Below are 56525 nucleotides of genomic sequence, written 5' to 3'. Positions count from 1 at the left end.
TTCCCGAGCGGGTGGTCCAGCTCGACTTGATCTGGCTGATCAGAGCGGGGTCACGCCACTGCAGCGTGCTGCGGTTCAGGAAGTTGAAGGCGTCCCACAGTGCCGTGGTCACGCCGGCGGTGCGGGCCTCGTAGCCGAACTGCTCGAAGTACTTAAGCGCCTCGCCCAGCTCCACACGGGCGGGATGGTTGTGGTCGGGATACGACAGCAGGCCGTACTCGCCCAGGTAGACGGGGATCCCCTGGGAGGTGAGGGTGGTGCGGATCCGGTCGAAGGAGTCGGTCATGTCCTTCTGCGCGGTGGCGTCGAACTGTGTGCCGCCGGCGATGTTCACACTGAACGGGTACCAGCCGTAGAAGTGCACCGTGGCCACGAGCCGGGGGTCGTTCAGGGACTTCATCTCGCTGACGAGGACGTCCAGGAAGTCCTGGCCGGCATTGGTGTGCAGGCTCGGCAGCATGAGCAGCCGCGTCGCGTTGGCGCCGCCGGACCGGCGCACCACCGTGTGGAACGCGGTGTTGAGTTCGTTGTTGTACTGGTTGCCCTGGGCGTCCGTGGTGTTGTCGAACTGGGGCTCGTTGTTGCTCTCGAAGAGCAGGGCCTGCGAGGAGTCCCTGAATGCGGCCGCGATCTGGGTCCAGGTGGCCTTGAAGCGCGCCAGGACGTTGTCGTGGTCGGTGGGCATGGCGGCGATCCACTGCCACGAGTCGTGATGGACGTTGATCACCACGTAGAGGCCGTCGGCCAGCGCCCAGTCCACGACCTGCTTGACGCGGTTCATCCAGGTCGCGTCGATCGCGTAGGGGGCGGTGGAGGACTGGTGACCACTCCAGGTGACGGGAATCCGCACGCTGCGGAAGCCCTGTGCCTTGATGGTGTCGAACAGGGCCTTGGTGGCCGGCGGGTTGCCCCAGGACGTCTCGTCGGGAATGGCGTCCAGGGTGTTGCCCAGGTTCCAGCTGGGCTGCATCGCGGCCACCGCGTCCCTGGGGGCGGCGAGCCGGGCGGGCCGTGCCGAGGAGGCGTCCTCGTGTCGCGGCGCGGCCAGGGCGGTGGTGCTGGTCAGCCCGATCGCGGCGACCAGCGTCAGGAGGAGGCCGAGCACCCGGCCGGGGCCCCGGCTGCGGCGGCCGGGCGTGTGGTGCGTTCCCTTCATCTTCGGACCTCTTTCTCTGGTGGCCGAGCGGTGGTTCCGCCCGTGGGGGGATGGAGCGACAGATGGCCGAGGGAGGGGATCGTCCGTCGGCGGCGACGTGATGCCCGTGCGCGGCGCCGGTTCAGGCCCGTCGCCGGATCAGTCGCGGAGCGGCTCGTAGTCGAACCAGTCGAAGTGGACGGTGCCGGACGAGGCGTACAGGCCGATGACCCGGCCGGTGAAGCCGCCGGCGACCTCGGTCGACAGGTAGCGGCCGTCGAGGGCGCCGAGCGCGGTGAACGTGCCGTCCTGCTCCTCGACGCCGAACGTGAGGGTGTCCGGCCCGCTGCGGGCGTCCTGCTGCGGGGCGCCGGTGATCCGTGCGGCGAGGGTCACGGGCCCGGCGGGCACGGGCCGGGACGCCACGACGGTGCTCAGCGGTCCGATCCTGGTGAGCACCCGCACCTCACCTTCGCGGGCCTCGATCTCGTAGTGATGGCGTTCGTCCAGGCGGACCGCGAGACCGCCGTGTCCCTCCGCCGGGTCGATGCGGGTGCGCGCCCGGCAGGCCAGGTGCTGTTGCCGACGGCCGACGAACACCACGTCCGGCTCGTCCAGGGAGGCGCCCCGGGCGCGCAGGGTGAGCCAGCCGGACCGCTCCTTGGTGGTGCAGTGCTCCGCCGGACGGTCGCGCACCGAGATCCACTGCGGGCGCAGCTCGTTCAGGTCGAAGTCGTCCCGGACCGGTTCGACGGGCCCGGGGACCAACGGCCAGGAGGGTGCGGGAAGTTCGGGCGTCACCTTGGCGACGACGGGCCAGCCGTCCACCCATGCGACGGGCGCCAGGAAGGTCTCGCGGCCCAGCACGTGCCAGCCCGGGGTGCCACCGCGCGGCCGGACGCCCAGCACCACCATCCACCAGGAGCCGTCGGGCCCCTGGACCAGGTCGGCGTGGCCGGTGTTCTGAATCGGGTGGTCGGTGCCCCGGTGGGTGAGGATCGGGTTGTCCGGGCAGGGCTCGAACGGCCCGCCCGGCGTGAGCCCGCGGGCGATCGAGACGCCGTGGCAGCGCTCGGTGCCGCCCTCGGCGATGAGCAGGTACCAGTAGTCGCCGATCCGGTACAGGTGGGGCGCCTCCGGAGCCTTGGCGTCGGGCGCGCCGGACCAGAGTCCGCGCGGCGGGCCGAACGTCTCGCCGGTGTACGGGTCGATGCGGACCTGGGAGACCCCGGCGACGGTGCACCAGCAGGCGCCGTCCTCGTCCCAGGCGAGGTCAGGGTCGATGCCGGGGACGCCGGGCAGGCGGACCGGGTCGGACCAGGGCCCGGCGGGATCGGTGGCCGTGAACAGCATGTTGCCGCCGTCGGTCACATTGGTGACGATCAGCCAGAAGCGGCCGTCGTGGTGGCGCAGGGTGGGGGCGTAGATGCCGCCGGAGGACCGGGCGCCGGCGGGCAGGCGCAGCTGGCTCGGCCGGTCGAGGGCGTTGCCGAGCTGCGTCCAGTGGATCAGGTCGCGGCTGTGGAACACGGGGACGCCGGGGAAGTACTCGAAGCTGGAGCAGACGACGTAGTAGTCGTCGCCCACGCGGCAGATGCTCGGGTCGGGGTGGAAGCCGGGGATCACCGGGTTGCGGGACGTGGCGGGGCGAACGGCGGCGTCCGTCTGCGACTCGTCTGACACTCCATCAATTCCTTTGGCTCGTAGGATTTTTACGGTGAGGGCGGGCGGTTTCACGCCGTGTCCGGCACCGGGTGGGTGAGGCGGATCAGCACGGCGGACGGGGCCGTGGGCAGCGTCAGCGTGAGGGCGGCGGTACCGGGGTCCCAGGCCAGGGCCGCCTGGTTCGCGGCGGGGTAGAGGACCTCGACCCGGGCTGCGGCGCCGCGGAGGTGGGGGAGGGGGAGGGCGGCGGCGGCTCCGGAGCCGGGGCGGCGCCAGACGGTGAGGTAGGTGGTGGCCGGGGTGCGCAGGGCCAGCGCGAGCCAGGGATCGTCCCAGGCCGGAAGGCCCAGCGGCCAGACGGGCGTCGCCCGGGCCAGGTCGGCGCGGATGACCTTGTGGACGGCGACGCCTTCGTGGACCAGGGCGCGGGCGTCTGGGCGCAGCTCGGGCAGCCGGCCGGACAGATGGATACGGCCGAGCAGCGCGTTGGCCATGGTGAAGGCGACCTCGTCCAGGGAGTCCTCCGGCAGCGGGTAGGCCCAGACGGCGCCCTGCTCGGGGGTGACCGCGGTCGGCGCGGAAGCCGCGATGGGGGCGTACAGCCGGAGGTTCTGCTGGTCGCTGGTGGACTGCAGTTGCAGCCGGGAGAGCAGCGCGTAGTCCCAGCGCATGCCGCCCGAGGAGCAGTTCTCCAGCACGAGGTGGGGGTGGCGGTCCAGGACGCCGTCGAGCCAGTCGAGGTGGGCGCGGTTGTGGCCGAGCAGACCGGCCGCCGGGGTCTCGCCGGGGCGGGCGCTGGTGCCGGAGCCGGGGTCGATGTTGTGGTCGAGCTTGAGGTAGCCGACCCCCCACACCCCGACCAGGCGGTCCACGACCTCGTCCAGGTGGGCGCGGGCGGCCGGGTGGCGCAGGTCGAGATGATGGCGTCCGGTCTCGGTGACGCGGATGCCGTCGCGGCGGAAGAAGGCCTCGTCGGGCAGGGACCCGGCCATGGGGCTGCGGACGCCGATCACCTCCGGCTCCAGCCACAGGCCGGGCGTCATGCCCCGTTCCCGGATGCGGTCGAGCACCTCGTGGATCCCGCGCTCGCCGGGGAAGCGGGAGGCCGCGGGTTCCCAGGCGCCGACGCTGTCCCACCAGCCGCCGTCCTCGCCGTCGTACCAGCCGGCGTCGATGACGAAGTACTCCGCGCCCGCCTCGGCCGCCGCGTCGACCAACGGCAGCAGCTTCTCGGTCGTGGGGTCGCCCATGAGGCAGTTCATGTAGTCGTTGAAGATCACGGGGAGTCGCCGGTGGTCGGGGTGCGGGCGGCGGACGGCCCGGCGGTAGTGGGTGAGCGCGGCGAACGCCTCGTCCGGTCCGCCGGCGTCGCTGAAGGCGAGAGCCACCGGCACGGTGCGGAACTCCGCGCCGGCATCGAGGGGGTGCCGCCAGCCGTGATGAGTGTCCGTCGGACCGAACAGGGCCAGGTAGGCGAGTTGGTCGCGTTCTCCGCACTCCCAGTGCCAGCCGCCGCCGTTGTGCTCGATCTGCCACAGCCAGGTACGCCCGGAGTCACGGCCGGTCAGACCCCCCATGGGCAGTCGGCCGCAGCTGGACCACACGCCCCGGCCGGTCTGCGTGAACTCCCCCTTGCCGTTGCCGTCGCCGTGGACGACACGGTCGTCGAGGACCGGCGAGGTCGCCCGCATCGGCCTGCGCTGCCAGCGGCATTCGGCGACCCAGTCGTTGTCGGCCCACAGCAGGTCCGCGTCCCCGACGGCCTGCGGACCGTCCGCGAGGCAGCCCACGACGAGGGAGGAGACCGATTCCAGGTGCAGTGCCGTGTCCCCGGCGTTGCGCAGGATCACTTCGCTGCGCAGTACCGGCACGCCGTCGGGCGAGGCGTAGCGCACCTCCGCGACGAGACCGGTCTCGGGGTCGTGGAGTTCGACGGTGAGCGTGTGCCGGTCGCCGTCGCGGGCTGCTCGGTGCGTGCGGTACCGCAGCCGGCCGCCGAGGGTCGTGTCGACGAGGCGTGCGCCCGACCAGGAACGGCCGTGGCCGGCGGCCGTCACCTCCACCAGGGGCAGGGGAGGCCATGAGCGCCGCTCGGCGGGCGGCCCGCCGGGCAGCCCGAGGTGTGCGAGACGGGCGGCGCCGTCGTCGGTGACGCCGATCTCGACCCGCAGGGCCGGGTGTCCCCATCGGATGGTCTGCGGTGGACTGCTCATGGCTGCCTTTCTGGCGGGGCGTCACCGGGGCGACGAGGTGCGTGCGGCGGGCGGCCAGGCCTTGACCGCGCCGGTCGCCACACCGGTGCGGAAGTGCTTCCGGACGAACGGGCACACGGCCGCGGCTCGACTCCTCGGTCATGGAGCGGCCCCCCCTGTGTCGAAGCGCTTCACTTGGCCGCGAACGTTAATGACAGGTTTCCCACGAGACAAGAGGGCGCAGATCAGAAAACCTTCTTGGTGCACGGCCATTGACAGTCCCGCGCGGGCGGGGGTTGGTGTCGAAGCGCTTCAACACCCCATGAACCGCCTGCATGACCGACTTCGGCGAGCGCATCCCCACCGGCGTCGTCCCGCACGAGGGCTCCGACCCGGAACGGATGCACGCCCCCTGCCGCCGCCGCGGCCCGCCCCGACTCCGTGAACGCGCCGACGGCCGACGACCGGTGCCCGGTCTCCGCCCGGGCCGGGACCTCGGGCTGCGGGTGCACGCCGCCCCTCAGGCTTGCGGTTCTCCGGCGCGGACCAGACCGGTCTCGTAGGCGATGACGACCAACTGGGCGCGGTCGCGGGCGCCCAGCTTGGTCATCGCCCGGTTGGCGTGGGTCTTCGCGGTGACCGGGGTGACGAAGAGGCGCTCGGCGATCTCGTCGTTGGACAGGCCGGTGGCCACCAGGGTCGTCACCTCGCGTTCGCGCGGGGTCAGCGCTGCCAGCCGCCCGGGGTCCACGAGGTCGCCGTGGGTGGGCTGGGCGAGGACGCGGGCGATGAGGCCCTTGGTCGCCGTGGGTGAGAGCAGGGCCTCGCCGGCGGCGACGAGACGGATGGCGTCGAGGAGCCGGTCCGGCTCGACGCCCTTGCCCAGGAAGCCGCTGGCGCCGGCCCGCAGCGCCTCCACGACGAGACCGTCCTCCTCGAAGGTGGTCAGCACGAGCACCTTCACCCCGGCCATGTCCTCGTCCTGGCCGATCAGCCGGGTGCCCTCGATGCCGTCGACCCCGGGCATCCGGATGTCCATCATCACGACGTCGGCGCGCTCGGCGCGGGCCAGTCGCGCCGCCTCGCGGCCGTCGGGGGCCTCGGCGACGACCTCCATGTCCGGCTGTGCGTCGATGAGCAGCCGGAAGGTGCCGCGGAGCAGGGCCTGGTCGTCGGCGAGCAGAACGCGGATCGGCACGGTCGGTTTCCTCACGGGGGTCGGTCAGACGGGTGCGGGGGCGAGCGAGAGCGGCAGGGCGGCGACGACCTGGAAGCCGCCTTCGGGTCGTGGCCCGGCGGTGACGGTCCCGCCGATGGCGCCGGCCCGCTCGCGCATGCCGATCAGCCCATGGCCGGTGCCGGTGCCGGTGCCTGTGCTCGTGCCCTTGACGGAGTCGGAGCGTCCGTCGTCCGTCACGGTGACGCGCAGTGAGTGCGGACCGTAGTCCAGGAGCACGGCGGCCCGGGTGGCGGACGCGTGTTTGTGGGTGTTGGTCAGGGCTTCCTGGACGATGCGGTAGGCGGTCAGTTCGGTGGCGGACGCCTGCGGCGCGGGGGCGCCGGTGCGGGTCACCTCCACCGAGAGCCCGCTCGCCCGGAACCCGTCGGCGAGGCGGTCGAGATCGGCGAGGCGGGGGATGGGGGCCCGGGCGCCGGGTGCGTCGTCCGGCTGGCGCAACAGGCCGACGGTGGCGCGCAGTTCGTCGAGTGCGGCGCGGCTGTTGTCCCTGATGTGGGCCAGCGCCTGGAACGCCTGGTCGGGATCGGTGCGCAGGAGGTGGTGAGCGACTCCCGCCTGGGCGTTGACCAGGGTGATGTGGTGGGCGACGACGTCGTGCAGATCGCGTGCGATGCGCACGCGTTCCACGGCCACCCGGCGTCGTGCCTCCTCCTCCTGCATGCTCTCGGCGCGCTCCGCACGCTCCCTCGCCTTCGCGAGGTGGTCGCGGCGGTTGCGGACGGCGCGGCCGAGCGCGGTGGCGGCGATCGCGACGTCGAACCGCAGCAGCCCGTCTCCGCTCACCGGGGACCCGCCGTGAGTGCCGGCGTGGACCCCGGTGAGCGCCACGGCGGCGAGCAGGCCGACGGCCCACGCTGTGCGTCGGCTGCCCAGGAGGGCGAGCGTGTACAGGGCGACGAGGGTGGCCCCGGGGGGCGTGTCGATGCCCGGGACCAGGGCCATCAGGGTCAGCCCGCCGGCCAGCGTCACGAGAGCGACGTGCAGCGGCCAGCGGCTTCGCACGACCAGCGGCAGACAGGACACCGCCGTCCAGGCAGCCTCCTGCCAGCGCGGCTCGTGCCAGGAGGACTCGCCGACGGCGGTCGCCGCCACGGCCACCACGACCAGCGGCACCGCCGGCAGCGCGTCTCCGACCCGATCATGACGGGCGAGCCATCGGCGCCACACCACAGTCACGTCCATTCCCTCACTCTAAGCAGCGCGGGCCGGCCGAAGGCCGGGCAGTCCCCGCCCAACCGGCCCGCATGATCGTCGTCGATCCGTCGATCCGTCGATCCGTCGTGCGGTCGGGCTAGTCGGACACGCCGACGGTCTGCGGCTCGCGCGTCGGGTGCGGCGCGAACGTCTGCTCGTCCGCGGGGCCTTCGACGGACACGTCGGGCAGCGCCTTGTCCAGGCCGCGGGGCAGCCACCAGTTGGCCTTGCCGCACAGGTGCATGAGCGCGGGCACCAGGACCATGCGGATCAGCAGGGCGTCGACGGCGACCGCCACCGCGAGGCTGACGCCGAACTCGGCGATGACCCGCATGCCGCCGAAGACGAAGGAGCCGAAGACGCAGAACATGATGGCGGCGGCCACGGCGATCACCTTGCCGGTCTCGGCCTGGCCGACCCGGACCGCCCGGTGGCTGTCGCCGGTGCGGGCCCACTCCTCGCGCATCCTGCTGACCAGGAAGACCTGGTAGTCCATGGACAGGCCGAACATGATGCCGACGACCAGGATCGGCACGAACGACTCGATCGGTCCGCCTGCGCCGAGTCCGAGGAGCCCGGCGCCGAAGCCGTACTGGAAGACGACCACGATCGCGCCGAAGGCGACCCCGATGCTGAGGATGTTGAGGACCGCGCCCACGGCCGGGATCAGCAGGCTGCGGAAGGCGATCGTCAGCAGCAGGAAGCCGAGTGCGGCGATCACCAGCACGAACACCGGCAGCTTGGACATCAGGACCGACGCGAAGTCGTCGTTGCTCGCGGTGAGACCGCCCACGTAGACCTTCATGGACGTGCCCTGCTCGGCGGGCGGGACGACCTCGTCGCGCAGATGGCGGATCAGGTCGGAGGTGGCCGCCGACTGGGGGGAGGTCGTCGGCACGACGGAGATCACACCGACCGTCTGCCCGTCCTTCATGGGCGCCGCGAGGGCGTCGGCGACGCCGTCGACCTGCTTCAGGGCGGTGACGAGCTTCGCTTCGGCTGCCTTGTCGGCGGCGGTGGGGGCCTGGACGGCGAGGACCAGCGGGCCGTTGAAGCCGGGGCCGAACCCTTCCGCGATCATGTCGTAGGCCTGGCGGTTCGTGGACGTGGTGGGCAGGTTGCCGTCGTCGGACGCGCCCAGACGCAGCGACAGGGTGGGGAAGGCGAGCGCCGTGAGCACGGCGAGGGCGACCAGGCCCAGCGCCTTGGGGCGGGCCTGGACGACCTCGGCCCACCGAGCCCACGCACCGGGCCGTCCGGAGGTCCGCCGCCGCGCGTCCCCGGGCAGTTCCCGCCGTTCCTTGCGGCTGAGGACCCGGGCTCCGATCATGCCGAGCAGCGCGGGCAGCAGGGTGACGGCGGCCAGCACGGTCAGGACGACGGTGACGGCGGCGCCGACGGCCATGCCGTTGATGATGCCGACGTTCAGGGTGAGCATGCCCAGCAGTGCGACGACGACGGTCAGACCGGCGAACAGCACGGCGCGTCCCGACGTGTCGAGGGCCTTGGCGACCGACTCGGGGACGCTCATGCCCGCCGTCAGGTTGGTGCGATGCCGGTTGACGATGAACAGGGCGTAGTCGATGCCCACGCCGAGGCCGATCAGCGAGCCGAGGGTCAGCGTGGTGTCGGAGAGCGTGATGACGTGGCTGAGGAGGATCACCGTGACCGCGGAGGTGCCGACGCCGACGACGGCCGTGACGATGGGCAGCGCCGCCACCCACACCGCACGGAAGACGAACAGCAGCACGATGAACGCGAGGATGATGCCCATCGCGTCGGCCACGGGGTTCGGCTCGGGGTTCACGGTGAACGCCTGGCCGTTGAGCGCGATGCGCAGGCTCGCCGTCTCCGGGGCGGTGGCGAGTTCCTTCACGCGGTCGACCTGGGCGTCTTCCACGTCCCGGTCGAACGCGACGGTGGCGTAGGCCGTCGCGCCGTCCCCGCTGACCTGTGTCCTGCCCTCAGCGGTGTAGGGGCTGCTCACCGCGGCCACTCCGGGGGCGCCGGCGATGCGGTGCAGGACACCGGTCATCGCCTTCTCGGCCGCGGGTTCGGTGACCTTGCCGCCGTCGAGCTGCCAGACGATGCGGCCGCTCTTGCCGGCGGCGCTGTTCGAGGCCTGTTGCAGCAGGGTCGTGGCCTTGGCCGAGTCGGTGTCCTGCGAGGTCGGGCTGTTGCCGAAGGCGCTGCCGGCCGCGCCGACCCCGGCTCCCAGGGTGATCAACAGGCCCACCCAGACCAGGACGACGGCGAGCCGGTGCCGATGGCACCACCGGGCGAGAGAGGACATCGACGAGCCTTTCAAGGGGTGCGTCACACGATCGGACCGGCGGTTTCGGCCCACCCTCACGCTCGCAGTCCCGCGCTCTCCCGTCGTCGGCCGTCCGCAGACACTTGCGTCTACTGCGATCGCAGCAGGGACGAGGGCGCGACCCGTGTTCGCGTCCTCGCGCTCGGCGTGACCGGGCGAGCCGTTCGACCCGGTGGTGCAGACGCTCGACGTGCAGCTCGGACGTCGGCTTCATCAGCACGCTGCGCGACGGCTGGCCTCAGGGCGCGGCAGCCTGGCCGCGCCGACGACCGTGCGACGCATGAGACTCCGGAACCGTCCCGCTGCCGGATGCGGTGTCGTTCATCATCATGCGGGTGAGGCTGGTGCGGTTCGAGACGCCCAGCTTGCGATAGACCTGCCCGAGGTGGGTCTCCACCGTCCGGACGCTGAGGAACAGCCTCTCGGCGACCCTGATGTTGGTCATGCCGGTGCTGACGAGGCTCGCGATCTCCCGTTCGCGCGCGGTCAGGGCCGGCAGGGGACCGCCGGTCCCGGCGCATGCGGCCAGCCGGGTCCGCCACCGGGTGACCTCGCCCCTCAGCCGCGCGGAGCCGCACTGGTCGGCGAGGACCCCGGCGCCGTCCAGCCAGTCGGCCACGCCGTCCGTCCTTCCCGCGTCCAGGGACAGTTCGGCTGCCGAGAGCAGGGTGACGCAGGCCTCGACCCGCTCACCGCCGAGCGAGAAGTCGGAGACCGCTTCCAGCGCCTGTCGCAGTGCTGCTTCCGTTTCCCCGGCCGCGGCGTGGGCGCGCATGCGGGCGCGCAGAGCGAACCCCCTGCGGCCGGGCGACGGGAGCTGTTCCAGGCACTGCTCGGCGAGTTCGGCATAGTGCTCGACCGACGCGCGGTCGCCCACCGCGAGCGACGCCTGCGACAAGGCGTCGCACCAGCGGGGCTTGCGCCAGGCGGTGAGCCGGGGCAGCCCGGGACCGCCCGCCGCGTCCAGCAGCAGCCAACGGGAGCGCGCCGGATCGCCGGTGCGCTGCACCCACTCGGCGTGGAAACACCGGACGGTGACCGCCCATGCGGTCGGCGAGGCACTGGCGACGGCGAGGGCGCGTGCGGCCGACGCCTCCGCCGCTGCCCGATCGCCCGGACCGTCCTGCCAGAAGAGCGCCTCGGCCCGCACCATCGAGCTGACGGCTTCCTCGGCCGGGCCCGCCTTTGCCGAGGCGTGGCGGTCGATCTCGTCGAGGGCGCCGAGCGCACCGGCCAGATTCCCGCGCCGCAGCTGGGCGTTGGCCAGCACCGTGAGGATGTGCGGCTGGACATACGTCTGACCGGTGCGCCGGGACAGGGCCGCCGCGCGGGTGAGGTGCCGTTCGGCGTCGACCAGCCGGCCGAGCATTCCCTCGGTCATGCCCGTCTGCAGCGAGGCGTTCAGGTTGGTGAGCAGAGCGGTGTCGGATGCGGCGTCGATGAGCGCCGCCGAGGTCGTCGCCCGCTCCTGCGCGGTGGCCAGGTCGCCGGTGAACAGATAGCCGAGGGCGCTCTGCGCCAGCGCCTGGGCCTCGCCGACCCGGTCGTGGTGCTGCCGAGCGATGCCCGCGGCCGTGTCGGCGTGCTGCCGGGACGTCACGTACTCCTGGATGTCGTACGCGTAGTCGGCCAGTTCGGTGTGCAGGGCGGCCGCGATCGCGGCGTCCTTGTCGGCCAGCGTCGCGAGCCCGGAACGCGCGAGGGCGCCGGCCTCTGCGTAGCGTCCCAGGGTCCGCTCGATCCGGCTGGAGTCGGCGAGCGCGCCCGCCTCGCCGGACGGGTCGGGCATGGCCGACCGCAGGGCGTCCAGCAGCGCGCGGCTCTCGGTAGCGTCCCCCGTCAGCAGCCGGGCGCGAGCCAGCAGCACCTGCGCTTCGTGCCAGTGCGCCTGGCCCGGGCGGAGCGACGGCAGGGCGGCCTCCAGATGCCCGGCCGCCACGGCGGGAGAGCCGTACAGCAACTCGCGTGCGGCGGCGATCAGGGTGGTCGCATGCTCCGGCCGGTTCGGGTCGGCGGCGCGGGCCACATGGTGGGCGCGCTTGGCGATGGGAGCGCCCTGCTCGGCCAGCGCGGACTCGGCTCGTCGGTGCAGGGTGACGCGGCGGCTGGGTTCGAGCCGCTCGTAGACGACGTCGCCGACCGCTCGGTGGCGCAGGGCGAGCCGGGGTGCCGGCTCGGCGGGCCGCACGAGGTCCACACGGGTGAGCGTGTCCAGCGCGCGGACCGTGGCGGTGACGTCGTGCCCGGCGACGGCGGCCAGCAGTTCGGGGTGGAACGGCTCGCGAAGGACCGCCGCCGCCTGCAGGACCGCGAGCGAGTCGCCGTCGAGACCGGCCAGTTCGCCGAGGACGGCTGTCGAGGCGGCCGCGGCGTCCTGGCCGCGAGCGCCGAGCACCTTGAGGTACTGCGGGTTGCCCTGGGCTTCGCGGTGGATCTCGTCGGCATCCGGATGGTCTCCGAGCAGGGCTTCCGCCTGCTCGCGGGACAACGGGCCGAGGTTCCACACCTCCAGCAGACCCGCGGACTCGGCCTGCGAGACCAGTTCCGCATGCCAGGGCGACAACTGGCGCTGCCGGCAGACGATGAGGCACAGCACCGGACCGGCGGAGGCCGTCTGCAGCAAGCGTTCCACGTGGAGTTGCTGGTCCGCGGGGAGGAGGTGGAAGTCCTCCACCACCGCGAGCAGGGGGCCGCCCTCCGCCGCGCGCGCGGCGACCTCGCGCACCTCCTGCAGACGCAACTCCCCGACGACCGAGGACGCGTTCGCGGCCCGCCCACGAGCAGTGCAGACGGGTATCCCGGCGGAACGGGCCTCGGTCACGACCGCCCACGCCAGCGCGCTCTTGCCGATGCCCGGTTCCCCGACGAGCGCGACGGCCTTCCCCGCTCCCCTCTCGAGCTCGGCCAAGGCTCGCACCAGCTCCCGGACTTCCGTCTCACGGCCGAGCAACGGACGTGCGTCACCGAGCGTGCGGCGGGCAGGAGAGGGCGTTTCGCCCTGTGGATCGTCGGACATGACACGGCACGATAGTGGCTGCCGGTGACAACCAGGCAAAGGGGACGTATTCCGCGCCCGAGTCGGAGGAACTGTTGCCGGATCCGGACGTACCGCTCGCCCGGCCGAGGGCACGGCTCACGGTGGATCCGGCGATCGGGCGGCCCCCTGACACGAGGTGCCCAGGAGGGCGCGAAACCCGTTTCCACGCAGGTGAGTCGGCGATTTCGTGGGTGCCCTCGCGACTGATTAGGATCTTGGTCATGTCTGTGCAGAGTTCCGAGAAGGCCCTTTCCCGCAAGCAGCGGCTCCAGGAGAAGCAGCGCCGTCAGTTGGCGGTGGTGGACACCGTGGACAAGGCCGAGGCCAAGGTCCGCAAGGCGGAGGTCGAGCTGGCCGTGGCCGTCGCCGAGGCGGTGCAGGTGTTCGGCGACGAGGAGTCCGCGTCCGAGGGGCTCGACATGCCGGTCGAAGCGATCCGGCGCTGTCTCGGCATGGCACGCGACGAAGCAGCCGGCGCCGACGAGGTCACCGAGGTCGCCGGCGCCTCCTGAGCCCGCGGTCGTGACGCAGCAGGACGCGGTGATGATCCGGGCCGGTGAGGAGGGGCGTCGCGAGGTCAGCCGGTGACGGTGAGCAGCAGACCGGAGACGATCAGACCGATCTCGACCACCAGGAGGAAGACGTGGGCGGGGAGCCGGTCGACGGTCTTCTTGCCGACCCAGGCCCCTGCGGTGGCCGCCGGCGCGAGGCCCAGGCCGATGGCGGCGCTGGACGCGGTCAGCACGGCCGCCGCGCCGAACACGACCAGCTTGGTCACGTGCATCACCACGGCGGCAGCGGCTTCGGTGCCGATGTAGGCGCCTTTGCGCAGGCCCCGGGACAGGAAGAACGGCGCGACCATCGGCCCCACCGAGCCGACCAGTGCGGAGCCGAAGCCGGATGCGGCGCCGACGACGGTGAACGCCGTGTCGTCCAGCCGGGCGGCCTGCGGCTTCCAGCGCCGCCAGGCGACCATGATCAGCAGGAACACGCCGATGGCGCGGGTGAGCGCGGGCAGCGGCGCGGTGGCGAACAGCAGCGCGCCGGCGGCCGCGGCCGGGACGGCGCCGAGGGCGAACACACCGACGAGACGCCGGTCGACCTCGTGCCGGTTGAACCACACCCGGCTGCCGTTGCCGGCCAGTTGGGCGACGGTGAGCACGGCCACCGCGTCCCGGGCGCCCAGCACGGCGACGAAGACCGGCAGCAACAGCACGCCCCCGCCGAACCCGGCGATCGCGGACAGGGCCGCAGTGCCGAAGGTGGCGACGACGAGGGCGACGACCTGCAGCGCCAGTTCCATACGGGTCATTGTCGTGCCCACGGCGGTGCCGGGGAGGCGCGGGGGCGACGCGCCCGCCTGGAGCCGGCGACAGCCCCGCCGACGGGCCTTCACGAAAGACCCGTGGGCGGGGCTGCACCGCACGGTTGCCGCGGCTGCCGCCGCCGTGCCGCTGGGACTGCGGCCGTGCGGTGGACGGACGGCGGTGGCTGCCGCCGGGGGTGCGGGCAGCCGCGGTCGCGGCCTCTCGGGCGACGGCTACCGGTCGACGGCCCGCATCCCCGCCTCGTCGTACCGCTCGCCCGCGACCGCGGGCAGCTCCGCGTCGATGCGGGCGAGATCGTCCTTGGTCAGCGTGATGTCGACGGCGCCGGCGTTCTGCTCCAGGTAGGCGCGGCGCTTGGTCCCCGGGATCGGCACCAGGTCCTCACCCTGGGCCAGCACCCAGGCGATGGCCAGCTGCGCCGGAAGCACGTCCTTCTCGGCGGCGATCTCCTTCACCTTCGCGGCCAGCCGCAGGTTCGCCTCCAGGTTGGCGTCCTGGAACCGGGGGTTCTGCCGGCGCCAGTCGTTGGCGTCCAGCTCGTCCGGCGAGCTGAACCGCCCGGCGAGGAAGCCGCGGCCGAGCGGCGAGTACGGCACGAAGCCGATGCCCAGCTCGCGGCAGGCGGGCAGCACCTCGGCCTCGACGTCCCGTGACCACAGCGAGTACTCGCTCTGCACCGCGGTGATCGGGTGCACGGCGTTGGCGCGCCGGATGGTCTGCGCGCTCGCCTCGCTCAGACCGATGCCGCGCACCTTGCCCTCGGCGACCAGTTCCCCCAGTGCGCCGACCGTCTCCTCGATGGGAACGTTCGGGTCGACCCGGTGCTGGTAGTACAGGTCGATGTAGTCGGTCCCCAGACGCTTCAGGGAGCCGTGGACGGAACTGCGGACGTGCTCCGCCGAGCCGTCCTGCGGGCCGACGGTGGTGATGTCGCCGGGTACGGCGTCGTCCATCCGGTAGTTGAACTTCGTCGCGATCACGTACTCCTCGCGATGCCCCCGGACCGCCTCGCCGACGAGCGACTCGTTGGTGAGAGGGCCGTACATCTGCGCGGTGTCGAGGAAGTTCACCCCGACGTCGAGGGCGCGCCGGATGGTGGCGATGCCCTCCTCCTGATCGGCGGATCCGTAGAAGGCGGACATGCCCATGCACCCCAGGCCGATGGCCGATACCTGGAGGTCCCGCAGACTGCGCTTCTGCATGCCGTGTTCCAGCCTTTCCCTGCCACTCGTGCGTTGTCACTCGTACGTTCTTTCGGACGCCACGGAGCCTGTCGTCCGTTCGCCGACGAATTCCGCCGGCCGGCATCCCGGGAGACGCCGGCGGTACGGGGCCTCGTGCGCCGCGATGTCTGCAACGCTACGACCTGGAGCGCACTCCAGCGCAAGTCGGCCGGTCAGCCGGAACGGCGGCCCGGGCGAGGCGTGCCGAGGGATCTCCGGGCAGATTCGCGACCTTCGACTTTGCCTTTCCTTTACGATGGGCCGCGGAGCCGCCCGCCCCACGTGATGCGGAGGGATTTACGAGGCACACGGTTCACGGTTCGCCGCAGGGACTCCTGTCGGCAGGCGGCGTTTGAGGAGGCCGGGACCGTCGTCCCCCTGGGCAGGCCCGGGGGAGTCGGCGATCGCCGCGGCCGAGGAGCGGCTGGGCCGGCGCCTGCCGCCCTCGTACCGCGAGTTCCTGGCCGTGAGCGACGGATGGCGTGTGGAGCAGACGGCGGGGATCTACCAGCTCGGCGGTGCCGCGGACATCGAGTGGTTCCGGGATCCGTTCGACGTGACCCCTCTCTCTGCCCGGAGGACGCCGAACCGGAAGGCGAACGGCACGCGTTGGAGGCTCTGCACTCCGATCGGGCTCTCGCTGCCCCGTTTCGCGCTGACCCAGGCCTACGCCTGCTTCGGCTCCGTGAGGCATCGGACCTGAACCCGCCCCGGCCGGGCCCCCACGCCGAGGGCGCGCGGATGCCACGGCGTCAGCCGTCCCGGCGCAGGCCCGCCACGAGAAGTGCGACCAGTCGCCGTGCGTCGTAGCGGGGGTCGTTGTCGGCGCCGATGCAGAGGTTTCCGATGCCCCGCATGAACGGGTAGGCGTCGAGACCGGAGCGGATCTCACCGGCGGCGGCAGCGGCGTCGAGCAGGTGGGCGCACACCGGCAGGAGGCGGTCGAGGAAGTAGGCGTGCAGCGTCTCGAAACCGGCGTTGTCGGTCTGGAGGGCGGCCGCGAGGCCGTGCTTGGTGACCAGGAAGTCGACGAACAGGTCGACCCATCGTTCGAGGGCGACGAAAGCGGAAGGGCTGCTGGTCAGCAGTGCCGGGCCGGCCTCGGCGCAGGCGTCGACCTGGTGGCGGTAGACGGCGATGACGAGGTCCGCCCTGGTGGGGAAGTGGCGGTATATCGTCCCCACCCCCACACCGGCCCTGGCCGCGATGTCACGTACCGGCGCCTCCACGCCCGAGGTGACGAAGACGGCGGCGGCGGCGTCCAGCAGGGTCTGCTGGTTGCGCCGGGCGTCCTTCCGTTTGGACCCGGCCGCGCTTGCCGAGTTCTGGCCTGTGTCGTTCACCGCGACCTTCCTCGTCGGCGGGATCCCCGTACGGGTCCCGTCCCCTGCCAGCGACGGAACGAGGTTCCGCTTCCTCTCCATGATGGCAGACGGGCCGAGCGGCCCCCAAGGCGAAGCCGTCCACCCGCAGGACGGTGCCACGGGCGTCGCGCACTCGGCCGTCACCGCTGGACCTGACACCGCACACCAACTCGCTTCGGCGGCAGACCCGTTCGAAAGCGCCGGTCACAGGCCCACGCGTGTGTCGCCGGGCGGTGGATTCGCATAGCCTCGTGCGCGGGTGCGGCGGATGCGGTGTGCGTCCGCGGTGAGGAGGCGGTGGTGCTCGGAACGGGTGCGCGATGGCTCGCGGGCGTCATGTCCCTGCTCTGTCTGGTGCTCGTCGGCCCCAGCGCACCGGCTGACGCCCCTCTCGTGCGGACCCTGCCCGTCGGCGCTGTCCCGGACGTCGTGACGAACCGGGTCATGACGTGGAACATCTGCAACCCCTGCGAGGTGAGCAACGTCGACCGGGCGGCCGAGATCGCCGCGTTCGCGCCCCAGGTCATCGGCCTGCAGGAAGCGTGCGTGCGAGACGTCGACCGGATCCGGGACCATCTGGAAAACCTCTACGGGCTGATCTACCACGTCGAGTACGGCATGGTCCTGCACGACTGGGGCCGGTGCGGGGGAGTGCCGTGGAACCCGGGAGGCTTCGGGGAGGCGATCCTTTCGGCGGCGCCGATGACGGACCGCGTCAACGTGGAATATCCCGACGGCGGCTCCGAGGACCGTGGGTACATGGCGGTGACCACCGTGGTGGACGGCCGGTCCGTGCGGGTCTTCAACACGCACTTCGCCGAGCGCCGTCAGGAGACGGTCCGCGCGGAGCAGGCCCGCGTGCTCGCCCAGGAGGTGGCCCCCTACGAGCGCGCCGTGGTTCTGGGCGACTTCAACGCGCAGCCGGACGCCGTTGAGCTCGCCCCGCTCTGGGCGCTGGCCGCGGACGCGGATCCCCGCTGCCGTCCCTCGGACGCAGACGGCTGTGCGCCGACCACCGACTGGTACAGCAAGTTCGACTACGTGTTCCTGAGAGGCGTCGCCGCGCTCACGTACGGCGTGGAGCCCACCCCGTACTCGGACCACGACCTGTTCCACGCCGACCTGGACCTCACCTGAGGCGGTTCCGCCCGGCCACCGACCGCGCGCCGCTCCCCGCTCTCCTCTCCCCGTCCCGGCCCGTGAAGCCCCGGTCGTCCTGACCCCCGTGAAGAAGGGGGCCACCCCGGGACGCATCCGCACACCGCGTCCGCTCACTTCCGCAGGGTTGCCCGCTTTCGGCTGTTCCCGCTGGTCGCGGCCGGTTTCCCGGCCCGCCCCGGCAACGGGAAACAGGAAACCCGTCGACCTCTCCCGACCCGGCGGACAGTCTGATGCCGAAAGACCGAGCACGACCTGCGACCAGGCAGGACGACCGCAAGGGGGAAACATGCACAAGTTGTTCAGTGGGGCCGTCGCACTGGCCACCGCGGCCACGGCGATGGTGGCGCTGTCCGGTACCGCCGAAGCCAAGCCGGCCGCCGACTGGGCCGGCTGCCCGTCCGGCGCCGTCTGCGTCTACCCGCAGAACCAGAACCCCGCCCAGAGCCCGAGCGCCGTCTACTGGAGCTACGGGGGCCATGACCTCAGCAACCAGGTGGGCCGGCACTGGGTCCTCAACAACCAGACCGGTGGCGCCACGGCAGAACTGTGCCTGAACTACGGCGGCACGAACTGCAACTACACCATCGGGGCGCAGAACGGCGTGTACGCCGACCTCACGCCGATCAACTCGATCAAGCTGAACCGGCCGTAGCGCCTTTCTCACGGGGGAACGTCCGGGATCGCTTCGGCGGTTCCGGACGTCCGTGTCTGCACCACACCTTCGCGCCACACCGGCGAAAAGCGTGATCGGTCGTCATATGTCCGCAGTACCCTGAGTGTCAGCCGTCTCACGGCTCATGCGCGCGACACCCGGGGGATGTGGTGGGGGAGCAGCAGCACACCGACGACCGGTACGAACCGCCACCGCTCGACACCCCTGTTCAGGACTTCCCCTCCCAGCTGAGACGCCTGCGCCGGCAGCGCGGGCTCTCGCTGACGGACATGGCCCGCCGGACGCACTACAGCAAGGGCTATCTCAGCAAGATCGAGACCGGTGCCAAGCGGGTCACCGTCGACGTCGCGCGGCGCTGCGACGAGATCCTCCAGGCCGACGGCGGATTGCTGCGGTTGCTGACGAAGAATGCCGCAAACCCCGAGGAACCGCGGCCGGTGCCCGACGCCGTCCCTCCCTACCGGGGGCTGTCGGCCTTCAGCACACAGGACGCGGAATGGTTCTTCGGCCGTGAGCGGGCCACCGCCGCCCTGGTGGAGAGGGTCTTCGAACGGATCGGCGACGGGCCGCTGATGGTCGTGGCCCCCTCGGGCGCCGGCAAGTCGTCCCTGTTCCACGCCGGCCTCGTACCGGCCTTCCGCAACCCCGGCGGCTTCCCCATGCCGGGCGCCGAGCGGTGGCCTGTGGTGGCCTTCACGCCCACCGCTCGTCCGCTGGAGGAACTGCTGACCGGCGTCGCGAAGGCGCTGGACGGCGATCCCGGCGTCACCGTACGGCAGTTGAGGGACCGGCCCGAGGCGTTGCTGGACGCCGTGCGGCGCACGGTGGACGACAGCTCGTGCGCCGACGGGAACGGACGCCCGCCGCCGGTGCGTCCGGTGCTCCTCGTCGACCAGTTCGAGGAGCTGTTCACACTCTGCTCCGACGAGGACGAACGGCGTGCCTTCGTCCGGGTGCTGTGCGCCCTGTCGGCGTCGCGCCGCCAGTCCGAGCCGGGGGAAGGATCCGGCCCCGACCCGGCCGTGGTGGTCCTGGGCGTACGGGCCGACCTGTCCGGCAGGTGCCTCGAACTCCCCGAGCTGGCAGAGGTGTTCACCGACGGACTGTTCGTGCTGCCCCCGATGTCCGTCGCCGGACTGCGGGAGGCGATCACACGCCCCGCCGACCTCGCCGGACTCGCCCTGGAACCGGGTCTCGTCCCCCTCCTGCTGCGCGACGCCGGGCTGCGCGACGAACCGGGAGGACCGCCCGGCGACCCGGCGGACCCCGGGCGCGCACTGCCGGACACCACCCCCTCCGGCGCGCTCCCGCTGATCTCCCACGCGCTGCTGACCACCTGGCAGCGGCGCGAGGGCAACACCCTCACGGTCGCGGGGTACGAGCGCACCGGCGGGATCCGCGGGGCGGTCGCACGCACCGCCGAGGACGTGTTCGCGGGCCTGTACCCGAGTGAGCAGCAGACGATCCGCAGGATTCTGGTGCGCCTGGTCCACGTCGCCGACGGCGCCGGACCGGCCCGGCGCCGGATGAGCCGGGCCGCGCTGGTGGACCGGTCGGCCGACGCGGTCGCCGCCACCACCGCCCTGGACGCGTTCGTGCGAGCCCGTCTGATCACCGCCGACCGCGACACCGTCGAGATCGCCCACGAGGCCCTGCTGCACGCCTGGCCCCGGCTGCGCGGCTGGCTCGACGCCGACCGGGACGGGCTGCTGATCCATCAGCAGCTCGCGCACGCCGCCGGCGAGTGGGAGCGCGAGGGCCGCGACCCGTCCGCCCTCTACCGTGGCGCCCGGCTGGACGCCGTCCGGGAGTGGGCGGGAGAACTGGACGGCCGCAGCCGGCTCAGCGCGCAGGAGGAGGCGTTCCTGCGTGCGAGCCGGGCCGAGGAGGCCGACCGCCGACGGCAGGCCCGACGGCAGATCCGGCGACGACAGGGCACGCTGGCCACGCTGGTCCTCCTGCTGACCCTCGCCGTGGTCGCCGGAGCACTGGCGTACCGGCAGCGCTCCGACGCGCTGCACCAGGAGCGGGTCGCCCGGTCCCGGGCCCTCGCCGCGCAGTCCGCGTCCCTGGCCGCCGGCCAGCCGGAGGCGTCGATGCGGCTCGCCGAGGAGGCATACCGTTCCCAGGCGACGCCCGAGGCGCGCGGCGCGCTCCTGAGCACTCAGGCCCAGCCCTTCGAGGCCCGGCTCGGCGGACACCGAGGCCCGGTCAACGCGGTGGCGTTCGCGCCCGACGGACGCACGCTGGCGACGGCCAGTTCGGACGGCACGGTGATGCTGCGGCGGCTCGCGGACCACCGTACGACCGCCACGTTCACGATGTCCGGGCAGGTCCGCTCGGTGGCCTTCAGCCCCGACGGCCGCACGGTCGCGGCGGGCTCCACGGGCGCGCCGGTGCGACTGTGGGGAGCGGCCGACCACCGGACGAAGGCGGTGCTCCCGGAGAGCACCGCGGGCGCACGTGCCGTGGCGTTCGACCCTCGGGGCCGCACCCTGGCCCTCGCGGCGGGCGACGGCACGGTCCAGGTCTGGGACACCGGCCGGATGCGCCGTGTCGAGTCGTTCACCGGCCATGTCGGGCAGGTCGACGCGCTGGCGTACGCTCCGGACGGCCGGACGCTCGCGTCGGCCGGCGCCGACCGGACCGTCCGGCTGTGGGACACCGTGCACGACCGGCCGGGGCGCGTACTGACGGGGCACACCGACGAGGTGTACGGCGTGGCGTTCGCGCCGGACGGGCAAAGCCTGGCCAGCGGCGGCGCCGACCGGACCGTACGGCTGTGGGACCTGGCACGGCACCGGACGACCTCGGTCCTGACCGGGCACAGCGACGACGTCAACGCGGTCGCCTACACCCCCGACGGTGCCACGGTCGTCAGTGCGGGCGGGGACGGCACGACTCGTCTGTGGGACGTGCACAGCGGGATGCCGACGCTGACGCTCAGCGGCCACACCGACTACACGATGGGCGTCGCCGTGAACGCCGACGGAACGGTGCTCGCCACCGCCGGGTTCGACCAGTCGGTCGTGCTCTGGAATCTGGGCGGCCCGGTCCTGACGGCCCGCCCGTACACCGAGATCTGGCAGTCCGCCTACAGCCACGACGGAAGACTGCTGGCCACCGCCGACACCGATCACACGGTGCGGTTGTGGGACGTGGCCCGCCACAGACCCGTGGCGACCCTGCGGGGCCATCGCTCGGCCGTGTTCTCGGTGGCTTTCGCCCCCGACGGTCGGACGCTGGCCTCGGCCGGTTCCGACGGCACGGTGCGGCTGTGGGACGTCGCCGCCCACCGTCTCCTGGGCACGCTCGCCGGACACCACGGGGACGTCTTCTCGGTGGCGTTCTCGCCCGACGGCGCGCTGCTGGCGTCGGCGGGCGCCGACCGCACGGTGCGGCTGTGGGACGTGGCCACCCGACGCCCCCTGGCCACGCTCACCGGCCACACGGACTTCGTCAACGACGTCGCCTTCAGCCCCGACGGGCGCACCCTCGCGAGCGCGGGCGACGATCTGACGGTACGGCTGTGGGACGTCGCGTCCCGCGGGCCGTCGGCCACGCTCACCGGACACACGGGCGCGGTACGGGGAGTGGCGTTCAGTCCGGACGGCCGGACGCTGGCGAGCAGCGGAAACGACGGGACCGTCCGGCTCTGGGACGTCGGCCGACGACGTCGGGCGGCGGTGCTGGCCGGGCTCACCGGATCGGTGCGCGGCATCGCGTTCTCCCCGGACGGACGTCTGCTGGCCGGCAGCGGCAGCGACCGTACGGTGCGGGTGTGGGACGTGGCCGAGCGGCGACCGTGGGCCACCCTGACCGGGCACACGAACGCGGTGTGGGGCACGGTCTTCGCCCCGGACGGGCGGACGATCGCCAGCAGCAGCAACGACGGCACCGTCCGCCTGTGGAACCTGGACGTCGCGGCCCGGTTCGCCGCGATCTGCCGCCTGCGGCCGTCCCCGGCCGGTGCGTCGACGTGCTCACCTCCCTGACCGCGCACCTGGTCGGTCCGGGCCGGATGCCGACGGGAGCTCCGGGCGGCGCGGTCGGCGGTCAGTGCGCCTCGGTGCTCTGTCCCCCGTCCCGGGAAGCCTGTCGATCCGGCCGCACGCCGTTCGTGCAGAAGGTGAGAGACCGGCGCCGGGCCGGCCGGACGAAGGGCTGTGACGAGTGATGACCGAGGTACGGACACTGGTCACCGGCCGGGGCCTGGTGGAGTCCCCCCGCTGGCACGGCGACCGCTTGTGCTTCTCCGACTGGTCGGCCGGCGAGGTCGTCGCCGTCGATCTCGCCGGCCACGGCGAGGTGATCGCGCGGGTGGCGTCGTTGCCGCTGTGCACGGCCCCGCTCGCCGACGGCCGCCTGTTGATCGTCTCGTCCGGCGACGGACTGCTGCTGCGCCGAGAGCCGGACGGCGCCCTGGTCACGCACACGGACCTCGGCCGGCCGGGCTGGAACGACATCGTGGTGGACGGTCGCGGCAACGTCTACGTCAACCGCCCCGGCTTCGACCCGATGGCAGGAGAGGCGTTCAGGCCCGGATCCGTCCACCTGGCCGCCCCCGACGGCTCGGTGCGTCAGGTGGCCGACGACATCGCGTTTCCCAACGGCATGGCGGTGACGTCCGACGACTCCACGCTGATCGTCGCGGACTCGTACCGCCACAGCCTGGTCGCCTTCGCCATCGACGCGGACGGCGGCCTGTCCGACCGACGCGTGTGGGCCGACCTCGCCGACGGCGTCCCGGACGGGATCTGCGTCGACGCGCAGAACGCCGTCTGGTACGCCGACGTGCCTCACCGGCGGTGCGTGCGCGTCGGCGAGGGCGGCACGGTCACCCGGACCGTGCAGGTGGACCGAGGATGCTTCGCCTGCACGCTGGGCGGCCCCGACGGCACGACACTGTTCGTCGTGGCGGCGGAATGGCGGGGCATGACCGAGTCCGAGATGGTGGCGCCCGGCTCGGGCCGGGTGCTCACCCTGGAGGTCGCCGTGCCGGGAGCCGGCCGGCCGTGACCTGACGGCGCCGCCCCGCGAGCGCAGCGCAGCGCTGCGGTCGCGGGGCGGCGACGCCGGTCACTCAGCCGGGGCGCTGTCGTCGGTGCTCAGGATCTCGACGTATCCGTCGGTTCCGTGCACGCGGATCCGCTGCCCGTCCTTGATCAGCCGGGTGGCCCCCGCCACACCCACGACGGCCGGCAGGCCGTACTCCCGGGCCACCACCGCGCCGTGGGTCATCAGCCCGCCCACCTCCGTCACCAGGCCCGCGATGCCCACGAAGAGGGGCGACCAACTGGGGTCCGTGAAGGCCGTGACCAGGATGTCACCCGCCTCCAGATCGGCCTCCGCCATGTCGAGGACGACGCGGGCCCGCCCTTCGACGGTCCCGGCGGACACCGGCAGGCCGCCGAGAGCGCCGGCCGGCACGTCGTCGCGCCGGTACGCCCCGCTGACGGCCTCGCCCTCGGACGTGAGCACCCGGGGCGGGGTGAGCGCGTGGTAGGACCGGAACGCGTCCCTGCGCTGCCGGACCAGGTCGTCGTCCATCCGCTGCGAGCGCACCACGTCGTGGAACTCCTGGAACGTCAGGTAGAAGACGTCCTCCTTGTCGGAGAGCACCCGGGCCTCCACGAGGCGCTCGGCCTCGGCCATCAGGGCCTGCTTGTAGACGAAGTAGCGGCTGATGATGCCGTACTTGGGGTACTCGCGGTATCCGATGAAGGTGCGGAGCCGGTCGATCATCCGCTTGGCCTCCGCGGCTTTCGACTCCCCGTCCGGCAGGGCCCGCAGGCGTGACAGCACGTCCTCTTCCTTCTTCCGCGCCTTCTGCCGCCCACTGTCGAACCGCTGCTCGGCGACACCGGGCCCGAAGCTGCGGACGTGATCGAGGATGACCGGCAGGAGAGTGGCGGGGCGTTCGCTCCAACGAGGCCTCGTGATGTCGATCTCGCCGACGCAGCGCATGCCGTACCGGTCGAGGTAGGCCTCGATCGCCTCGCGCGCTTCGGTCCCTCCCGACAGCTTCGCCAGCCCGTCGAGGAAGTCGTCGTCCTCGACGCCCTGCAGGAAGGCCACCACCTCGGGATACGGACGGATCGTGTCCGCGACGTCGAGCAGCGCCAGTCCCATCTCCGAGGTGATGTTGCCGGGCGCGGACAGCGTGAGGGTGTCCGCCGCGTTCTTCTCGCCGAGCCACTCCTGCAGCGTGTCGTTGAGCCACCAGGTGGCCTCCATGCCCGCCATGATCGCCTGCATGCTCTGCCGGTCGCCGAGGGCCCGCTTGTGCTCCTGGAAGGCCTCCAGCAGGAAGTCGAACAGCGCCGGCCCCGTCTTCGTCCGGATGTCGCGCTTCAGGGCGGCGACGTCCGCCTGGTTGCGCTCGACGAGTTCGGTGACGATGGCCGGGTCGGTCGCGATCGGCGCGGGTGCGCCCCCGGGCGGCGGCCCGACGGGACCCGCGTCGGGAAGTGACGGGATGAATCCGTCCCGGTCGAGGACCGTCTCCAGCGCGTCCCTGGTCACCGGATCGCCCTTCCCGATGAGGTCCAGGAGTGCTGCACGACTCGAGGGTGAGGCCAGGCGCCGGGTGGCGTCGACGAACAGCCTCCCGCCGGCCTCGTGCATCGGCGCCATGGCCGTCAGCTGCCACACGGAGAGCCCCAGGGGTTTCATGGGGTCGGTCATCATCTGCTGGTGCCCGACGGAGATGTAGACGTGGTTGTCCTGGTCGTCCGTCTCCGGGACGGGGAACAGCGTCGTGATCGGCCGGCTCTGCACGATCCGGAAGCCGTCCTCGACCAGACACCATTCGATGTCCTGCGGTCGGCCGAAGTGCCCCTCGATCCGCCGCCCGAGCTCCACGAGCCGCACGACCTGCGCATCCGTCAGCGCCGGCTCCGCCTGCCGCGCCGAGTCGACCACCACGTCCTGTGTGCCGCCGGCCGGCAGGGGAAGAACGGCACGCTCTTTCACGGCGATCGCCTTGTCGACGATCTCGCCGTCTCGCACCTTGAAGACGTCGGGGTTGACCAGACCGGAGACCAGGGCCTCGCCGAGGCCGAAGCCGGCGTCCACGCTGGCGACCTTACGGTTGCCCGTGACGGGGTCGGCCGTGAACAGGATGCCGGACGCCTCGGGGAGGACCATCCGCTGCACGACCACGGCCATAAGCACCGTACGGTGGTCGATGCCGTTGCGCTGACGGTAGGTCACCGCCCGCTCGGTGAACAGCGAGGCCCAGCACCGGCTGACGTGCTGGAGGACCGCCGCAGGTCCCACGACGTTCAGGTACGTGTCCTGCTGGCCGGCGAACGAGGCCGTCGGCAGGTCCTCCGCCGTCGCGCTGGATCGCACGGCGTAGGCGGCGTGCTCACCGAACTCGGCGACCGCGCCGGTGAGGGCCGCCGCGATGTCGCCGGGGACGGCGATCTCCTCGATGGTCCGACGGATCTGCGCGCTGAGCGTGCGGACCGTCTCCCGGTCGTCCGCGCTCAGGCGCGCAAGCCGGCCGAGCTGATCGTCGATCGACGGAGCCTCGGCCATGAGCCGCCGGAAGGCGTCCGTCGTCACGCAGAAGCCGTCCGGCACGCGGACGCCTTCGATGCGCGACAGCGCGCCCAGATGCGCGCCCTTGCCGCCGACGACCGCGATCTGCCGGACGTCGACGTCGCGAAGGCCCAGCACATACCGCCCGGTCATCGCGACACCTCCGAGGCAGCCGTGCCGCTCAGCCGGACCGCGCACGCCGGTCGCCCCACCGGCGTGTTCCCGCGCGCTCGCCATCGGGCGGCCGGTCCCACCGCTGGCTCGACGTCACCGCGTCCCCCGTACGTCGACAACAACACAAGCACGTAGCGCCCTCATTTCCGCTGGTTGTGGCCTCGGCCGACGATTCTGCGCCCCGACCCGGGGCTTGCGGCAAGCCCCCTGGCGCGCTATAACTTAGGAGAGGCAAGGAGAGCGTTCTCCTTGCCTTCGCCATTTCCCGGCCTCCGTCGAACGGCCGGAGGGCGTCACCGAGCTCCGCGATCACGACCAGCCGCGGGCGTCGAAGTCGTCGAGGTCGAGCGCGGTTCTGATCCGGCCCAGCCACTCCGCGCCCAGCCGCCGCCCGTTCGGGAGTCGGTCGTCCCGATCCCAGCGCCACGTCGTGATCATCGCCAGCACGAGGACCCGGCATACGCGCAGCACGTCCTGTTCGACACCCGGGTATCGCTCACCGACTTCTTCGGGGGCGTGGGCGAGGTCGAATGCGACAGGCCCGCGGCAACACGTCTCGAAGTCGATGAACAGCAACCCGTGTGCCGTGGCGAGCACGTTGCCCGGGTGCGGCTCGCCGTGCAGCAGCTGCTCGGCGCCGCCTCGCTCGCCGACCACGCGTCGCAGACTTCGCAACGTGTCACCGAGCAGCTCCCGGTCCGCGTGGGCGAGCTCCGGGGTGCGGTCGCGGTTGGCCACGAGCCTTTGCGCCTGCTCGACCCGATCCGTGAAGTGCGGTGCCGGGACGTCGAGTCGGCTCAAGCCGGCGTGCAACCGCTTGAGGGCGTCGGCGTAGTCGGCGGGTGAGACCTCGTGAGAGGGCCCTGGCTCGTAGAAGGTCCACAGCGTGACGACGAAGCCGTCACGTTCATGGACGCGTGGCTCCACTCGCGGGTCGGGCACAGCCACCGGGCACCCGGACTCGACGAGCCGCTGGGCCAGGTCGACTTCGAACCGGGCGACCTGATGCGCCACAGGAGCGACCCGGGCCACGACGTCACAGGGGAGCAGACGCAGAGTGAGCTTGTTCGAGTCATGAAGGACCGTCACGTCGTCGGCTGCCAGGCCGAGTGAAGCGGCGATCGATCTGGCCGCGCCCACGGCACGCACCACCTCCGACGCCCGCATCGTCATCCGGCCCCGTCCCCTGAGCGGTGGCCGGCGGCCCGGTGCCGGTGATGCCGGGCGCGGCGGCGATCGTGCAGCAGAGCGGCCTCGGCACCCTGGTGCAGCGGTTCGTGACTGCCCCAGCACACCATGTCGGTCAAGGGCTCGTCCGGGTCGCCGCCGCTGTCCATGACGGGCCAGGTCATCCGGTCGGTGAGGCGCTCGCGCGCGAAGTCGAACTCCTCCAGCAGGGGAGACGGGCGGGACGGTGTCGTCATGGGTGCTCCTGTGCCGAACAGGTCGGGGCGATCGGCCGGACTGACGCAGCCGGCGCCGCGGCCGCGTCTCTTTTCGCCGAGCCCTCAGGAGTCCGTCTCGGCAAAAGGCGCTGGATCATGGGACGCATCCATCCTACGGTGACGCTATGAGCGATCACCCGGAAGTGCCCGTCGCGCCCGTCGGGCCCTATGAACCGCCTTACTACGTCGCTGTCTTCACCGCGGTGCGAACCCAGGACCAGAGCGGGTACAGCGAGACCGACTCCCGTATGGAAGACCTGGTGAAGGACGTCCCCGGGTTCCTCGCGATGGAGCACGCCCAGACTCCCGGTGGCCTGGGCATCACCGTCGGGTACTTCCGCGACGCCGACGCGCTCACGCAGTGGCGGAGCAACGCGGAGCACCGCGCGGCGCAACACCGCGGGCGAGCCGACTGGTACGAGAGCTACACGCTGCATGTGGCGAAGGTGGAGCGTAGTCACGGCTTCGTGCGGGCGCAGGGCCCGCAGAGCCCGACAGCGGGCTGACCAGCCCTGATTCCCCGACTCGACGGCGAGCGCGTCTCAGGGGCGGACGACGGAGACTCCGCCGATCAGGCCCCAGGCGTCGATCCGGACCGTCGGGCCGCCGGGCTGGGTCGGACCGTCGTCCTTCACTCCGCCCAGGCGCAGTCCGTGGACCTCCACCCGGACGTCACGGCGGACTTTGAGACTGACACCGCCGATCAGGCTCAGCTTGGTGATTCGCAGTTCGGCGCCGTCGGGGATGTCGATGTCCGTCAGATCGATGTCGGCGCCGCCGAGCAGGGAGGCGGTGACCGTCCGCTCGTGGAGGGTGGCTCCCTGCAGGCGATGCCCGCCGATCAGGCTCACCTTGACGTCGGTCTTCTGCGGCTTCTCGCTGTTGCTCTTCGTCATGGGAAGTACCTTACGGACGAAGGGACTTGAGCCTCAGTGGCAGTCGTCCAGCGTTGCGCATGACAAGTGTCATGTCGAGGGTGGCACCCGCCGGGCTTCCTCGGAAGCGACCGGTGTGTCAGGCGTGTCCCTTGCCGTAGAAGCGCACGTAGTCGACGGTCATCGTCGCGGGGGACGGCGTCGAGGCGTCGGGCGGGCCGGGCCAGTCGCCTCCCACGGCCACGTTGAGCAGCAGGTGCATGTCCTGCTCGAAGACCCAGTCGCGTGGTGCGGGCAGCTTCGAGGGGGTCAAGGTGAAGTACGGCTTTCCGTCCACGGACCATGTGATGCGCCGCGGCTGCTTGTCCACGGCGTAGGTGTGGAACGTCTGCGACGCGTCGACCGGGAGGGTGAGGGAGCCGCCGATCCCGTTCTCGTTGAAGTAGGTCGGCCCGTGCGCTGTGCCGTACACGGTTCGCGGTTCTCCGCCGACCACCTCGCAGATGTCTATCTCGCCCTGTGCGGGCCATTCGGCTCCGTTGTCGCCGAGCATCCAGATCGCCGGCAGCAGCCCCGTGCCGGTGGGGAGCTTCGCGCGTATCTCCACGCGTCCGTGAGTGAGAGCGGCCTTTCCTTCGGTGGTCAGACGAGCCGATGTCCAGGTGCAGAACTGCTGTGTGTAGCACGGTAGCCGGGTTGCGGCGGGAGCCGGCCGCGCAGAGATCAACAGATGACCCTCGCCGTCGAGGCCGGAGTTGGCCGCCTCGTCCGTGTAGTACTGCAGTTCGTTGTTGCCCCACCCCTCGGCGTCCCGGTTCCCCGTCTCCGTGTTCCAGGACTCCTCCGACGGGCGGGTGCCGGCCTCTCCGTCGAACTCGGCCTGCCAGAAGGGCTTTTCCCGGGTTGAGTGCGAGGGTGCTTCTCCGGTGGAGCCGCACCCGCCCAGCAGTCCGCTCAGCGCGAGTACGACTGCCAGGGCGGTACGTCGGTTCATCGTGGTGCTCCTGAAAGGTCGTACCGAAGACAGGTGTCGAGGATGAGGACGAGGATGTGGATCTCGACAGACACGGTAAGCCGTCCGGAAGCCCGCACCTGAACGGCGGACGTGATGGAGGGAACCCCGGGCCGCGCGTAGCTCTCTCACGGTGTGAGGGGGCTCCAGATGAAGAAGATCATGACCCGGTACGCGTCCGTCGCGGTCCTGCTCGCCTGTTGCGGCCTGCCGCTGACCGCATGCGGCACGGAACACCCCGGGACGCAGGCGGCGGCGACGGCCGGGCAAGGATCGTCCGCGATGGACGAGACGAGCGACGACAACCAGGAGAACCTTCCCGACACCACGTCCGACGATCAGGGGACCCTGCCCGACACGACCTCCGACGATCAGGGAACCTTGCCCGACACCACTTCGGACGATCAGGGCAGCCTCCCCGACACCACCACGGACGACGGCGCGAGCGTGCCGACGAGCGGCCCGAACCGCTGGTTCCCGATGCTCCGCGAATTCCGCGCGTACCTCGCCTCGAGCGTTCCGAAAGCGGATGCCGCCCTCGCCGCGCATGTGACGAGCGTCCGTATCCGCGTGCCCGCGGGAAGCGCCCGCAGCGAGGCCGTCGTGCGGGTCGACTACGGAGTGGGGGAAGAGCGGGAGGCGGACCGCACCGCCGCCGCCTTCGCCCGCTGGCGGAGTTCCTTGTACGGCGATCACGGCCACGTCGACGTCCTCGGTCCGGCGAAGGTGACCGCGGCAAAGGACTGGTGACCGACCGTCACTCCGCCCGCCCGCTTCTCGAAGAACCGCCTCCGGATCAGCCGGTTCCCGTTCCCCTGCTCCCGCGGCGGAGCACGAGAAAGATCAGGAAGCCTGCGCAGAAGAGAATGACGGCAGCGGCGAGAAACGGGACGGGAGCGTACTCATCCGTGCATGTCTGGCCGTCGGCGACGGTCCGGCAGACGGTCCCCGGACCGCTTCGGTTCAGGTAGGCGAGGTAGAAGAGCGGAACGGCCAGACCGGCCAACAGTCCGACGTTCGAGTGCCTGGGGCTCTGCCACAGCAGGAAACCCGCCGCGACAGCGGCCAGAAGCAGGAGAACGACGCCCACCGACAGAAGTGCGGCCAGTCCTGCTCCGGCACATGCCCCCACCGCGAGCCAACCCAGAAACCAGCCCCAGGCGACCGCGGGTCCCTCCGGTTCCACCGTGGCCTCACGATCCACCATGCTGCCCCCTTCCCTCCTCCATATTCCCTCTCCCCCCGAAACCGCGGCAGCCGGTTGAAGAACATCGTCCCCTGATACCGCCCAGACCGCGAAGATGAGGGTGTTACGCGACAGGGGAGTGGTGACCATGGGCGCAGCTCAGAACGAGGCTCCGGCGATCAGTCTGTCCAAGATGCAGGCACAGGCCCCAGATCTGGTGAGCCTGTACAAATCGGCTGGGTCCAGCGTACGCGCGCACGGTCTTGAGGGAGTGCGCGCCGCCGTCTATCTGGTGCTGGACCGTTCTGGTTCGATGCGGCCCTACTACAAGGACGGCACCATGCAGCATCTCGCGGAGCAGGTCCTCTCCCTGGCCGCTCATCTCGATGACGACGGCACGGTGCCGGTGGTGTTCTTCTCCACCGACGTCGACGGATCCAGCGATCTCAGAATCGGAGGCCATCGCGGCCGAATCGACAAGCTGCACGAGAACCTCGGACACATGGGGCGGACGAACTATCACTGGGCCATGGATGACGTCATCGACCACTACCTGGCTTCCGGCAGTGACGCCCCGGCCCTCGTGATTTTCCAGACCGATGGCGGCCCCACCAGCAAGTTCGCTGCCGAACGGTACCTGTGCAAAGCGGCCCGCCTGCCGCTGTTCTGGCAGTTCGTCGGTTTCGGCGACCCGGACGACAACGAGTTCGCCTTTCTCCGCCGTCTCGACGACTTGGCCGTGCCCAGGCATCGCGTGGTCGACAACGCGGGCTTCTTCCACGCCGGCTGCGATCCGCGCACGGTAGGCGAAGATCTCCTTTACGACAGGCTGCTGCAAGAGTTCCCGAGTTGGCTCTCGTCGGCTCGCACCGCTCAGGTCCTGTAGGGACCCCGTGGCATGAGGAGTTCGAGACGCCTGAGTCTGTCGAGCCTGTCAGCCCCGAGGGTGTCGAAGGGACCGGTCGCCGAGGAGCAGATCGTGAGTGACGGCGTTCTACCCGGTCGGCGTTCCGCCCCGACGTCGTCGGCTCATACGGCCATGGATTCCTGGAGCCAGCGGGAGACCCGGTAGGGCAGCCACCAGGCCAGGTCGCCGACGCGCAGGACCAGATGCTCGGCGGTGAACTCCTCGAGTATGTCGGCAGGCACGCCGGCGTGGTGGGCGCCCGGGCCGAGTCGCGCGATGGCCTCGAGGTAGCGGGGCTCCTCGGCGGTGAAGCGGCGCAGGTCCCCCCAGCGGCGGTCCCGGATCTGGACGAAGCCCGGTCCCTGACGCCAGACCAGTTTGCACAGGTAGTGCCGGGTCCGCCAGGCGTGCAGTGCCTCCTCGGCGCCGTCGAGACCGGTGACGGTGCGGGGCGGATGGAGGTGGGACAGTACCTTCCACTGGTGGGTGGAGTCCTGCGGTGGCAGGTGCAGGTCCCAGTCGACGGAGACGGCGCGTGCGGTGAGGTCGCGCACCAGACACAGCCGGTCGACGGCCCTGCGGTGGGTCGCGGGATCGTCGCTGGACAGGTCGACGACGGTGTCCAGCTCGGCATGGCGCACGCCCAGGTCCCACAGACGGTCGACCTGCCGGGTCTGCGGGGCCACCGGAAGGATTCCCAGCGACATGCCCGGCAGGTCACGGGCCTGTGGGTCGAAGTCGCGCCAGGCGCTGACGTTGACGTCGGCGCCGACGTCCGGTGCGGTGGCAGTCATGTGCGGTCCTTCGGAGAGGTCGGGAGGCGGGCGGCCGCAGGCGCAGGGCCGGGAAGAGCGGGGAGGAACGGGGAAGGGCGGCGCTCAGGACGAAGCGGGCGCGGGCTCGGCCGTGGCGCCGGCCTCCATCGAGGTCGAGGTCGAGGTCGCGGTCTCGTCGCGGGTGTGGGCGTGGCGCATGTAGTCCAGACGCAGCAGGTCCTGGTTCACGGCGGCGGGTGCGATGTGCACGTACTGGCCTGCGTCCGTGAACACGATGCCGTGCGTGATCCACTCCTTGAGCAGGGCCTCGACCTCGTGCGGTGTGCACGCGGCCCCGCCGCCCGGGGAGTCGGCGGCCGAGGTCAGCTTGCGGTGCAGTGCCACGACGGAGTGCGGCTGGTCCAAGAGGCGGAAGAGAGCGGTCTCCAGCGGGTCGGTGAGCTGCAGGGTGCGCCATGCGAACGACGGCCGCCTGCTGACCAGCACGATCCGCTCACCCAGGTCGGTGTGGGTGAGCCGGGCGTCGGCGTGGTGCTTCTTCCACGTGGCGATGCCGTCGTTCAGGAGGGTGACCGTGGGCTCGGTGATTCCGCGCTCCGGCGCCTGGAAGACGTAGGCCAGATCATGCAGTTCGGCCTCTGGCAGGTCGTACGTGAACAGATAGTGCTCCTCGGGCCGCAGCCCGGTGAAGCCCAGTTCGGGGCGCTTGAAGTACGGGCTGAAACGTTCGATGGCGATACGGGCGGACAGGTCGACCGGTGGGTCGAGGTGTTCCAGGGCGGGGAGTTGACGGATCACGGGTTCGTAGTCGTCCGCGGTCTCGCCGGGAAAGCCGTGCAGGTAGTTCCATGACACGGACAGTCCGGTCTCGGCCGCGTCACGCAGCATGCGTACGTTCTGGCAGCCGCTGACTCCCTTGTCCATGAGGTCGAGGACGCGGCTGTTGAGGCTTTCGATGCCCGGCTGGACGTAGATGAGACCGGCGTCCGCCAGAACCTGCAGCTGGGGGCGCCGCATGTTCGCCTTGATCTCGATGTGCATGCGCAGGTCGTAGCCGCTGTCGATGATGCGGGGCAGGACGGTGGAGAGGTAACGCATGTCCAGGATGTTGTCGACCACGTACATGTCGAGCACGCGGTGACGTTCCGCCAGGTCCATGATCTCCTGGTAGAACGTGTCGGGGCTCTTGCTGCGGAACTGCATGAAGGAGCCGTTCAGGCCGCAGAAGGTGCAGTGGTGCTTCTCCCCCCACCAGCAGCCGCGTGCGCCCTCGACGACCAGTTTCGGCTCCACCCAGTTGTGGGCCACGGACGCGGCGAGACGTTCGAAGTAGCCGCTGTAGTCGGGAGGCAGGATCGCCGCGGGCGGCAGCGGCCCGGTGGGCATGGGGTTGGCCGTATGCGCCGACTCGGGCGTGCGATGGCACAGCCCCGGAATCGAAGCCGCTGCGGACGGGTCGCCGTCGCGCAGCGCGTTCAGCAGGCGGGGGAAGGCGTCCTCGCCCTCGCCGCGCACCACGTAGTCCACGAAGGGGAAGTTGCGGTGGAGGGCGGCCCCCTGCTCGGCATCGCAGTTGGCTCCGCCCATGACGGTCACGATGTGCGGGGCCAGGAGCTTGATCTGGCGGGCCGCCGCCAGGGCGGCCGTGTTCTGCTGGAAGGTGGAGGTGAACCCGACCACGTCGGGCTCCAGCTCCACGACGCGCCGGGCCACGTCGGCGACGAACTCCGGTACGACGCGGTGCAGTTCGCGGGTCATGCGCATCCGGGACCGGCGCAGTTTGGACGCCATCACGTCGACGAACTCGGTCTCCCTCCACGCCGGGTCGTCGTAGAGCGCCGAGGAGAACACCCAGTCCCCGCAGCCGAGGAAGTAGGAGGACAGGGCGTAGTAGTCGTAGTCCTCGGCCGTGAACTCGGTGCGGCCGGTGATCCAGTCGGTGAATTCCAGATTGGCGTGCAGCACCTCGCACGTGGCGTCCTGGACGTGTTCGTCGACGCTTCGTTTCAGGATGCCGAGCGCCAGTGAGGGCAGGTCCATCGGGGACCAGGGCATGTTGACGAGAAGAACGCGCACGGTGGGCTCCTCGGAGCGCGAGCGGCTGGCGGGACGGGAAGCGCGGGATGCGCGGAACACGCGGGGGAGCCCGGCCGGCCCCTGTCGGACAGGGGCCGGCCGGGCCGTGGGTCACTCCTCGTCGTCGCTCTCGGCGGCGTTGCGGATCGGGATGGTGATGGTGATGCCGACTTTCGGCTTCCGGTTCTCCTCGTCGCCCGCGAGCGGGTCGTTGTGGATGATGTCCTTCTGCATGTCGTCCTCCTTCTCGAATGCATGGCGTGTGCTTCGGGCGGGTGGCGCTGTGCACGACCCGGTCCCGCTGTGTCCATCAGCGGGACCGGGGTCCTCCCGGTTGTTACGCCGGGGGACGTGAGGGGGCGCCTGCCACCGGTGCGGGCAGGCACTGGTGCAGAAAGTTCAGGGAGCGCCGCAGGACGGCGACGTGTGCCGCGCCGTCGTAGCCGTCGTGTCCGGTGTCGAGCCACATCTGCTCGTGGGCGACGCCCGCGGTGGTCAGTGCGGCGGCGTAGCGGCGGATCTGCTCGGGCGGGCACTTGACGTCCTTCTCCGCGCCGACCAGGAGCAGGGGCGCCTGCACCTGGTCCGCGAACGTGAGCGGGGAGCTGTGCGCGTAACGTTCCGGCACCTCTTCCGGCGTACCGCCGAACCAGCGGACGTCCAGGGCTCGCAGCGCCGGCGTGGTCGTCCGGTGGGCGGCCACCCAGTCGGCGACGGGCTTCACCGCGATGCCGGCCTGCCACGTCCGAGGGCGGGTGCCGAGCGCGAGGAGAACCAGATACGCCCCCCAGGACACCCCCCACAGGGCGGTCGAGCCGTCGTCGGCGAGTCCGCGGCGGACGAGATCGGCCCGTACGGCGGCCAGGTCGTCCACCTGGGCGTGGCCGACGTGCGTCCCGAACGCCCGCCGCCAGCGGGGACCGTAGCCGGTCGAGCCGCGGTAGTTGACCCGCGCCACGGCATATCCGGAGGCCACCAGCGAGTGCACGGTGGCGTCGTAGGCGTCCCGGTCGTGGTCCGCGGGTCCGCCGTGCACCAGGAACACGGTCGGTGGCGGAACGGCGCCGAAACCGGCCCCGGCCCCGGTCCGGGTCCCGCCTCGGATTCCGGCCGAGGAACGGGAACTCGCGCCGCGGAGCCGGCCGTCGACCGAGCCCGGCAGGCTGAGCAGGGTGTGGACGGAGCCGTGGGGCGTAGGGGTCCACAGCTCGGTGTGATGTCCGGGTACGCGTGGCAGGGGGCCGGGCGTCGGCAGCGCGACTTCGTCGGTGGCGCGCAGGACGGGCGGGTGGGCGGTGTCGGTCCACAGGTAGTGCAGTCCTCCGCCGGGCCGCGGGGCAGCGTCGAGCAGGCTGCCCGTGGGGGTGGCGACGACGCGACGGGTACGGTCGCGCAGGGACACCCGGTGCAGCAGCGACCGGCCATGGCGCTCCTGGCGCACCAGCACCTCGTCGGAGTCGGGATACCAGCAGGCGGTGATCTCCGTGTCGAAACGGCACCATGGGTGAGTGACCAGACCTCGTTGTGCCGTCCAGGTCGCCAACTGGTAGCCGTCCTCCAGCTCGTGCACCAGCAGGAGTTCGGAGCGTCCCGGCCGCGGAGAGAAACCCCGGCACCAGAATCTGCCCTGAGGACCGTCGGGGCGGTCAGGGCCGTCGGGGAGGTCGGGGAGGTCGGGGAGGTCGGGGCCGTCGTGGTGGGGCAGGGCGGCGACTACCCGGCCCGAGGGGGTCACGACGATGACCGTCGCCTCACCGTCGGACACCGTCGAGAGGGCCACGAGATCGCCTTCCGGCGTGATGCCGCCCAGCCGGGCCTGCCCGGCCGTGCGGAAGACCTCGCGCGGGGCCCTCCCACGCCCTCCCCACAGCAGATTTGTGCCCCCGTGACCTGGCGCGATCGCCGCGACGACCGTCCCGTCGGCCGTCACTGCGAGACCGCGCGGCGATCCGGTCGGCGCCCCCGGAAGACCGGGCAGTCGGCAGCCGCCGTCGAACGGCTGGAACCACCAGTGCCCACGGCCCTCGGCGTCCTCGTCGAACCACCACACGTACGCGTCGGCGTCGACAGCGTGATGCACGGTGCCCTCGGGGCGATCGGTGACCTGGCGGGCGTTGCGGGTGGCGGCGTCCCACGTGAAGACCTCGCAGCGGCCGTCCGCGTCGGCCGTCAGCACCATGCGTCGGGCGTCGCCGGGGCACACCTCCGGCAGGGCGCCGAGGAAGACCTTGAAGGCGTCACCCATGGCCGTCCCCCGTTCCGGCGGCGGACGCGGCGCCCGCACGCAGCACACCCGGAGCCTTCACCTGCGTGTACACGGCCAGCGCACCGAACAGCACGGTGCACAGCAACACGGGCGTGCGGAGGGTCCCCACGGTGACCAGGAACGCGGCGAGCGCCGGCGCGCCGGCCGCGGCCAGCGCGGAGACCGAGCCGAGCACTCCTGCGGTCCGTGACTGCACATTCACCGGTGTCCACGCGACGGCGACACTCGACAGGACCACGGTGATCAGCGGGACCAGCAGAGACAGCCCGGCGAACGCCGCTCCCCAGCCGACCGCACCGTCCGCCCACATCAGTGAGCCGCACGGCACGGGCAGCAGCCAGGCGGTCAGGGTCAGCAGCCGCGTCGCCCCGAGCCGACGCACCGCGGAGGCCGCGACCAGCGCCCCCACAAGTCCGGCCGCTCCGGAAACAGCGAGCACCCCGCCGACGGCCGCCGCGCCGCGGTCGTCGGCGCCCAGTCGGAACAGCGCGGTGTAGAAGAGCAGCGTCAGCGCGCCCCCGGCGGTCGACGTCCAGACCAGGACGAGTCGCAGTACCGGCGACCGGGCCACCGTGACCGCGCCCGCGCTCGCGGCGGTGAGCCGCGCGCTCCACCGCTCGCGCCGACGGGCGCCGCGGCCGACCGGTGAGTCCTGCGCGCAGGCAGGTGAGTCGAGGGGCGTGCGAACAGACCGTACGCCGAGTGCGGCCACCGCATAGGAGAGTGCGTCGGCCAGGAAGGGCAGGGGCCGGGAGAGCTGGAAGAGGACCCCGCCCAGCACCGGACCCACGACCAGTGAGATCTGGTCGCCCGCCTGCAACCCGGCGGCCGCCCGGGGCAGTTCGTCCGTGGCGGCCACATGGACGAGGGCCCCGCGCGAGGCCGCCTCGTAGGCCTCCGCGCACAGCCGCTCGGCCAGGGCCAGCCCCATCACGACCCATAGCGCGGGCCGGCCCAGACAGGTCAGAGCCAGCACCCCCGTGCACAGGGCCGCGAGCGTCGCCGACCCCGTCATCAGGCGCCGTCGCCGTCCCTGGTCCGCCGGTATCGCGACGAGCGGGCCGAGGACGACTCCGCTCAACGCGGCGGCACTGGCCAGCGAACCAGCGGTCCCCGGACTGTGGCCGAGGTCCAGAAGCAGCAACGGCAGGACGAGCCCGGAAGCCTGACTGCCGAGCCCGTCCACGGCGTTGATCCACCACAGGATTCTGAGGTCGCGGTCTGCCCGGGCGGGCGGACCGGGCCGCGGGCTCGGCCGGTGCGCGCGGCGCGGCCGTCCGGCGGTGGGATCCTCGTCATACGGTGGGACGGCCCGGCCCGAAGGCCGGCGAACCGGTGACCCGTCGACGTTCCCCACCCCCCGTACGCCTGGGAGCCCGCGCCGCAGGGCCGGCCTCCGTGTGCCGTGCGTAGAAAATGTGCGCGAAACGTGAAAGTGAGCGGGAGCCTAGCCATTGCGCGTCTTCAGCGACAAGTGCCGAACAGTGTGCAATCGCCGCTCAATAGGCGGATATGGCCGAGGATCGACTGGCCAACGTCGTGGACCCGGGAACGCGGACCGGACAAGGGGGCCGAACAGCTCCGCGAGGGCTCTGCGGCAGTGCCGAGCCTTTCGCTTCACAAGCGCACAGCGGCGCGGCTGTCGTTCGTGCGTCCGCTCGCGGCCGGCGAACGGTGCCCCCGGCGCGGCACGCATCGCTGTTCACCACAGCCGGTGCGTGCGCCTGAGCGCCGCACGCGATCCGAGCAACGGTTGCGCAGTCGAACTCCGTTGGCGGAAAACGACATTGACGATCCATCAGGTCTGACGGACGGAACGTGGCGTGCCCCTCCCGCAGGGACCCGCCGCTCGCGGCGGCGGGGAGTGGCATTGGCCGACAATCCACCTTTCGGGCCGGTGGATATCGGCCAGAAGGCCGGGGGTGACCGCTACGGGCCGAAAGGGACCGGCCGGGCCGACGCGGGTCGGCCGGGGCGGCCCACTGGCGGCGTCGCCCCCTCAGCCCCCTCGGCCCCGTCCGCCCTGTTCGTCCTTGCCATTTCCATCTGCTTGCCGCACCAGGTATCTTGCATCGCATGGAACCAGGTGATTCGACCAAGCAGGCCCGGGCAGCAGCCCAGCTGCGCAAGGGCGTCCTGGAGTACTGCGTACTCGCCCTGATGCGGGACCGCCCCCGCTACGGCGTGGAACTCCTCCACGCCCTGGAGGAATCCGGTGCCCTGGCCACCAGCCAGGGCACGGTCTACCCGCTGCTCTCCCGGCTCCGCCGCGACGACCTGGTCACCACCACCTGGCAGGAGTCCGCCTCCGGACCACCGCGTCGCTACTACGCGCTCACCGACAGCGGGCGGGCCGCGCTCGACGAGTTCACCCGCGTCTGGCCCGGCTTCCGCGACGCCGTCGACGCCTTCCTGACCACCCCGCACCCCGCCACCGGAGACACCGCATGAAGACCACTGCCGACCCCGTACGCGACTACCTCTCCGCCGTGGAGCGCGAGGGCTCCGCACTCCCGGCCGACCGCCGCCAGGAACTCCTCGCCGACCTCGCCGAACACATCGAGGTGACCCGGGCCGAGCGCCCCGAGGCCTCCATCGGCGAGATCCTCGCGGAGCTGGGGGACCCCCGCACGATCGCGGCGACGGCGCTGGCCGAGGCGGGGAACGGGGTCGCGGGGGCCTCGGCCGGGAGCGGCGCCGGCGCACCAGCCCGGCGAGGCAAGGTGCACCCCTTGGTCCCGCTCCTGATGCTCACCCTCTCGCTGCCTTTCATGATGGTCTTCCCCGACCTGCCCGGGCCCCTGTTCGGCGTCGTTCTCCGCGTCACCGGTGCGGTACTCCTGTGCACCTCGGTGCACTGGACCGCCGTCCAGAAGACCACCGGCGTACTGCTCACCGCCGTCCTGCCGAGTGCCGTCATCGCCACCTGGAACCTGTCAGGCGCCCCGGCCGGCACCCCGTCCCTGGTGGCCAACCTGATAACGCTCGTCCTGTTGACCGGCGTGGCCGCATGGCTCTGGCGGATCCGCCGCCCCTGAAACCGAGCGGGAGCGTCCGCCGGTGCGCGCGACGCCCGCCGCAGGGTCGGCGACGGGTGCGCCGACGAGAGGGTCGGCCGCGGGCGACCCTCTCGCGGGCGGAGCGCCGGCCGCACCGAGGAGACCGGCGGTTCACCTCACGCGGCCCTCACCCGCGTCGGACTCCTCTGCCCCTTCCTCGTCGGGAAGGTGGACGTCGTCGACGGCGATGTTCACCTCCACCACCTCCAGGCCGGTCATCCGCTCCACGGCCCCGATGACGTTGGTGCGGACATCACCGGTCACGTCGACGATCGAGACGCCGTACTCGACGACGATGTTCAGGTCCACGGCGGCCTGGCGCTCGCCGACCTCGACCTTCACTCCTTGCGTGACCGAGCCGCCTCCGCCCCCGCCGGGGACGCGCTCCCGCATGGCGCCGAAGGCGCGGGCCATGCCTCCGCCCAGATGGTGGATCCCCGGCACCTCACGGGCGGCCAGGCCCGCGATCTTGGCCACCACGCCGTCCGCCATGGTGGTCTTTCCCCTGGTCTCCGCCGGTGCGCCGGCCCCGGTCCGGCCCTTCAGCGTGCTCACGCCCGCCTCGGGCCGCCCGGCCGAGCCGACGCTCGTGGTGTTGTCCGTCATGGCGATCGCCTCAGCTTCTGTCCGATGTGCTGTGCGGGCCCCGGGTACCCCTGCCTGACGAGCCGCGAACGGAATCCCGACCGCGAAGGACGGGCACGGCCCGGTTCCTCCACCGGGGTCACTCCCGACGTCGGTCGTTCGGCTCCGGGCGAGGAGTAGGCTGACAACACCGAGGATCTTTCGCGCACGGGCTTCCACGCTCGTGTCGTTTTCGGCGATTCACTATGCCGGGCCGGTCAGACCGGCCCGAGGCAAGGTCCGCGTCATGACTGCGACCGTTTCCCCCTCGCCGACACCCGAAGCGGAAGACCCGCTCTCCCCGTCCGCTCTCCGTCTGTCGCTGGCTCCCGCCGGTCCCGCTCCGGCTCTGCTGGACGGCGCATGGTGGCCCCGCTCCCGTGATCTGATGTCCGAACTCCCTGCCCTGACAGCCGCGTTGGAGTCCCGGTGGGGACGGATCACCAGAGTCGCGGTGAATCCCACCCACTGGCCCGTCGTCCCGCGCAAGGTGCCCGTCGCCGGGCATGTCGTGAACGTGGGCTGGTTCCTGGCGGAGCAGGACCCGCACGAACTGCTGCTGCTCTCGTACCGCAGGGGCCGCTGGAACCTCCTGGTGGTCCCGCCGGGCACGGACCCCGTCTCCGCCGCCTGGCTGATGGCCGCCGCGAGCCGTGCGCAGGGCACCTCGACCGCGAGCCGGTTGATGGAGGAGGCGACTCGCCGGCGAACGGCGGACGAGACCGATCAGGGCGAGGAAGCGGTCTGGGACTCCGAAGGGGGACATGAGGCCCGCTACCGGACCGCGCCTCCCCGCACCCCTGTGGCCACCGCCGCCACGCCGTCCCGACCGAGGGGAACGTGAGACCCGTGGAGACCTTCCTGACCGTGATCACCATCCTTGCCATGGTCGCCCTGGGGATGTTCCTCATCCACCGGCTCAACTCCCAGCACAGCGACCGTATCGCCGCCTTCCGCTACGCCCGCTTCGAGCGGCCCGTCTCACGAAGAGCACCACGGTCTCCGCGCGGCTCGGGACGGGAGTACGGTGACGGTACCGAGCGCACCTCGCACGCCGTCACCCGTTTCGGCGTCGCCCTCGGGGAACGGCAATCCCGGAGCGCATCGCGTCCGGCCGGAAATGAGCCGCCCCAATGAGCCTGATGAGCCTCGGAGTACTCGCGTCCTCGCACAAGGAGAACGAGTTCCGGCTTCCGCTGCACCCCAGCCACCTCGAACGGATCCCCTCGGACGTACGCGAGAAGATCTACCTCGAACAGGGTTACGGCCGACGGTTCGGCGTCGCCGACGAAGCGCTGCGACCACTGGTGGCGGGCCTGCGCACCCGTGCGGATCTGCTCGCCGAGTGCGACGTCCTGCTGCTGCCGAAACCGACGCACGAGGACATCGCCGAGCTGCGCGAGGGGCAGGTCCTGTGGGGGTGGCCGCACTGCGTGCAGGACGAGAAGATGACCCAGCTCGCGATCGACGGGCGGCTGACGCTGGTCGCCTGGGAGGCCATGAACCACTGGACCCCGGCCGGCGCCTTCAGCGTCCATGTCTTCCACAAGAACAACGAGCTCGCCGGCTACTGCTCGGTGCTGCACGCCCTGCAGCTCGGCGGGCTGACCGGCAGCTACGGACGCCGACTGCGAGCCGCGGTGATCAGCTTCGGCGCCACGGCTCGCGGAGCGGTCACGGGGCTGGGCGCCATGGGGATCTCCGACGTCACGGTGCTCACGCAGCGTGCCGCGGCGGCGGTGGCCTCGCCCATGCCGTCGGTGGTGATGGGCCACTTCAAGGAGGACGAGGACGATCCCTCCCGACTGTGTGCCGTCACCGGAGCCGGTTCGATGCCGCTGGCGGAGTACCTGGCCGGATTCGACGTCATCGTCAACTGCATCCTGCAGGACACCGACGCGCCGCTGACGTTCGTCACCGACGAGGAACTCGCTCTGTTCCAGCCCGGGACTCTTTTCGTCGACGTCTCCTGCGACGAAGGCATGGGCTTCGGATGGGCCCGTCCGACCACCTTCGGCGAGCCGATGCTCGCGATGGGGCAGGGCTGCCACTACTACGCGGTGGATCACAGCCCGTCGCACCTGTGGAACTCCGCAACCTGGGAGATCAGCGAGGCGCTCCTTCCCTATCTGCGCACGGTCATGAGCGGCCCGGCGGCGTGGGACAGCGACGTGACGGTCCACAAGGCCATCGAGATCCGCGACGGCGTCGTGCAGAACCCGAAGATCCTTTCCTTCCAGCACCGGCAAGCCGCGTACCCCCATGCTCTCGCGGCCTCGGCGGCTCCGTCGGCTCCGCTGCCCTCCGAGCTGCACACATCATCCGTGTGACCGGCTGATTCGCGTCTCCTGGGGGGCAAGGGGGAGCCTTCGCGCGACTCGGATGAAGTTTTTCTGTTCTCCTGTCACATCGTGTCGCCGGGCTCCGTCAGGTCAGTGGAAGCAACGCCACCACTTGAAGGAGTCGGCCACCATGAAGGCACGCACGATCACGGAGAAGGTTCCGACGGTTCCCCGGATGAGCGAGGACCCCGCGCAGCTCGTTCCGGAGCTGGCCGATGTGTCGGCGGCGCTGTTCAAGCTGGTGGGAAACGGTTCGGTGCCGCGTTCCACGATCAGTCTCGTGCACCTGCGCGCGGGCCAGATCGTCGGCAGCACCTATCTGACCGTTCTGCACACCGGACTCCTCCGGAAGCGAGAAGAGGCCGAGGCACGGATCGCGTCGCTGCCGGCCTGGCACGACTCGCCGTACTTCACCGAAGCCGAGCGGGCCGCGCTGGCGCTCGTGGAAGCAGTGCTCCAACCGTCGGCGCACGGCGAACGGGTTTCCGATGAGCTGTATGCCCAGGTGGCCGAGCACTACGACGCCAAGGCGCTTGCCACCCTGATGTTCGCGATCGGGCAGGTCAACTTCTTCATCGCCGTGGCCCTCGTCGCCAAGCCGGTACCCGGCCGGGCCTTCACGGAGCCCTGGAACTAGCGCGAGACCTCGACGGAGCGCCCACCGCGATACCTCCGACGGCGAGCGGGCGGTGGCCGCGACCGCCCTGGTCGTCGCACGGCGTCCTGCCGTCGCGCCGGCAGGACGCCGTGCTGCGCCGGCGCGACGGAGCGTTCGCACCACGGCTCAGAACCGCGACCAGAGCCACTCGCGCACCGTCGAACTGCGGCCGTCGGCGTGCCGAGCCCGGCCACATCCGGAATCAGGCGCCCCCTTACCGAGCGGTCGCCGGAGGCTCCTGCCGCTGGGACGAGGGCGGCTCCGCTGGGCGACTCCCCAGTTCCCGCTCCCTGGCAGCCAGGGCTCTCGTCAGCACCTTCGTCCGGTAGACGTTCGATGCGTCGAGGGCCTTCGCCACTTCCACGGCCTCGTCCAGCAGGGCCAACCGTCGCTCGGGGAGGTCCCGCACCAAGGGCGACGCGCTTGCCTCCACCAGGACGTACGCCAGCTTCGACCCGTAGGCCTCCGGTTCGACCTGTGTCAGAAGGCGGTAGATCCACAGCCCCTCGGAGCCGCGCACCACCCGCCGGTTGGCACTCAGCAGTCTGACCCTCGCCGACACGACCATGTCCTGATCCATCGATCCCCCTTCGTCGCGCCCACCCCCGGCCGGTGCGTGTCACATGGCGAGACAGCACGGTGAACGCGCCGACAGCCGAGAACGGTTGCCGGCACGTTGGCCGGAGAGTGGATGACGATGAGTCTGACGCGCGCAACAAGCTGCCACAAGGTCGGACCGACGTGCGCTGCGTCCTACCGAAAACAGCCTCCGATCAGGCATGATGGACCTGACACTCACTCAAGTCCCGTCTCCCGCCGCCGGACTCGGGTGCTGTGGGACCACCGGGTGCATGGCGCGGACGACCTCCGGCGCGGGCAGCATCACGGACGGCGGACACGACCTAATCCTGGAAGGGCACCCAGGCACGTTCGCCGGCGTCGTTCGTGCCGAACCAGTAGTGCGGCATTCCCTTGATGCTGGTGGTGTGGAACGGGCGGCCGTTGTCGTCGATGCGGATGGTGCCGGAGCGGCCCTGCGAGGACCAGTCCAGTTCGAGGTACCAGCGGGCGTCGTAGGTCTGCGTCGTCGCGTCGACCAGCAGCACCTCCGGGTCCTCGGCCGAGACGCGGTAGGGGAAGTGCACGGCCGGGATGCGGTTGCCGGTGTCCGAGCCGTCCGCCGGACGGGTGATCGGGCGGTCGGCGTCGAGGTTCACGGTGAAGCTGCGGGGCGTGATGTCGCCGCCGCAGCCCTCGCCCATGGAGTACGCGTTCCCGGAGTCCGGGCGGTCCCGGCTGACGATGCGGACGTGGAGCGCCTCCAGGACCACGGCGGTGGACGACAGCCCCTGCACCGAGATCTGCACCGTCATCTCCCGCCCGTTCACCGCGTCCTGCGTCGACGCCCAGGCCCCGGCATCCTGCTGTACGGGCGGCGGAGGCACTTGCGCGGGCGGCTTGTCGACGACGAAGTCATGGCCGCAGCCCTTGTTCCAGACCAAGGAGTCGGTGCTCCAGGTCAGAGGCGGCTTCGTGGTCGGCTTCGCGGCCGAGACATGGTCGTGTCCGGTGGCGGACGGGGCAGGAGTCTTCCGCCGGGGATCGGGCGACGCGGAGCTGTGGGAACGGACGGGGGAGGCCGTCGCCGACGGTTTCGCCGAACGGTGGGGCGCGCCGGGGGCCGTCGTCCTCGGCTCGGCGGGGCGAGAGCCGTCCGCCTCGGAGGAGCGGTCGTGAGTCAGGGCGTACGTGCTGCTCAGAGTGGCGAGCACCGCGCAGACGACGGCAGTGGAGGCCAGGACCCGTCGGCGGCGATACCAGGGTCGGGGAGTGGCGGAGGGCGCGGATCCGTCAGGGGGGAAAGCGTTCCCGGGCTGCTCCGCGGAGCCGTTCACCTCGGCGGGCCGCCCGGCCTCGACGAGCTCCCCGTTCTCGGCTGGTTCCCCGGTCTCGGCGGGTCGCCCGTCGGGCGCTGTCGTCCACTCCGGCGCCGCCGCCTCCGCGGAACCGCCCGTACGCACCCGCTGCCGAGCCGCCACCGCCGCCAACCACAGCCGGTGCAGCTCGAGTCGCTCCTGAGGCGTTGCCTCGCAGAAGGCCGCCAGCCGCTCCACGGGCGCGAAGTCCTGCGGCACCGCCTCGCCCGCGCAGTACCGGTGCAGCGTGGAGGTGTTCATGTGGAGGCGACGGGCCAGAGAGCCGTAACTCCGGTCCGTGCGGTCCTTCAGCAGGCGCAGCAGCGCCGCGAACTCCTCGACATCGTCCCGACCCGACACCGTTCCTCCGTCGTCCGCCCGTGATCCCGTATCCCAGGCACTCATATATCTGCACGTCAGATGGGCTGGGATGGTTCCACCGTCGCCAAAGAGGCGAAGGTGGTTGCGCCGGACTGCGGTGATCGCAGATGCTCTTGGCGCCGCCCTGACCAGGGCCCTGACCGGCGGCATCCGCAAGCGATCAGACCGCGCAGCCACGGTGCCGGACGGTCTGTCACATCTTGGAGGTTCGATGAAGTCCCTCATCCGAAAGGCGGCCGGCCTCGCAGGCGCGAGCGTCGCCGTCGCGACCATGTCCGTGACCGGCGCCTCGGCGGCCCAGGCGGAGGCCCCGACCCACGGCTGCGCGTACCCCTATGTCTGCTTCTACGTGGACGAGCACGCCTGGAACGCGGGCACCCCGATCGCCAAGTACCAGGATGTCACCAGCTCCTACCAGACCGTCAGGTCCCGCCCCCACTACCACGTCGTGAACACCCGGAACGACGACGTGGCGTATCTGCGGCTGCAGGAAGGGGGCTCGATCTGCCTGCCGCCGAACACCGAGACCGTGTTCACGAACGCCTACAGCGTCACCGGCATAAGGATCTCCAGCAGTTCCACCTGCTGAACCCGTCGAACGACCCCGTACCGGATCCCGGCGCACGGCGGTTCCCGCTCCGTCCGCCGAGGCGCGGGAGCCCCCGTCCCCTGGCCGATCCGGCCACCGCGGGGCCGGGCCGGGCAAGCCGCTCGGCCGGCGTCCGGAGCAGCACGGACGCGGCGACCCGACGGCAGCGACGGCCGACCGGACGGTCGACAGCGGTGCCTGGGGCCGACTCGGCTGTTTGCAGCAACGGGAAGCGCGCCGGCATCCGCGGCCGGTGAGGCTTGACCTGAAACTGTCCGTCGTCCAGCTTCAGGAGCCTGAATGCCTCTGTGCCCCGCGCGGTCTCTGCGCGCCGTGCTGCGATCACGTCTTGGGTCCTTGCTCGTCATCGCGGTCGCCTCCTCGGCGGTCCTGGCGCCGGCGACCGCGGGCGCGGCCACCGGGCCCGCGAAGGACCGGACGCTGCAGGATCAGATCGACCGGTTCGTGAGCGAGCCCGGCGGTCCGCCCGGAATCATCGCCCTGCTGCGCAACGGCAAGCAGACGCGCGTGCTCCGGGCCGGCGTCGCCGACCTGGCGACGGGCCGCAAGCCGCAGGCGACGGACCACATGCGGATCGCGAGCACGGCCAAGGCCTTCAGCGGAGCGGTGGCGCTGTCCCTCGTCGACCGCGGTGCGCTGGGTCTCGACGACACCCTGCGCGAGCGCCTCCCACAGCTCCCGCACGCCTGGGGTCAGGTGACGCTGCGACAGCTGCTGAACCACACCAGCGGTCTGCCGGACTACTCGGAGGACCCCGAGTTCACCGCGGTGATCTCCGCCGACCCACGCCACCACTTCGACTCGCGTCACCTGCTCGACTACGTGGCCGACGAGCCCCTGCGGTTCCGTCCCGGCAGCCGGTACGAGTACTCCAACTCCGACAACATCGCCGTCGCCCTCATGGCGGAAGCGGTCACCGGCGCCCCGTACGAAGCACTCCTGCGGCGACTGGTCTACCGACCGCTGGGGCTGCGCGACACCAGCCTCCCGCAGGGCTACCGCCTGCCCGAGCCCTACCTGCACGGGTACGACATGAGCGATCCCGCGTCTCCGCAGGACGTCAGCGAACTCGTCAGCGCCTCCGGCGCGTGGGCCTCGGGTGGCATGGTCTCCACCCCGGCCGACATGACCCGCTTCATCCGCGGCTACGCGTCCGGCGCGCTCTACGGCAAGGACGTCGTGCGGGAGCAGCGACGTTGGATCGAGGGTGCGTCCCAGCCCGCCGGTCCGGGGCGCAACAAGGCGGGCCTGGGCATCTTCCGCTATTCGACACGGTGCGGCGTCGTACTGGGCCACACCGGCAACTTCCCCGGCTATACGCAACTGGTGGCCGCCACGCCCGACGGGCGGCGTTCACTGACGTTCTCGATCACGAGCCAGATCAGCGCGACCAGCGATCCCGCGCGGCTGGAGCGGCTGCGCGCCATCCAGGAGAACTTCGTCTGCGCCCTGCTGCGCGACGAGCGGTGAGCGCGCGCTGCAGTCACCCATGACCGGCCCCCTCACGCGCGGGCGGCGAGGACGGGGACGCCCCGGCGTCCCCTGACTCCGCCCGGGTGAGCCGGACCGCCTAGGCTGCGGGCGTGAACTACGGCGAACTCGAGGCGGACGTACTCCGATTGGTCCTCGGAGCCACCGACGGCGACGCTCGTGCCTTCGCGGAGGACACGGTCACTCGTCTGGTGCGTCCCGGACTGCTGGGCGGTGCGGTCGAGGACGAACTCACCGAAGAGGCCCGGGCCGCACTCGCCGCCGCCTGCGGGGACGTCCTGACGATCAGCGCCGCCGAGTTGCGCGACAAGCTTGCGGTGATCTACGACGGCATCCTCGTCGACGACGATCTGGACACCGGGGTCCTCACCGCCGTCAGCGCGTTGGCGCCCTGGAAGAGCTACCTGGAGCAGAACCGGCGCGGCGAGCTCTACGAACTCGCCATCCGTTCCATCGAGGACGTCGACCACGAGGTCTCCGCCGATCTCGACGACTTCCTCGCCACGCCGGAGATGGCCGCGGAGTACGACCGCATCCGCCGGCTGCTGGAACCTGCCGGACCCCGGCACGGGTGAGGGGCGCGGCCGGACCGACCGCGATGCCGGCCACCCGCTGGGATGTCCCTCGCCGCTCAGTCCCCGACCCGGACCAGCCCGCTCTCATAGGCGAAGATCACCGCGTGGACACGGTCGCGGAGGCCGAGTTTGGTGAGGACGCGGCCCAGGTGCGTCTTGACGGTCGTCTCCCCGACGAAGAGGCTGTTGGCGATCTCTCCGTTGGCCAGCCCCCGGCCGACCAGGGCGAGGACTTCCCGCTCCCGGTCGGTGAGAGCGGCCAGGCGGCCGCGCTGGGCGGCCGCGGAGGCAGGAGCGTTCAGGACGAAGCGTTCGACCAGGCGCCGGGTCAGTGAGGGCGCCACCATGACCTCGCCCCGCAGCACCGCACGGACGGTCACCAGGATCTCCTCGGCGGGGGCGTCCTTGACGAGGAAGCCGTTCGCCCCGGCACGCAGGGCCGCATAGGCGTACTCGTCGAGGTCGAAGGTCGTGACGACGAGGATCCGGGGCCCATGGGGCTGCGCACAGAGGTGCTCGGTCGCCGCGAGTCCGTCCAGACCGGGCATGCGGATGTCCATCAGGACGAGGTCCGGCTCCAGGGCGGCGACGCCCGCGATCGCCGCGTCACCGTCGGCGGCCTCGCCCACCACGCTGAGGTCGGGCTGGCTGTCGATGACCATGCGCAGTCCCATCCGTATCAGCTCCTGGTCGTCGCAGATCAGCACACGGGACGATGCCGGAGTCGGCGTCGGAGTCGGGGTGGGACCGGTCATGGGGTCGCCGCGGTGGGCTCGGGCTCCCGCTCGGGCCGGGAGCGCAGGGTGGCGGCGACCCGGTAGCCGCCGTCGGGTGTGGGCCCGGCGTCGACGCTCCCGCCGTACAGGGCGCTGCGTTCGCGCATTCCGGTGAGTCCGCGACCAGAGGAAAGGAGCGGGACGGATCGCTGCGCGGCGGCTCCCGCTCCGGTTCCGGCCGAGTTCTCCACCTGGACGCGGACCAGCCGCCCGGGCCCCTGGGCGCCGGTGTCGACCCGCACATGGATCGTGGCGTCCGGCGGCGCGTGCTTGACGACGTTGGTGAGCGCCTCCTGCACGATGCGGTACGTCTGCACGGTGAGATCCGTGGAGAGTCCGCCGCGCTCTCCGCGAAGGTCCAGCCGGGCACGCGTACCGCTCGTGTTGAGGCGTCCGACCAGCCGCCGCAGATCGACCGAGAGGGACTCCGTGGCCCCACCGGGACGAGAACCGGAGCCGGGATCGGGTTCGGGATCGGATCTGGTGCCGGGGGCGCCGGCCGAGGCGTCCGCGACGGGCGTACGCAGCACCTCCAGCAGCCGGCGCAGCTCACCGAGGGCCTCACGGCCGGTCGCGCTGATGACTGCGAGGGTGCGGTCGACGACGGCCGGGTCGACATGCCGCATCAGCCTGCCGCCCTCGGCGTTCACCACCATCACGCTCATGCTGTGCGCGAGGACATCGTGGATCTCACGGGCGATGCGCGCCCGCTCCTCGGCGACGGCGACCTGAGCCAGGGCGAGGCGCTCCGACTCGGCCAGGGCGACCCGCCGCTCGAACTCCGCGATGTAGGCGCGCCGAGCACGGATGTACTCGCCGAACACCCAGGCCCCGGCCAGCAGGAGCCCCACCGCGAGCGGGGTGAGCCAGCCGCCGCGAGCACCCGGGCCCATGGGCTCACGCTGCCACCCGGGGATCCACAGCAGCACGCAGACGCCGGCACAGACCACCGTCGCCGCAGCGGCGCGACGCCGGCCGCGGACCGTGAGGGTGGCCAGGACCGCGGCCAGCGCGACGGTGCCCCGCCCCGGTTCCTGCCCCCACACGTGTCCGAGATACTGCGCCCAGAACGCCGCCGTCACCAGGGCCGCGACGAGCACCGGCCGGCGGCGGCGCCACAGCAGGGGCAGCACCAGGGCCGCGTACACGGCCGTCTGCACCCAGACCGGCCGCCAGCCCGGCTCCGGGCGGATCACCGGGGGCACGGCCACCAGCACGACCAGCAGGAGGTCCGTCAGCCACGGGTGGCCGCGCCGCAGGCGGGGCAGGGTCTCGATCAGCCGATGCACCACCTCACGCTACGGCCGGGCCCCGCTCCCTCGCATCGTCCTGCGGGGCGTTCCGGGGTCCTCCCGCGGTCGTACGCGCACCGGCCGGGGATACGACGTGCGGCCCCCCTGGTCGCTTCCAGCATGGCCGTCATGTCGATCACCACCGAATTCCTCCGGCGACCCCTCATGACCGGTGCCGTGGCCGCCAGTTCACGACGACTGGCGTACGCGATGACCGAAGCGATCGGTCTCGAGCAGGCCCGGACCGTCGTCGAACTCGGCCCGGGAACCGGGGTGTTCACCGACGCCGTACTGGCCCGGCTCGCGCCCGACGCACGACTCGTCGCGGTCGAGCTGAACCCGGTGCTCGCGGCACGGCTGTCGGCCACCCGTCGCGACGCACGGCTGACCGTGGTCCAGGGGTCGGCGGCCGACCTGGCCGCCACGGTGCCCGAACCGGTCGACGCGGTGGTCTCCGGGCTGCCGTGGACGGTCATGCCACGGGAACGGCGCGGCCACGTTCTGGACGCCGTCACCGAAGTCCTCGCGCCCGGGGGCAGATTCACCACCTTCGCGTATCTGCACGCGGCCTGGACTCCACCCGCCCGCGACTTCACCGCCGAACTGGCCGCTCGGTTCGACCGGTTGGAGCGATCGAGCGTGGTGTGGCGGAACGTCCCGCCCGCCTTCGTGCACCGGGCCACCCAGAGACCATGACCACGAAACGGCGGCGGTCAGCCCCGCGGGAGTGACGCCCGCGCGCGCGGCCGGGACGCAACGGGTGCCGGTGGGGCGGGCATTGCCGACGGAGGTCCCCACCTACCGTGTTCTCCATGACAGTCACCGAGACGGACGTCACCGAGGACCTGATCCGGGATCTGCTGCGCGAGCAACATCCGGACCTGGCGGACCGCCCGCTGAAGCTTGGAGCGCTCGGCTGGGACAACCAGGTGTGGCGGCTCGGGGACGACCTCGCTGTCCGCCTGCCCTGGGCGACGCAGTCCGCGGACGGGCTGTTGCGCAAGGAACACGCCTGGCTGCCCCTCCTCGCCCCGCACCTTCCCCTGCCGATCCCCGTCCCGCAGCGTCTCGGCGAACCATCCGAACGGTTCCCGCGTCCCTGGCTCGTCACCACCTGGGTCCCGGGTGAGCCCGCCGACCGCGCCCCCGCGACCCGCCCCGCGGAAGCGGCCGTCACCCTGGCCGACTTCCTGACCGCCCTTCACCGGCCCGCCCCCGAGGGCGCGCCGGCGGGCAGGGACCGTGGGGGACCGCTGGCCGGCACCGCCGAACACTTCACCCGAGGGCTCGCCTCGGCCACCGACCTGGGGCTGATTCACGACCCCGGCGCCCTTCGCGCGGTCTGGGAGGACGCCGCCGCAGCGCCCGACTGGTCAGGCCCACCCCTCTGGCTCCACGGCGACCTGCATCCGGCCAATATCCTGACCACGGACGGCACCTTCTGCGGCGTGATCGACTTCGGAGACCTCTTCGCCGGTGACCCCGCGTGCGACCTCGCCGCCGCCTGGATCCTGCTGCCGGACGGCGCCGCCGACCTCTTCCACGAGACCTACCGGCCGAACCCGGACGCCGCGACCCTACGCCGCGCCCGCGGCTGGGCGGTGCTGCGCGCCCTGGCCGGCATCCACATCGGCCACGCCGGCGTCCACGGCCGCCCCGGCGGCAAGCCCACCTGGGGCCCGCCGGCCCACGCAGCACTGCAACGCCTGACAGCATCCACCCACGGGTGAACAGGGCTTCCCCGAAGAGGAGTCGACCGACGAGGTCACCGCTGGTCTCCGAACTGCATCTCGTGCGGAACGAGCTTCATCGAGGCTCTGCACGATGGTCGGGATCCGGGTGCTGATCGTCGTCCTGCGCAGTCGGCAGGGTGGGTCGGGGGCCTTCGTCGGGCACGACCACCAGGCGTACGGCCATGTGCCGTGAGTCCGGTGGGTGCTCGCCGGGCTCGGTCAGGTACTTGCTCAGCAGTGTCCGGTACTCCTCGGTGAACGAGGCGACCTGCTCCTTCGTCATCCGCAGCCCGGAGCGATGGATCTGGTTCCAACCCGCCGAGGAGTCGTAACCGGCGTAGGCGCTCACGACCAGGTTCAGGTCATGGGTCATCTTGAGCGCGCCGATCTTCACGGCGGCCTCGCGTTCGTCGGCCGTCAAGTCCATGCCCGGCGGAGTGAAGATGTCCGTCATGAGCGACTTCCACCAGCGCTCCCGGCCGGTGGACCGCTCCTCGATCTCGGCGATCAGCTTGAGGTCGGCGAGTTTGCGCAGGTGGTAGCTGGTGGTGCCGGTGCTCTCGCCCAGGGCCTTGGCGACGCTGGTGGAGTTCGCTTCGCCGTGCTCGCCGAGGTAGCTCAGGATGTCGCGGCGCACCGGGTTGGACAGCGCCTTGTAGAAGGCTTTGAGGTCCGGGCCGGTGAGCACTCTCTTCGCGGGGCGCTCGACCATGGCGACCACTGTACTGCAGAGACTCTCTGCAGTTATTGCAGAGACTGTTTGCAGAATATCTCTGCGATCGCTACGTTGGTCCAAGGAGGTGCCGCACGGCACCGGGACAGACGGGGGTCGAAATGCGAGAAATCCTGGTCGGGCAGTCGTTACGGGCCGCGATGCCGGCGTCGGTGCCATGGCCCGCGGTGCGCCGGGCGGCGTTGCCGAAACTCCATCCGGTCGCCGGTCTGCCGATGTCCGCGGTGCCGGTCCGGCGCGCCGGACACCGGGTGTCGCCGGCGCCGGCCTGCAGACCGGCAGGGCCGCCGGCGGCCTCGTGTGCCGTCGTCGCACCGCGGCCGCCGCTGGTGGCCTCCGTGACGTCCGGCCGGGCAACTGCGGTCCAGAGGACGGCCCGTCATGTCTGAATCACTGGATGCGCGGATGCGGGACGAGATCGACGATCAGGTCGCGGAGGCGTTCGACGCCTACCTGGCGGACAAACTGGCCGAACCGGGGCCGCTGCGCGCGTCGCTGACGTCGAGGCACCGTGCGGGGCCGGTGCTGGGCACAGTCGGACTGGGTGCGCTCGCCACGGTGCTGGCGCCGGACGGAAACACCGTCGTCTGCTGGATCTGGGGCGCGATCGCCGTCATAGATCTCGCCTGGCTGGTGACCGCACGCCGCCGTTGACGATCCGTGGACCAAGCCCTCGGCTGCCGGTCGAACGACCTCCTGGAGACGCCTCACCGCCCGCCTCACCCTGCTAGAATGCCCACCGACACGTGAGCCTTCCCGATGCGGATTCCGATCCGCCGGGGAGGCTTTTTTCATGCCCGGGGCCGGTCTGCCCCGGAACGCGTGGACCGGTTACGGGCAGCCCGCCCCACCCGGCGGCCTGAATGCGCCGCGCGGCCTTCGGTTCCGCCTTCCCCGCCGTCAAGAGGAGATCCATTCCATGGGCCTGTGTACGAACGCAGCGGCACCCGCAGCCGCACCCGCAGGAACCTGGCAGCTCGGTGATCTGACCGTCAACCGAGTCGGGTTCGGCGCGATGCGTCTGACGGGCACCGCGCCCTTCGACCGCGGAGTCCCGCGTGACCGCGACCGGTCGATCGGCGTGCTCTGGCGCGCAGTCGAACTCGGCGTCAACCACATCGACACCGCCGCCTACTACTTCTCGGCCACGCGCTCCGCCAACGAGCTGATCAACCGCGCGCTGGCGCCGTACCCGGAGGATCTGGTCATCAGCACCAAGGTCTGGCCGGGCCGCGCCCCCTCGGGCGACTGGTGGTGGGCGGCGCCCGAGCAGTTGCGGGGCCAGGTCGAGGAGAACCTTCGCCAACTCGGCCGCGATCAGCTGGATGTGGTGAACCTGCGCGTGCCTCCGAGCCGGCGGACCGGTTCGATCGGCGAGCACTTCGGCGCGCTGGCCGAGCTGCGCGATGCCGGACTGATCCGCCACCTCGGTCTCTCCAACGTCACGTCCGAGCAACTGACCGAGGCCCGGGCCATCGCCCCGGTCGTCTGCGTGCAGAACCCCTACGGGATCGGCGCGTCGAGTGAGGAGCGGGCCGTCCTTCGGCGCTGTGGTGAACTCGGCCTCGCCTTCGTCCCGTTCTTCGCGATCGCCGGTCCCGGGCGAGAAGCGGGTCCGATCGCCGGTGACGTCGAGGCGGTGCGCGACGTCGCCCGCGCGCACGGCGCGTCCGTCGCACAGGTCCGGCTGGCCTGGACCCTGCAACAAGGTCCACACGTGCTGGCCATTCCAGGGACCGGTGATCCGGACCACCTCGCGCAGAACGTGGCGGCCGGCGCGCTACGGCTCTCGAACGAGGAGATGGCACGCCTGACCTCGCGGCGGCCGACCGACGCACAGCGCGGGAATTCTCATGCGTCCTGCGGATACCAGCGCAGTTCCACAGTGTTGCCGTCCGGGTCCTGTACGTAGAGGGAGACCGCGGTGCCCTGGGCGCCAAAGCGCTCGTCGGGACCGTCCAGCACCGTGAAGACGCCGGAATCGACGACCTGTTGCCAGTCGAGCGGTTCGACCACCAGGCAGATGTGGTCGACGTTGGAGTGCTGCGGCCGCTCGGCGGGCGCCTTGACGAGGTCGATGATGGTGGCCGGGCTCACCCTCACGGACGGGAACGGGGCCTTGCCGTCCCGCCACTCGTCCACCCGCACGGGGTGCAGTCCCAGGGGGCCGGTGTAGAAGGCCAGCGAACGCTCGATGTCCGCGACGTTGAGGACGAGATGGTCGAAGCCGATCACGCGCATGGTGTCTCCGTGGGGTCGGGGCGCCCGAAGGCGCCGGTGGGCGGTACGGCGGGGCCGGTGGCCGCCGACCTCGCCGCTCTGCGACTGCATGGTCGGCGGCTGCCGTGCTCTGCCCCTGGGGCGATCATCGCCGAGGCGGCATTCATCGGTCCAACGCATGTTTGTCATCCGATCCAGCTCGTTTCACGATGGCTCGATGGATCTTCAGCAGATGCGCTACGTACTCGCGGTGGCGGAGACCGCCAGCTTCACCCGCGCCGCCGAGCAGTGCCACATCGTCCAGTCCGCACTCAGCCACCAAGTGGCCCGGCTGGAAAAGGAGCTGGGCGCCCGGTTGTTCGATCGGACCAGCCGCCGGGTGCGGTTGACCGCCGCGGGGGAGGCCTTCCTGCCTGCCGCCCGCCAGGCACTGGAGGCGGCCGAGCGGGCCCGTGCGGAGGTGGCGGCGGCCACCGGGGAGATACGGGGCAGACTGACCGTCGGATCGATCCCCACCGTGGCGGCCGTCGATCTCCCCGCTGTGCTCCGCGAGTACCGTCGGCGCTACCCCCAGGTACGGATCGCCCTCCGGGCGGGCTCCAGCGAGCGGCTTCTCGAGCTGGTGCGCGACGGCATGCTCGACGCGGCTTTCCTCGGCGTGCAGCCCGGCTTCCGCACGCAGGGTGTCCGTGACAGGGAACTCGCCCAGGGACGGCACGTCGCGGTGGTGGCGCCGGGCCATCCGCTGGCCACCGCAGAGGAGGTGGACCTTCGTTCACTCGCCCAGGAGGTGTTCGTGGACTTCGCCGACGGCAGCGCCGCCCGTGCCCAGTCGGACCAGGCGTTCGCGGCGGCCGGCCTGCGCCGTGAGGTCGCCTTCGAGGTGTCCGGGGTCGAGCTCATGGTCCGGATGGTCCGCAACGGACTGGGAGTCGCCCTGCTGCCCGCGGCGTTCACCGCCGAACTGCACGGGTTGCGGTGTGTCCCGATCACCGACGGACCCGTACGGGTGGAGCGCCTCATCTGGAGCCGGTTCACCCCGTCACCCGCCGCCTCCGCGTTCCTGGCGTTGCCGGGCGTCCGCGTGCCGTCCCGGACGGCCTGACCGCCTCGGGGTCCTGGATTCAGTCCTCGGATAGCGCCGAGGGGGGCTTCCGGTGTGACGTGGAGCGGTGGGGGTGTGTGACCGAGCAGAGGAAGCTGGTCTGCCGCGCCGCTGCTTCAGTCGGGGTCGGGAGAGCCCGGATACCGGCTCTGGTCCCGTCGCGGAGCGAGTTCGGCTCGGCGGAGAGTGCCGAACAACTCCGGGGTCGTCCATCCGCGC

General features: G+C 71.5%; 51 protein-coding genes and 1 pseudogene (2 of these 52 only partly in view). 23 read left to right on the top strand and 29 right to left on the bottom strand.

Going from position 1 to position 56525, the window contains the following annotated elements; genetic code table 11:
- The 7 genes from BG482_RS21730 to BG482_RS21700 form a co-directional block, all read right to left on the bottom strand.
- A protein-coding gene (locus BG482_RS21730; protein ID WP_069770734.1) for a cellulase family glycosylhydrolase crosses the window boundary here: on the bottom strand, positions 1-1156 show its 5' portion. It extends 596 nt beyond the left edge of the window; 1156 of the gene's 1752 nt are visible here — the first part of the coding sequence; its start codon is at positions 1154-1156; its stop codon lies off the left edge, out of view.
- Between the two features lie 138 nt (positions 1157-1294).
- Positions 1295-2818: a glycoside hydrolase family 43 protein gene (locus BG482_RS21725; protein ID WP_069770733.1), complete on the bottom strand. Its 1524-nt coding sequence runs from the start codon at positions 2816-2818 to the stop codon at positions 1295-1297.
- A 50-nt stretch (positions 2819-2868) separates the two neighbouring features.
- Positions 2869-5013: an alpha-galactosidase gene (locus tag BG482_RS21720; RefSeq protein ID WP_069770732.1), complete on the bottom strand. Its 2145-nt coding sequence runs from the start codon at positions 5011-5013 to the stop codon at positions 2869-2871.
- 499 nt (positions 5014-5512) lie between these two features.
- Positions 5513-6190: a response regulator transcription factor gene (locus tag BG482_RS21715; RefSeq protein ID WP_069770731.1), complete on the bottom strand. Its 678-nt coding sequence runs from the start codon at positions 6188-6190 to the stop codon at positions 5513-5515.
- Positions 6191-6214: 24 nt separating this feature from the next.
- Positions 6215-7414: a sensor histidine kinase gene (locus BG482_RS21710; RefSeq protein WP_069770730.1), complete on the bottom strand. Its 1200-nt coding sequence runs from the start codon at positions 7412-7414 to the stop codon at positions 6215-6217.
- A 109-nt stretch (positions 7415-7523) separates the two neighbouring features.
- Positions 7524-9719, bottom strand: coding sequence for an MMPL family transporter (locus tag BG482_RS21705; protein WP_069770729.1), 2196 nt, complete (start codon positions 9717-9719; stop codon positions 7524-7526).
- Positions 9720-9978: 259 nt separating this feature from the next.
- A complete protein-coding gene (locus tag BG482_RS21700; protein ID WP_079142001.1) occupies positions 9979-12756 on the bottom strand; it encodes a LuxR C-terminal-related transcriptional regulator in 2778 nt (925 codons plus the stop codon).
- A gap of 242 nt (positions 12757-12998) precedes the next feature.
- Between BG482_RS21700 and BG482_RS21695 the strand changes: the two genes are divergently transcribed.
- Positions 12999-13289: a hypothetical protein gene (locus BG482_RS21695; protein WP_069770727.1), complete on the top strand. Its 291-nt coding sequence runs from the start codon at positions 12999-13001 to the stop codon at positions 13287-13289.
- A 65-nt stretch (positions 13290-13354) separates the two neighbouring features.
- On the opposite strand, the gene BG482_RS21690 is transcribed toward BG482_RS21695, so the two are convergent.
- Together BG482_RS21690 and BG482_RS21685 are read right to left on the bottom strand one after the other, a co-directional pair.
- The gene (locus tag BG482_RS21690) at positions 13355-14080 is read right to left on the bottom strand and encodes a sulfite exporter TauE/SafE family protein (protein ID WP_069770726.1); all 726 of its coding nucleotides are present in this window, start codon (positions 14078-14080) and stop codon (positions 13355-13357) included.
- 237 nt (positions 14081-14317) lie between these two features.
- Complete coding sequence (locus BG482_RS21685) at positions 14318-15307, bottom strand: aldo/keto reductase (protein WP_069770725.1); 990 nt, start codon at positions 15305-15307, stop codon at positions 14318-14320.
- Between the two features lie 373 nt (positions 15308-15680).
- Here BG482_RS21685 and BG482_RS45335 point away from each other — a divergent pair.
- Positions 15681-15896: pseudogene (locus BG482_RS45335) on the top strand (SMI1/KNR4 family protein); the annotation flags it as partial.
- A gap of 184 nt (positions 15897-16080) precedes the next feature.
- Here BG482_RS45335 and BG482_RS21675 read toward each other — a convergent pair.
- Entirely contained in the window at positions 16081-16671 is a 591-nt protein-coding gene (locus BG482_RS21675; RefSeq protein WP_069770723.1) for a TetR/AcrR family transcriptional regulator, read from the bottom strand.
- A gap of 357 nt (positions 16672-17028) precedes the next feature.
- On the opposite strand from BG482_RS21675, the gene BG482_RS21670 reads away from it, so the two are divergent.
- From BG482_RS21670 to BG482_RS21650, 4 genes are all read left to right on the top strand, one after another.
- Positions 17029-17829: an endonuclease/exonuclease/phosphatase family protein gene (locus tag BG482_RS21670; protein ID WP_079142003.1), complete on the top strand. Its 801-nt coding sequence runs from the start codon at positions 17029-17031 to the stop codon at positions 17827-17829.
- Between the two features lie 310 nt (positions 17830-18139).
- Positions 18140-18505 carry a hypothetical protein gene (locus tag BG482_RS21665; RefSeq protein ID WP_069770721.1) on the top strand — a complete coding sequence of 122 codons (366 nt, stop codon included), beginning with the start codon at positions 18140-18142 and terminating at the stop codon, positions 18503-18505.
- Between the two features lie 170 nt (positions 18506-18675).
- Positions 18676-22521 (top strand): WD40 repeat domain-containing protein, encoded by a 3846-nt coding sequence (locus BG482_RS21660; RefSeq protein WP_256096434.1) that lies wholly within the window; start codon positions 18676-18678, stop codon positions 22519-22521.
- Between the two features lie 181 nt (positions 22522-22702).
- Positions 22703-23545, top strand: a complete 843-nt coding sequence (locus BG482_RS21650; protein WP_069770719.1) for an SMP-30/gluconolactonase/LRE family protein — start codon at positions 22703-22705, stop codon at positions 23543-23545.
- A gap of 60 nt (positions 23546-23605) precedes the next feature.
- Here the strand turns inward: BG482_RS21650 and rph are convergent, their stop codons facing one another.
- The 3 genes from rph to BG482_RS44065 all read right to left on the bottom strand — a co-directional run bounded on the left by rph (position 23606) and on the right by BG482_RS44065 (position 27672).
- Positions 23606-26227, bottom strand: coding sequence for a rifamycin-inactivating phosphotransferase (gene rph / locus BG482_RS21645; protein ID WP_069770718.1), 2622 nt, complete (start codon positions 26225-26227; stop codon positions 23606-23608).
- A 330-nt stretch (positions 26228-26557) separates the two neighbouring features.
- Positions 26558-27415: a phosphotransferase enzyme family protein gene (locus BG482_RS21640; RefSeq protein WP_069770717.1), complete on the bottom strand. Its 858-nt coding sequence runs from the start codon at positions 27413-27415 to the stop codon at positions 26558-26560.
- 2 nt (positions 27416-27417) lie between these two features.
- Complete coding sequence (locus BG482_RS44065; RefSeq protein ID WP_069770716.1) at positions 27418-27672, bottom strand: hypothetical protein; 255 nt, start codon at positions 27670-27672, stop codon at positions 27418-27420.
- Between the two features lie 146 nt (positions 27673-27818).
- Here BG482_RS44065 and BG482_RS21630 point away from each other — a divergent pair, with 146 nt between their 5' ends.
- Entirely contained in the window at positions 27819-28199 is a 381-nt protein-coding gene (locus BG482_RS21630) for an antibiotic biosynthesis monooxygenase (protein WP_069770715.1), read from the top strand.
- Positions 28200-28235: 36 nt separating this feature from the next.
- Here the strand turns inward: BG482_RS21630 and BG482_RS21625 are convergent, their stop codons facing one another.
- A complete protein-coding gene (locus tag BG482_RS21625; protein WP_069770714.1) occupies positions 28236-28589 on the bottom strand; it encodes a hypothetical protein in 354 nt (117 codons plus the stop codon).
- A gap of 118 nt (positions 28590-28707) precedes the next feature.
- Positions 28708-29562, bottom strand: a complete 855-nt coding sequence (locus BG482_RS21620; protein WP_069770713.1) for a family 16 glycosylhydrolase — start codon at positions 29560-29562, stop codon at positions 28708-28710.
- A gap of 168 nt (positions 29563-29730) precedes the next feature.
- On the opposite strand from BG482_RS21620, the gene BG482_RS21615 reads away from it, so the two are divergent.
- Positions 29731-30330, top strand: a complete 600-nt coding sequence (locus BG482_RS21615; RefSeq protein WP_069770712.1) for a hypothetical protein — start codon at positions 29731-29733, stop codon at positions 30328-30330.
- A 46-nt stretch (positions 30331-30376) separates the two neighbouring features.
- Here BG482_RS21615 and BG482_RS21610 read toward each other — a convergent pair whose 3' ends face one another.
- Positions 30377-30916 carry a hypothetical protein gene (locus tag BG482_RS21610; protein WP_256096433.1) on the bottom strand — a complete coding sequence of 180 codons (540 nt, stop codon included), beginning with the start codon at positions 30914-30916 and terminating at the stop codon, positions 30377-30379.
- On the opposite strand from BG482_RS21610, the gene BG482_RS21605 reads away from it, so the two are divergent.
- Positions 30915-31652 (top strand): VWA domain-containing protein, encoded by a 738-nt coding sequence (locus tag BG482_RS21605; protein ID WP_069770710.1) that lies wholly within the window; start codon positions 30915-30917, stop codon positions 31650-31652. The genes BG482_RS21610 and BG482_RS21605 overlap by 2 nt on opposite strands.
- A gap of 143 nt (positions 31653-31795) precedes the next feature.
- Here the strand turns inward: BG482_RS21605 and BG482_RS21600 are convergent, their stop codons facing one another.
- From BG482_RS21600 to BG482_RS21585, 5 genes are all read right to left on the bottom strand, one after another.
- Positions 31796-32467 carry a DUF5825 family protein gene (locus tag BG482_RS21600; protein WP_069770709.1) on the bottom strand — a complete coding sequence of 224 codons (672 nt, stop codon included), beginning with the start codon at positions 32465-32467 and terminating at the stop codon, positions 31796-31798.
- Between the two features lie 84 nt (positions 32468-32551).
- Positions 32552-34525, bottom strand: a complete 1974-nt coding sequence (locus BG482_RS21595; RefSeq protein ID WP_069770708.1) for a RiPP maturation radical SAM C-methyltransferase — start codon at positions 34523-34525, stop codon at positions 32552-32554.
- Between the two features lie 111 nt (positions 34526-34636).
- On the bottom strand, positions 34637-34759 hold the full coding sequence (locus tag BG482_RS45330) for a hypothetical protein (RefSeq protein WP_256096432.1): 123 nt from the start codon (positions 34757-34759) through the stop codon (positions 34637-34639).
- A gap of 103 nt (positions 34760-34862) precedes the next feature.
- Positions 34863-36770: an alpha/beta fold hydrolase gene (locus BG482_RS21590; RefSeq protein WP_069770752.1), complete on the bottom strand. Its 1908-nt coding sequence runs from the start codon at positions 36768-36770 to the stop codon at positions 34863-34865.
- Entirely contained in the window at positions 36763-38148 is a 1386-nt protein-coding gene (locus BG482_RS21585) for an MFS transporter (RefSeq protein WP_079141999.1), read from the bottom strand. Before BG482_RS21585 ends, BG482_RS21590 begins: the two co-directional genes overlap by 8 nt.
- Positions 38149-38867: 719 nt before the next feature.
- Here BG482_RS21585 and BG482_RS21580 point away from each other — a divergent pair.
- Together BG482_RS21580 and BG482_RS21575 are read left to right on the top strand one after the other, a co-directional pair.
- Positions 38868-39242 (top strand): PadR family transcriptional regulator, encoded by a 375-nt coding sequence (locus BG482_RS21580; RefSeq protein WP_069770707.1) that lies wholly within the window; start codon positions 38868-38870, stop codon positions 39240-39242.
- Positions 39239-39829 carry a hypothetical protein gene (locus tag BG482_RS21575; protein WP_069770706.1) on the top strand — a complete coding sequence of 197 codons (591 nt, stop codon included), beginning with the start codon at positions 39239-39241 and terminating at the stop codon, positions 39827-39829. Before BG482_RS21580 ends, BG482_RS21575 begins: the two co-directional genes overlap by 4 nt.
- 132 nt (positions 39830-39961) lie before the next feature.
- On the opposite strand, the gene BG482_RS21570 is transcribed toward BG482_RS21575, so the two are convergent.
- Positions 39962-40456 carry an Asp23/Gls24 family envelope stress response protein gene (locus BG482_RS21570; protein WP_069770705.1) on the bottom strand — a complete coding sequence of 165 codons (495 nt, stop codon included), beginning with the start codon at positions 40454-40456 and terminating at the stop codon, positions 39962-39964.
- 265 nt (positions 40457-40721) lie between these two features.
- On the opposite strand from BG482_RS21570, the gene BG482_RS21565 reads away from it, so the two are divergent.
- From BG482_RS21565 to BG482_RS21550, 4 genes are all read left to right on the top strand, one after another.
- A complete protein-coding gene (locus BG482_RS21565; protein WP_069770704.1) occupies positions 40722-41318 on the top strand; it encodes a DUF5994 family protein in 597 nt (198 codons plus the stop codon).
- A 5-nt stretch (positions 41319-41323) separates the two neighbouring features.
- Positions 41324-41611, top strand: a complete 288-nt coding sequence (locus BG482_RS42770; RefSeq protein WP_069770703.1) for a hypothetical protein — start codon at positions 41324-41326, stop codon at positions 41609-41611.
- Complete coding sequence (locus BG482_RS21555; RefSeq protein WP_069770702.1) at positions 41608-42804, top strand: N(5)-(carboxyethyl)ornithine synthase; 1197 nt, start codon at positions 41608-41610, stop codon at positions 42802-42804. The genes BG482_RS42770 and BG482_RS21555 overlap by 4 nt, the downstream gene beginning before the upstream one ends.
- Positions 42805-42946: 142 nt before the next feature.
- Entirely contained in the window at positions 42947-43453 is a 507-nt protein-coding gene (locus BG482_RS21550) for a carboxymuconolactone decarboxylase family protein (protein WP_069770701.1), read from the top strand.
- Between the two features lie 235 nt (positions 43454-43688).
- Here the strand turns inward: BG482_RS21550 and BG482_RS21545 are convergent, their stop codons facing one another.
- Both BG482_RS21545 and BG482_RS21540 read right to left on the bottom strand, forming a co-directional pair.
- A complete protein-coding gene (locus BG482_RS21545; RefSeq protein ID WP_256096431.1) occupies positions 43689-44054 on the bottom strand; it encodes a hypothetical protein in 366 nt (121 codons plus the stop codon).
- A gap of 322 nt (positions 44055-44376) precedes the next feature.
- A complete protein-coding gene (locus BG482_RS21540; RefSeq protein WP_069770700.1) occupies positions 44377-45795 on the bottom strand; it encodes a helix-turn-helix transcriptional regulator in 1419 nt (472 codons plus the stop codon).
- Positions 45796-45982: 187 nt separating this feature from the next.
- Between BG482_RS21540 and BG482_RS21535 the strand changes: the two genes are divergently transcribed.
- The 3 genes from BG482_RS21535 (at position 45983) to BG482_RS21525 (ending at position 48447) form a co-directional block, all read left to right on the top strand.
- Positions 45983-46360 carry a hypothetical protein gene (locus BG482_RS21535; RefSeq protein ID WP_069770699.1) on the top strand — a complete coding sequence of 126 codons (378 nt, stop codon included), beginning with the start codon at positions 45983-45985 and terminating at the stop codon, positions 46358-46360.
- 300 nt (positions 46361-46660) lie between these two features.
- Entirely contained in the window at positions 46661-47851 is a 1191-nt protein-coding gene (locus tag BG482_RS21530; RefSeq protein WP_069770698.1) for a serine hydrolase, read from the top strand.
- A gap of 113 nt (positions 47852-47964) precedes the next feature.
- Entirely contained in the window at positions 47965-48447 is a 483-nt protein-coding gene (locus BG482_RS21525) for a hypothetical protein (protein ID WP_069770697.1), read from the top strand.
- A 56-nt stretch (positions 48448-48503) separates the two neighbouring features.
- Here BG482_RS21525 and BG482_RS21520 read toward each other — a convergent pair whose 3' ends face one another.
- Both BG482_RS21520 and BG482_RS21515 read right to left on the bottom strand, forming a co-directional pair.
- A complete protein-coding gene (locus tag BG482_RS21520) occupies positions 48504-49202 on the bottom strand; it encodes a response regulator transcription factor (RefSeq protein ID WP_069770696.1) in 699 nt (232 codons plus the stop codon).
- The gene (locus tag BG482_RS21515; RefSeq protein ID WP_069770750.1) at positions 49199-50512 is read right to left on the bottom strand and encodes a sensor histidine kinase; all 1314 of its coding nucleotides are present in this window, start codon (positions 50510-50512) and stop codon (positions 49199-49201) included. The genes BG482_RS21520 and BG482_RS21515 overlap by 4 nt, the downstream gene beginning before the upstream one ends.
- Positions 50513-50644: 132 nt before the next feature.
- On the opposite strand from BG482_RS21515, the gene BG482_RS21510 reads away from it, so the two are divergent.
- The gene (locus BG482_RS21510) at positions 50645-51211 is read left to right on the top strand and encodes a class I SAM-dependent methyltransferase (protein ID WP_069770749.1); all 567 of its coding nucleotides are present in this window, start codon (positions 50645-50647) and stop codon (positions 51209-51211) included.
- A gap of 116 nt (positions 51212-51327) precedes the next feature.
- Complete coding sequence (locus tag BG482_RS21505; protein WP_069770748.1) at positions 51328-52245, top strand: aminoglycoside phosphotransferase family protein; 918 nt, start codon at positions 51328-51330, stop codon at positions 52243-52245.
- 76 nt (positions 52246-52321) lie between these two features.
- Here BG482_RS21505 and BG482_RS21500 read toward each other — a convergent pair whose 3' ends face one another.
- Positions 52322-52960: a transcriptional regulator gene (locus BG482_RS21500; protein WP_069770695.1), complete on the bottom strand. Its 639-nt coding sequence runs from the start codon at positions 52958-52960 to the stop codon at positions 52322-52324.
- Positions 52961-53362: 402 nt separating this feature from the next.
- Here BG482_RS21500 and BG482_RS21495 point away from each other — a divergent pair, with 402 nt between their 5' ends.
- Together BG482_RS21495 and BG482_RS21490 are read left to right on the top strand one after the other, a co-directional pair.
- Positions 53363-53635, top strand: a complete 273-nt coding sequence (locus BG482_RS21495; protein WP_069770694.1) for a hypothetical protein — start codon at positions 53363-53365, stop codon at positions 53633-53635.
- 265 nt (positions 53636-53900) lie between these two features.
- Positions 53901-54893, top strand: a complete 993-nt coding sequence (locus BG482_RS21490) for an aldo/keto reductase (protein ID WP_079141995.1) — start codon at positions 53901-53903, stop codon at positions 54891-54893.
- Here BG482_RS21490 and BG482_RS21485 read toward each other — a convergent pair.
- A complete protein-coding gene (locus BG482_RS21485) occupies positions 54833-55222 on the bottom strand; it encodes a VOC family protein (protein ID WP_069770693.1) in 390 nt (129 codons plus the stop codon). The genes BG482_RS21490 and BG482_RS21485 overlap by 61 nt on opposite strands.
- Positions 55223-55418: 196 nt before the next feature.
- On the opposite strand from BG482_RS21485, the gene BG482_RS21480 reads away from it, so the two are divergent.
- Positions 55419-56306: a LysR family transcriptional regulator gene (locus tag BG482_RS21480; protein WP_069770692.1), complete on the top strand. Its 888-nt coding sequence runs from the start codon at positions 55419-55421 to the stop codon at positions 56304-56306.
- A 116-nt stretch (positions 56307-56422) separates the two neighbouring features.
- Here the strand turns inward: BG482_RS21480 and BG482_RS21475 are convergent, their stop codons facing one another.
- A protein-coding gene (locus BG482_RS21475; RefSeq protein ID WP_069770691.1) for a TetR/AcrR family transcriptional regulator crosses the window boundary here: on the bottom strand, positions 56423-56525 show its end. It continues 557 nt past the right edge of the window; the window shows 103 of its 660 coding nt (coding positions 558-660); the start codon falls outside the window, past its right edge; its stop codon occupies positions 56423-56425.

The sequence above is a fragment of the Streptomyces sp. LUP30 genome, from assembly GCF_001746365.1.
Classification (GTDB): Bacteria; Actinomycetota; Actinomycetes; order Streptomycetales; family Streptomycetaceae; genus Streptomyces.
This window is presented reverse-complemented; position numbering and strand designations above follow the sequence as displayed.

Excerpts from the sequence above, each read along its gene's own strand:
- BG482_RS21720 (WP_069770732.1), bottom strand. The coding sequence starts at position 5,013 with ATGAGCAGTCCACCGCAGACCATCCGATGGGGACACCCGGCCCTGCGG.
- BG482_RS21710 (WP_069770730.1), bottom strand. The coding sequence starts at position 7,414 with ATGGACGTGACTGTGGTGTGGCGCCGATGGCTCGCCCGTCATGATCGG.
- BG482_RS21705 (WP_069770729.1), bottom strand. The coding sequence starts at position 9,719 with ATGTCCTCTCTCGCCCGGTGGTGCCATCGGCACCGGCTCGCCGTCGTC.
- BG482_RS21700 (WP_079142001.1), bottom strand. The coding sequence starts at position 12,756 with ATGTCCGACGATCCACAGGGCGAAACGCCCTCTCCTGCCCGCCGCACG.
- BG482_RS21695 (WP_069770727.1), top strand. The coding sequence starts at position 12,999 with ATGTCTGTGCAGAGTTCCGAGAAGGCCCTTTCCCGCAAGCAGCGGCTC.
- BG482_RS21690 (WP_069770726.1), bottom strand. The coding sequence starts at position 14,080 with ATGGAACTGGCGCTGCAGGTCGTCGCCCTCGTCGTCGCCACCTTCGGC.
- BG482_RS21685 (WP_069770725.1), bottom strand. The coding sequence starts at position 15,307 with ATGCAGAAGCGCAGTCTGCGGGACCTCCAGGTATCGGCCATCGGCCTG.
- BG482_RS21670 (WP_079142003.1), top strand. The coding sequence starts at position 17,029 with ATGTCCCTGCTCTGTCTGGTGCTCGTCGGCCCCAGCGCACCGGCTGAC.
- BG482_RS21665 (WP_069770721.1), top strand. The coding sequence starts at position 18,140 with ATGCACAAGTTGTTCAGTGGGGCCGTCGCACTGGCCACCGCGGCCACG.
- BG482_RS21650 (WP_069770719.1), top strand. The coding sequence starts at position 22,703 with ATGACCGAGGTACGGACACTGGTCACCGGCCGGGGCCTGGTGGAGTCC.
- rph (WP_069770718.1), bottom strand. The coding sequence starts at position 26,227 with ATGACCGGGCGGTATGTGCTGGGCCTTCGCGACGTCGACGTCCGGCAG.
- BG482_RS21640 (WP_069770717.1), bottom strand. The coding sequence starts at position 27,415 with ATGCGGGCGTCGGAGGTGGTGCGTGCCGTGGGCGCGGCCAGATCGATC.
- BG482_RS44065 (WP_069770716.1), bottom strand. The coding sequence starts at position 27,672 with ATGACGACACCGTCCCGCCCGTCTCCCCTGCTGGAGGAGTTCGACTTC.
- BG482_RS21630 (WP_069770715.1), top strand. The coding sequence starts at position 27,819 with ATGAGCGATCACCCGGAAGTGCCCGTCGCGCCCGTCGGGCCCTATGAA.
- BG482_RS21625 (WP_069770714.1), bottom strand. The coding sequence starts at position 28,589 with ATGACGAAGAGCAACAGCGAGAAGCCGCAGAAGACCGACGTCAAGGTG.
- BG482_RS21620 (WP_069770713.1), bottom strand. The coding sequence starts at position 29,562 with ATGAACCGACGTACCGCCCTGGCAGTCGTACTCGCGCTGAGCGGACTG.
- BG482_RS21615 (WP_069770712.1), top strand. The coding sequence starts at position 29,731 with ATGAAGAAGATCATGACCCGGTACGCGTCCGTCGCGGTCCTGCTCGCC.
- BG482_RS21605 (WP_069770710.1), top strand. The coding sequence starts at position 30,915 with ATGGGCGCAGCTCAGAACGAGGCTCCGGCGATCAGTCTGTCCAAGATG.
- BG482_RS21610 (WP_256096433.1), bottom strand. The coding sequence starts at position 30,916 with ATGGTCACCACTCCCCTGTCGCGTAACACCCTCATCTTCGCGGTCTGG.
- BG482_RS21600 (WP_069770709.1), bottom strand. The coding sequence starts at position 32,467 with ATGACTGCCACCGCACCGGACGTCGGCGCCGACGTCAACGTCAGCGCC.
- BG482_RS45330 (WP_256096432.1), bottom strand. The coding sequence starts at position 34,759 with ATGCAGAAGGACATCATCCACAACGACCCGCTCGCGGGCGACGAGGAG.
- BG482_RS21590 (WP_069770752.1), bottom strand. The coding sequence starts at position 36,770 with ATGGGTGACGCCTTCAAGGTCTTCCTCGGCGCCCTGCCGGAGGTGTGC.
- BG482_RS21580 (WP_069770707.1), top strand. The coding sequence starts at position 38,868 with ATGGAACCAGGTGATTCGACCAAGCAGGCCCGGGCAGCAGCCCAGCTG.
- BG482_RS21575 (WP_069770706.1), top strand. The coding sequence starts at position 39,239 with ATGAAGACCACTGCCGACCCCGTACGCGACTACCTCTCCGCCGTGGAG.
- BG482_RS21570 (WP_069770705.1), bottom strand. The coding sequence starts at position 40,456 with ATGACGGACAACACCACGAGCGTCGGCTCGGCCGGGCGGCCCGAGGCG.
- BG482_RS21565 (WP_069770704.1), top strand. The coding sequence starts at position 40,722 with ATGACTGCGACCGTTTCCCCCTCGCCGACACCCGAAGCGGAAGACCCG.
- BG482_RS21555 (WP_069770702.1), top strand. The coding sequence starts at position 41,608 with ATGAGCCTGATGAGCCTCGGAGTACTCGCGTCCTCGCACAAGGAGAAC.
- BG482_RS21550 (WP_069770701.1), top strand. The coding sequence starts at position 42,947 with ATGAAGGCACGCACGATCACGGAGAAGGTTCCGACGGTTCCCCGGATG.
- BG482_RS21545 (WP_256096431.1), bottom strand. The coding sequence starts at position 44,054 with ATGGATCAGGACATGGTCGTGTCGGCGAGGGTCAGACTGCTGAGTGCC.
- BG482_RS21540 (WP_069770700.1), bottom strand. The coding sequence starts at position 45,795 with ATGAGTGCCTGGGATACGGGATCACGGGCGGACGACGGAGGAACGGTG.
- BG482_RS21535 (WP_069770699.1), top strand. The coding sequence starts at position 45,983 with ATGAAGTCCCTCATCCGAAAGGCGGCCGGCCTCGCAGGCGCGAGCGTC.
- BG482_RS21530 (WP_069770698.1), top strand. The coding sequence starts at position 46,661 with ATGCCTCTGTGCCCCGCGCGGTCTCTGCGCGCCGTGCTGCGATCACGT.
- BG482_RS21520 (WP_069770696.1), bottom strand. The coding sequence starts at position 49,202 with ATGACCGGTCCCACCCCGACTCCGACGCCGACTCCGGCATCGTCCCGT.
- BG482_RS21510 (WP_069770749.1), top strand. The coding sequence starts at position 50,645 with ATGTCGATCACCACCGAATTCCTCCGGCGACCCCTCATGACCGGTGCC.
- BG482_RS21505 (WP_069770748.1), top strand. The coding sequence starts at position 51,328 with ATGACAGTCACCGAGACGGACGTCACCGAGGACCTGATCCGGGATCTG.
- BG482_RS21500 (WP_069770695.1), bottom strand. The coding sequence starts at position 52,960 with ATGGTCGAGCGCCCCGCGAAGAGAGTGCTCACCGGCCCGGACCTCAAA.
- BG482_RS21495 (WP_069770694.1), top strand. The coding sequence starts at position 53,363 with ATGTCTGAATCACTGGATGCGCGGATGCGGGACGAGATCGACGATCAG.
- BG482_RS21490 (WP_079141995.1), top strand. The coding sequence starts at position 53,901 with ATGGGCCTGTGTACGAACGCAGCGGCACCCGCAGCCGCACCCGCAGGA.
- BG482_RS21485 (WP_069770693.1), bottom strand. The coding sequence starts at position 55,222 with ATGCGCGTGATCGGCTTCGACCATCTCGTCCTCAACGTCGCGGACATC.
- BG482_RS21480 (WP_069770692.1), top strand. The coding sequence starts at position 55,419 with ATGGATCTTCAGCAGATGCGCTACGTACTCGCGGTGGCGGAGACCGCC.